The sequence below is a fragment of the Haemophilus pittmaniae genome (genome assembly GCF_900186995.1).
GTDB lineage: Bacteria > Pseudomonadota > Gammaproteobacteria > Enterobacterales > Pasteurellaceae > Haemophilus_D > Haemophilus_D pittmaniae.
The window spans coordinates 2,015,417-2,073,087 of the sequence record NZ_LT906463.1; the positions used below are offsets into that span (position 1 = coordinate 2,015,417).

The window sequence follows — 57,671 nt, forward strand, 5'->3', positions numbered from 1 at the left end:
TGGTCAAGGTGGCTCGGCCGGCATTAATCACCCCACAGCCATCACAATGAATGCCATTTGGGTTGGCAATCACAACATCAGCTTTTTTCCCCGCCACTTCCACATAGCCTTTTAAGCGGCTTGGATTAGCCGAGTTCACCTCGTTAAGAATGACTTTAGCTTCGCCACGCGCAAGATTCGGGTTGCCCTGCACCCAGCCGGCCATTTGGGTTTGTGCCGCCTTACGGGCGTTGTTGAGGATGGCGCCCTGCTCGGCCACATCAAATTGTGTATATTGGTTGCGTGAGACCCCGCCCGCACTTGGCGTTTGGATATTGACCTGTGGTAGGCCGTTTGCGGTTTTCAGTACGGTTGGTTGTTGATTGCCCGGCGCCGATTTATCCGCTCGAATCGCCATTTCTTGTGCCTGCGCTTGCGGCATCCAGACAAATCCTAAGGACAACATCAATGCAAACGCCACCCCGGTAAGCGGAGTTTTTCCGAAATTAACACCTAACCAATTGATTTTATTAGAGTTGCTTGAAAAATGCGTTTCTACGCTATCCACCGCCGCTTTGCCTGCGCTTTTGGCCAGTTCGGACACCACCACCAATTGATTTAACACACGGCTGAAGATGACTTTGTATTGACGATTGTTCATAGAGAATCCTTTGTACTGTTTCTTTACAGAAATTGATTAAATTGAGTTATCTAAACTTTAGTCTTTTTTAATATGTTTATTACGCGCCATTAGAAGCGGTAGCTCAGGTTAAACCCGGTGACCACATTGCTGGTGCGGAAGCCTTCCGGCTTTTTCAACGGCACACCAACAAAATAGTCGTAATTGAGTCCCCACAGGTTGCCTCGTAGCCCAATCGCGCCACCGGTCAGGCTATTACCCACCTGTAATTCCTCCTGCGAGGAGCGTACCCGGCCGGTATCCACGGCCATATACAGCTCTTGTCCCCAATTGCCCACATTCCAAGCGAGTTCATTGCGCCATACCCAGCCGCGTTCACCGGAGAGGGTTAATTCCCCATCAAACCCACGTACCGTATAACGTCCTCCGATACTCAGCTTATCCTGCTGTACCAGCGGTGTGCGGTTCCATTGGGCACTCCATTCCGTATTAAAGCGCAATGGTTGGTTAAACAAGCTAAACGGGTAGCTGAAATCAATGTTGGCTGTGATGATTTGCATACGTGAAGTGCCTTCATCAAATTCCTCTTCCGGGGCACGTAAGGCACGATGACCACCAGTACCGCGTTTGTATAAGGCAGATAGCTGCAACACACCGTCATAGATATAGTGGGTATGGCTTAATCCCGCTTCCCAACCGGCGGTACGGCGGCGTTGCACTTCGATTTCAGTATCGTTGATGTAGTTTTGTGATTGACGCGCCCACAAGGCTGCATTGAGATAGGTTTTCGAGCGACTATCGCGCCATAACAAACGGCTTAAATTAGCCTTCATTTGGCGGCTTTCGCCGGAATAGGTATAGGATTCAAAGGCACCGGCGACGGTTTGATGGTAGCGATAACGCGAACCCGATAAGCTCAGCTGATAGTTTTTCCACGGAATGGAATAATACAAGCTAATGTTTTGACTGCCATAATCGCCTTCGGCCTTATCGCTGTGACGTTTGAAACTGCGGGTGCCGCTGATATAGAACATGTCGTTTAAGGTCAACACATTATCCCAAGAAAAGGTGGCTGAGCCCTGCAAACGGCCGGTGGCTTTTGAGCCGGAATCGTCCAAACCGAGGGTGATATGGAAAGGAAAGCGTTGCTTATAACCCACGACAATATCCGTTTCCCCCACGTTTTCACTTGGTACCAATTGAAAATCCGCTTCTGCGCTGGGGACTCGCTTCAAATTTTCCAAGCCTTGCTCAATATCGCGTAGATTCAGCAATTCACCTTCCCGCAATGGCATGGCAAACCACAGAGTACCGCGTGTCGCAAATGGTAGCGCACTCTGGTCTTGTAGTTGAATACGCCCCACTTTGCCCGGAATCACCGTGAGCACTAACATTCCGGAACGCAAATCCTGCGGCTCGACCACCACTCGAGTGGTCACATAACCGTACTCAATCAGACGATTTTGAATGCGTCGTAACAACACATTAATCCCTTGCGAGCCCACACAGGCCGGTAAGGCAAAATCCCGTTCGGCATAAACGGAGGATAACGCCCAAGAAAATTGGCTTGGTTGAATTAATTTAAGAGAAGAGGCTGATGAGTTTTTTTCTTCAGCTTGATAATCGGTGAGCACTAATTGATTAATCGTAAAACATTGCGCCTCGTGCTGCGGAAAACCGGCCTCAGCCAAGGTTTCACCTTGCAAGCGCACATCCGATGCTGTGACCTGCTGGGCAGCAATTGCTGCATTGAGCTGATTTTGTTGCTGTTGTTGACGCTGATTAATCGCATCTTGTTGGGGATCCGAACTGCTTCCCGGTGCGGCAAAAGTGAGGGGAGCTAAAGAGAGAGCAAGACTGCCGCGAATGAGCCATTGCTTAAACATAAATTCTAATTCCTTAAGTCAAAAATTCATCCAAGAGTAAAGAAAAAACTTTGTAAATTCAATAAGTTAAATGTAAATTTAGTGTAAAGAATTGTCTATTTTGTAAAGTTTGTAAGGAACAAATTTACAATTAAATCGGTAAAAATGGCGAATTTTAGGCAAAAAAAAGCCCCTAGAAACTAGGGGCACCAAAAAGGAATTTATGAATAAAATCTCTAAAGTTTAGCTTTATCAAAGGAATCTCGATAAAACGTTGGCGATTATAGAAGCATTTTTTTTCCATTGCAAGCATTTCTTTGCAATTCTTTACAAATCTTTACACTTCTTTACATTTCTTGATCTTGAACAAGATTTATAATCACCTCAACGGCTTTTTCCATGCCCTGCAAGGAAACGAGTTCATGTTTGCTATGAAAATTATAGCCTCCGGTAAAAATATTCGGACAAGCCAAACCTTTTTCCGCTAAAAATGCGCCATCGGTTCCGCCTCGAATCGGTTGGTGATTTGGAGTAGTTCCCGCCTTCCGCATCGCCCGATCCGCTACTTCAATCGCTTGTGGGACTTTTTCTACACAATCATACATATTGCGATAATTGTCGCTGATCTGTAATTCCAATGGTTTTCTCAATTTGTGCTGACGATTAAATTCTGCCGCCCAATTTTGTAAAAAGGCTTTACGTGCATTAAAGGCTTCCGCATCAAAGTCACGAATCAAATAGTGCATTTCTACCCGCTCGACATCGCCACTGAAATAATCCAAATGGAAAAAGCCTTCTTTGCCCTCAGTTAATTCTGGCACTTCTTGCGCCGGTAAGCCTTGTTGGAAAGCGCAGGCTAAAGTCAGTGCATTGACCATTTTTCCTTTGGCAAAGCCCGGATGGATCGCGCGTCCGTGAATAATCACCTTAGCCAAGGCGGCATTAAAATTCTCATATTCCAATTCGCCGACTGCACCTCCGTCAATGGTATAGGCCCAATCGCATGGAAAATCTTCCAGTGGGAAATATTGAATACCTAAGCCTATTTCTTCATCCGGCGTGAAAGCAACACGAATATGGCAATGCGGCAAATTGTCTTTTTGCAGAATTTCCAAGGCGGTCATGATCTCCGCAATCCCCGCTTTATTATCGGCACCTAATAAGGTGTTACCGTCAGCGACAATAAGCGTTTGACCGACTAATTGATGCAAAAACGGATAATAAACCGGACTGATAAATTCTTCGCCAATCCCCAAGGCAATATCTCCACCGCGATAATTTTCAATCACTTCCGCCTGTACATTTTTGCCGGAACATTGCGGTGAGGTATCTAAGTGGGCAATCAGACCGATTGTGCGTTTGAGTTCAGGTCGATTTGCCGGTAAATAGGCGGTGACCACCGCATGCTTGCTGACCTTGACGTCCTGTAAACCCAATGCAAGTAATTCCTGTTGTAGCGCTTCCGCTAACTTCATTTGACCTGCGGAGCTAGGCGAATGCTTGGCTGAAGGTTTTGACTGGGTATCAAAACCAACATAACCAAGAAAACGGCTTAATAGATTATTGTTTTGCATGAAAGTCTCCTTTTTATTGTTGCCCGCTAGTGTAATAGCTATCGGCTACAAGGATTTTGATATATGACAAAAAGAGCCAAAAAGCTGTAGATAATATCTGGTCGAAAGGCGGGGCAAACGCCCTATCGCTTTCTCATGTTTTATCGAAAACCGCACCTAACCCATTGATTTTATTAGATATGATTTAAAAATCAGAAAAAGCGGCTAATGACAGAGCTTTTCTTTTGAAAAAAATTCCGTAAATCACCGATAAGTCCTTTGACTTATTATGAATTCCCGATATTATAAGGACCTTTTAAATCACCCCTGCCCCGCAGGTCGTTTCTACTCAGTACCATTTTTTATTGGTGAAATTTAGGGAGAAAACCAAAGCTAGTGGAAAATACGGTTCAACAAAAGCCTATCATTGAGCTTCGTTCTATTACGAAATCCTACGGTTCTAACACCATCATCAAAGATTTCAATCTCACGATTAACAACGGTGAATTCTTAACCATTCTAGGCCCATCGGGCTGCGGTAAAACTACCGTACTACGCCTATTGGCCGGTTTGGAAGAATTGAATTCCGGCAACATTATTCTTGACGGTGAAGACATCACCAATGTGCCGGCAGAAAAACGCCATGTTAATACGGTATTCCAAAGTTATGCCCTGTTCCCGCATATGACTATTTTTGAAAATGTGGCCTTCGGTTTGCGTATGCAAAAAGTGTCAGAAGCAGAAATCAAACCGCGCGTAATGGATGCCTTGAAAATGGTGCAATTGGAGGAAATGGCGGATCGTAAACCGACCCAACTTTCCGGCGGTCAGCAACAACGTATTGCGATTGCCCGTGCGGTGGTTAATAAACCGAAAGTATTGTTATTGGACGAATCCTTATCGGCACTGGACTACAAATTGCGTAAACAAATGCAATATGAATTAAAACAATTGCAGCGCAAATTGGGCATTACCTTTATTTTCGTTACCCACGACCAAGAAGAAGCGATCACCATGTCCGATCGCATTATTTTGTTACGTAAGGGTAAAATCGAACAAGACGGTTCGCCACGTGAAATTTATGAAGATCCGGCTAACCTCTTCGTAGCCCGCTTTATCGGTGAAATCAACGTTTTTGATGCCACCGTGATCGAGCGTAAAAATGAGAAGGAAGTGTTGGCAAACGTGGAAGGACGGATATGCGATATTTATACCGATATTCCGGTTACTAAGGATCAAAAATTACAGGTGTTGTTACGCCCTGAAGATATCGTGATCGAAGAATTAGATGAAAATGAACACAGTAACGCCATTATTGGCCATATTGTGGATCGTACCTACAAAGGTATGACATTGGAGTCTAGCGTGGAATTCGACCACAACGGCAAACGTGTGTTAGTCAGCGAATTCTTTAACGAAGATGATCCACATATGGATCACAGCGTCGGTCAACGGGTCGGCATCACATGGCACGAAGGTTGGGAGGTTGTACTCAACGATGAAGATAATCAATAATAAATTCCAAAAAGTTACGGTTGCGATTATCTTCGGTTGGTTGATCTTTTTGTACTGATCCCCAACGTTTTAGTGTTGTTGGTCAGTTTCCTCACCCGTGATGGTAGCAACTTTTACGCTCTGCCGTTTAGTTTAGAGAACTACATCAACCTGTTTAATCCGCTCTATGCGCAGGTGGTGTGGAATTCCCTCTATATGTCGGGGATCGCCACCATTATTTGTTTATTGGTTGGTTACCCGTTCGCCTTTATGGTGAGCAAAATCAATCCGAAATACCGGGCACTATTGCTATTTTTAGTGGTATTACCGTTCTGGACTAACTCTCTAATTCGGATTTACGGTATGAAAGTATTCCTTGGCGTAAAAGGCGTGATGAACACCATGCTGATGGATATGGGATTACTCGATGAACCAATCCGTATTTTAAATACGGAAGTCGCAGTGATTATCGGCTTAGTCTATTTGCTATTGCCATTTATGATTCTGCCGCTCTACTCGGCCATTGAAAAATTGGATGGGCGTTTATTAGAAGCGGCCCGTGACTTAGGAGCGAATCCGCTTCAGCGTTTCTTCAAAGTGATTCTGCCACTCACTATGCCGGGCATCGTAGCCGGCTGTTTATTGGTATTATTGCCGGCGATGGGTATGTTCTATGTGGCCGACTTGCTAGGTGGCGCCAAAGTGTTATTGGTGGGTAACGTAATTAAGAGCGAATTCTTAATTTCCCGCAACTGGCCGTTCGGTTCAGCAATTAGTATCGGTTTAACCATTTTAATGGCATTGCTGATCTTTATTTACTACCGAGCCAATAAGTTGTTAAACAAAAAAGTGGAGTTGGAATAATGAGCCGTTTACTACGCAATATTTTTATGTTTGTGGTGTACGCTTATTTGTACATTCCAATCATCATTTTGGTTACCAATTCCTTTAACGCCGACCGTTATGGTTTAAGTTGGAAAGGCTTTAGCTGGAACTGGTATGAACGTTTATTTAACAACGACACCTTAATTCAAGCGGCAATCCATTCCGTGACTATCGCCTTTTTTGCCGCTACCTTAGCAACTATTGTTGGTGGTTTAACGGCAATCGCCCTTTACCGTTACCGTTTCCGCGGTAAACAAGCGGTTAGCGGGATGCTATTTATCGTAATGATGTCACCGGATATCGTAATGGCGGTGTCCTTGTTGGCATTGTTTATGGTTGTCGGAATTTCCTTAGGCTTTTGGTCCTTATTATTGGCACACGTGACCTTCTGTCTGCCTTATGTGACGGTCAGCATTTTCTCCCGTCTCAATGGGTTTGATGCCAGAATGTTGGAAGCGGCTAAAGACTTAGGTGCTAGTGAAGTGACGATTTTACGCAAAATTATCATTCCATTAGCCTTGCCGGCGATTGTTTCCGGTTGGTTATTGAGCTTTACCATTTCCTTAGACGATGTGGTGGTCTCCTCCTTCGTGAGTGGCGTCAGCTACGAAATTCTACCGTTGCGTATTTTCTCCTTGGTGAAAACCGGGGTTACGCCGGAAGTCAACGCTCTCGCAACCATTATGATCGTGCTTTCCTTGGCGTTGGTGATTTTATCTCAGCTAATCACTCGCAAAAATAAGCAGTAAGGTATTAAAAAGGTTTCACAAAACCTAGTGAATACAATAGAATACGCCTCGACGCACAATCGGGGCGTTTTTTTATGCCTAGAATCAATGAAGATTAATCCATAAAGGTTTTAGGCGGTTTTTTTACGACTCTCATTGGAGAACAAGAAATGAAAAAAATTGCAGGATTATTCGCAGTAAGCCTTGTGGCTTTAGCGGTTACCGGCTGTAACGACAAAGAAACCAAAGCGGCTGACAACAATGCGCCGGCTGCTAAGGGTAACGATACCGTTTACCTCTATACGTGGACGGAATATGTACCGGACGGTTTATTGGATGAATTTACCAAAGAAACCGGCATTAAAGTGATCGTTGCCAGCCTTGAATCCAACGAAACCATGTACGCCAAACTCAAAACCCAAGGCGAAGCCGGCGGTTATGATGTGATTGCGCCGTCAAACTACTTCGTTTCTAAAATGGGCCGTGAAGGCATGTTAATGCCATTGGATCATAGCAAATTACCGGTAATGAAAGAGCTTGATCCGGATTGGTTAAACAAACCTTACGACCAAGGCAACAAATATTCCCTACCACAATTGTTAGGCGCACCGGGTATTGCATTCAATACCAATACTTACAAAGGCAGCGACTTCACCGCTTGGGGCGATTTGTGGAAACCGGAATTTGCCAACAAAGTTCAATTGCTGGATGATGCCCGTGAAGTATTCAATATTGCGCTGTTAAAACTTGGCCAAGATCCAAATACCAAAGATCCGGCAATCATCAAACAAGCTTACGAAGAATTATTAAAATTACGTCCGAACGTATTAGCCTTCAATTCAGATAACCCGGCCAACGCCTTTATCTCCGGCGAAGTGGAAGTGGGTCAATTGTGGAATGGTTCCGTGCGTATCGCGAAAAAAGAACAAGCGCCATTAGATATGGTGTTCCCGAAAGAAGGTCCGGTACTTTGGGTAGATACCTTGGCAATTCCAAGTACATCTAAAAATCCGGATGGTGCCCACAAATTGATCAACTATATGTTGGGCAAAAAAGCTGCGGAAAAATTGACCTTGGCAATCGGCTACCCGACTTCCAACTTAGAAGCGAAAAAAGCCTTACCAAAAGAAATTACCGAAGATCCGGCTATCTATCCAACAGCTGAAATTCTTCAAAAAAGCTATTGGCAGGATGATGTAGGTGATGCGATTCAATATTACGAACAGTATTACCAAGAGCTTAAAGCCGCTAAATAATCCCTATAAAACCGCCGTTATCGGCGGTTTTTTTATTTATTATAGTTGCCCTTACAGGCCGAATTTTCGCCTCCCTCCAAACGCCCTGTCAAAAATCAACGTTTTTGCTAAAATTACACCTAAGTGATTGATTTTATTAGCATTGAATAAAAAAACTGTTTTTGCTAATTCGATATCGAACGATGACTTTACGAGTATTAATTTCGCCTTGCCGACAATCCATTCGCCCCGTTAAAATAAACCACTTTTTCGTTCAAGGAGGATTTCATGACTCTCCCCCGCTATTTTGAAGATCCGCAAACGCTACATATTAATACCCGACCGCATCATAGCTATTTAATTCCCTATGCTGATGCATCAACGGCCTGCACGGGGGAACGGGAAAAATCGACCTTTTTCACTTTGCTCAATGGCGATTGGCAATTTAATTATTATCCCTCCTATTTGGATTTGCCGGAAAATGCCTGCACCGATCCGACTCTGGCTTTCCACAACCGGTTAGTCGTGCCATCGAATTGGCAAAATCATGGATTTGGTCAACATCAATATACTAATATCGCCTATCCATTTCCCTATGATCCTCCATTCGTCCCTTGGCAAAATCCCTGTGGTTTGTATCAACGAATTTTTCATCTGAAGCCTCAGCCCGATAAACGCTACCTATTGCATTTTGAAGGCGTTGATTCCTGCTTGTTTGTATATTTAAATGGCCAATTTGTCGGCTATAGCCAAATCAGCCACGCCACCTCAGCATTCGATATCACCGAGTATTTGCGCTCTGGCGACAATCAACTGCGCGTTGCTGTATTGCAATGGTGTGATGGCAGCTATTTAGAGGATCAGGATAAATTTCGTATGTCGGGAATTTTTCGCGATGTCTATTTATTAACGCGGGAATGTAATTATCTTGAGGACCTGTTCATTCGCAGCCGACTGGATGCCGAGCTACAACACGCAACCATCGATATTGAACCGACTTTCCGTGAGGCGGATCGCGATATTCGCTATCGACTTTATGCGCCTGACGGTCAACTCATAACTGAAAAAACCGCTACAGGAAAACTTACATTACAACTTTCAGATGCGCTTCAATTATGGAATGCGGAAAACCCTCAACTATATCGTTTGGAGTTGCAATACGCTGCAGAAACTCTGGTGCAATATATCGGTTTACGCCAAATTCGCGTTGAACAAGGCGTGTTGCTACTCAATAATCGGCCGCTGAAATTTAAGGGGGTAAATCGCCATGATAGTGATCCACGAACAGGCTATAGTATTAGCCCGACACAAGCGCTCAATGATTTACGCCTGATGAAACAGCACAATATCAATGCGATTCGCACGGCCCATTATCCAAATGCCCCTTGGTTTAGCGAACTGTGCGATAAACTGGGATTTTATTTGATTGCAGAAGCCGATTTAGAAGCACATGGCACAGCCTTTCGCTATGTACCTCAGCCGGAAAACAGCATTTTACTGAATGTCCCTAAAGAAAATGCCGATGCCCGCATTCAGCAGCAGATTATCGATAATTTCTGTGAACTAGCCCGTGATCCGGGCTTTAAAGCTGCGATTTTGGATCGCCAGCAGGCCAATCTGGAACGTGATAAAAACCGTCCATCAATTTTGATTTGGTCATTGGGCAACGAATCAGGCTTTGGGGAAAACTTTGAAGCTTCTGCCACTTGGCTGAAAATGCGGGATCCTGACCGACTTACCCATTACGAAAGCTCGATTTATCAACATTCTACCCATCAAAATGATCTCAGCCAGTTGGATTTGCACAGCGAAATGTATGCGGCTACTGAAGATTTAGATGCCTATTTTGCCGATGGGAAAATCAAAAAACCTTATTTATTGTGCGAATATGCCCACGCCATGGGCAATTCAGGTGGCGATTTGGAGGATTATCAACAAACCTTCGCCCGTCATCCTGGCTCTGCCGGCGGTTTTGTATGGGAATGGTGCGATCATAGCCCCTATTTAGCCAATGGCCATCCGGGTTATGGCGGTGATTTTGGAGATTACCCTAATGATGGGAATTTCTGTTTAGACGGTTTAGTTAGTGCTGAACGCCAACCGCACAGTTCGCTGGCAGAACTTAAGCAAGTTTTTCGCCCATTGCGTGCCGAGCTGCGAGATAGCGCGGTGTGGCTACATAACCTATTAGATTTCAGCGATGCTGCTGTACTTTTTAGCGTGGAATACGCTTGGTTACATAACGGTGTCGAGGTTGAACGTGGAATCCTCGAACTCCCATCACTGCCAGCCGGTGAAGCTTGTTCGCTCGGGCTGACAATGCCAAGTAATAATGACGCGCATATTTTATTGAATTTAACCTATCGTCTGCGTGAGGCTACAGCCTTATTGGCAAAAGGCCATTGCGTGGGCTTTGATCAATTGGCCTCCTCCCACAATGGCGTATTGGCCGCGCCTCAGGCCATGCTTCAAGATACCGGAGAAGCGATTCAAGTTAATGAAGATGCGCGCGAATTACGCCTACGGGGTCGTCATTTTGAATATTGCCTGGATAAAACCAAGGGGATTTTCAAAAGTCTACAACAACAAGGTCGCGAACTGCTCCGCGCCCCACTAGAATTTAATCTATACCGCGCCCCTTTGGATAACGACAGCCAAATTAAACAGCATTGGCAGCAAGCAGGCTACCATCAAGCATACAGTCGCGCCTATCAAGTGACTTGGCAGGCTGTAGAAGAGTTGATTGAAATTAATCTCAACGCCGCTATGTTGTCCGTATCTAAGGGAAGGATTCTCAGCCTAGACATTCAATATCGGATTGACCGCCAAGGCGGTATCGCTATTCATTTGCATGCTCACAAGGCTTCTCAATTACCTTATTTACCGCGTTTTGGTCTGCGTTTTTGGTTACGTGAAAACTCAAGCGAGTGGGAGTATTTCGGTTACGGACCGGGCGAAAGCTACATCGACAAACACCAAGCGACACGCTTGGGGTATTACCGTACCAATCCACAACAAAATTTCGTTAACTATTTACGTCCGCAGGAAAATGGCAGCCATTGGGGAGTACATTTTATTCAAACCGATTGGCTACAAATCCAAGCCCAACAGCCGTTTAGCTTTAACCTTGCACCTTATTCCCAAGAAGTCTTAGCTGCTGCGACTCACAACTATGCTCTACCACCGAGCGAAGGCAGCGTGTTATGTATCGATTATGCAATGAGCGGTATTGGCTCGGCATCCTGTGGACCAAAGCTAAAAGAACAGTATCGCTTTAATGATGAAGAATTCCACTGGATGCTCAATCTGCGCTTTACTCGCGCGGCTTAAAACGCCCCTATGAAAATCCAAGTTCTTATCAAAACGACACGTAGTAATTGATTTTATTATGGTTATATAAAAAATGCCATTAACAACTAATAAATAAGGAATGAACATGCAGTTTCCACAATTATTGCCAGCCACGCTGATCCGACGCTATAAGCGTTTTCTTGCCGACATCCAATTGCCCGATGGCAAAATACTGACGATACACTGCGCTGCAACCGGCACTATGCTTGGTTGCAGTGAACCCGGTTCACGAATTTGGTATTGGGATTCACAAAGTGATACCCGTAAATACCCTCATTCTTGGGAACTCACTGAACTGCCCAATGGCAAATTGGTTTGTATCAATACCCATCGCGCTAATCCATTGGTACAGGAAGCCTTACAACATAAGGTCATTCAAGAATTAGCCGACTATCAGGAGATTTATCCCGAAGTAAAATATGGTGAAGAAAATAGCCGCATTGATTTTTTACTCAAGGGCGAAGGTTTGCCTGATTGCTATTTAGAAGTGAAATCCATCACTTTGGTACGTGATGGTTTAGCTGGCTTTCCGGATGCTGTAACCACCCGCGGACAAAAACATTTACGCGAACTGTTAGCCATGAAGCGCCAAGGCCATCGAGCGGTGGTCCTGTTTGCAGGGCTACATAATGGCTTTGATCGTTTCCAAGCGGCAGCCGATATTGATCCTGTGTATGCCAAACTATTACAGGAAGTCCGAGCTCTTGGCGTGGAGGCCTACGCCTACGCCGGCCAGTTTGACTGCTTGGATGGGCGCCCAATCAGCCTCGCCTTAAGTCATAGTGTTCCGCTACTTGATTAATTATTTGAGAATTATTTGCATTTGTTATTGACAATGTATTTGAGAACTATTATCATCTCAACCATTCCAACAACAATTTGATAATCACTCCAACTTTAGCGCCTATTTCCCCACAAATAGGCGTTTTTTTCGTGCTTTTACTTTTCATTTCAATGAGATTGTCTATAATATTTCCTCATTTTTTAACATTTACTCAGGATATGGCATGACAGATATAAATACGGTTCTCGCGGAACTCAAGCGCGGCACGGATGAAATCCTCTCTGAAGCGGATCTCATTGAAAAATTAAAAGAAAATCGTCCGCTCAAAATTAAACTTGGGGCAGACCCAACCGCTCCCGATATTCACCTCGGTCATACCGTGGTACTCAATAAATTACGTCAGTTCCAACAACTCGGCCATGAAGTCTATTTCCTAATCGGTGACTTCACCGGTATGGTTGGTGATCCATCCGGTAAAAATGCAACCCGTCCTCCGCTTAGCCGCGAAGATGTATTACGCAATGCCGAAACCTATAAAGAACAGATCTTCAAAATTCTTGATCCGGTTAAAACCAAAATCGTCTTTAACTCCGAATGGCTTGGTCAATTAGGTACCGAAGGCATGATTCGCTTAGCCTCCAACTACACAGTAGCGCGTATGTTAGAACGTGACGATTTCAAAAAACGTTTCTCTAACAATCAACCGATTGCCATTCATGAATTTATTTATCCGTTATTACAGGGCCATGATTCCGTTGCATTACAAGCTGATGTGGAATTAGGTGGTACCGACCAAAAATTTAACCTTTTGGTCGGCCGTGAATTGCAAAAATCAGCAGGTCTCAAGCCACAAGTCGCAATTACCTTACCGCTCTTAGTGGGTCTTGACGGTGAGAAAAAAATGTCAAAATCCTTGGGCAACTATATCGGTGTCACCGATGCACCAAGCGATATGTTCGGAAAAATCATGTCGATTTCCGATGAATTAATGTGGGATTGGTACAATCTATTATCTTTCCGTCCATTAACCGAAATCGCCCAACTGAAACAAGATGTGGCAAATGGTAAAAACCCACGTGACGTGAAAATTCTGTTAGCCAAAGAAATTATTGCCCGTTTCCACGATACTGCAGCTGCTGATGCGGCTGAACAGGAATTTATCAATCGTTTCCAAAAAGGCGCGATGCCTGATGAAATGCCGGAATTCTCATTCAGCGGTGAAATTGGCTTGGCCGCGCTGTTAAAAGAAGCGGGTTTGGTACCTTCAACTTCCGAAGCTATTCGTGCCGCAAATCAAGGTGGTGTGAAGATCGACGGTGAAAAAGTAGATAATGTAAAAGACAATGCGCCGCAAGGTACGCACGTTTACCAAGTCGGCAAACGTAAATTTGCCCGTATTACCATCGCATAATCGTTCAAATAACCGCTTTTCATGAGCGGTTATTTTTTAGCAAATCTGGAGAATAAAGCTTATGAGCCAAAAAATTTGGGTTACCGGTGATGCCGTAGTGGATCTGATCCCGGACGGTGAAAATCATTATTTACGTTGTGCCGGTGGCGCGCCGGCCAATGTGGCGGTAGGTGTGGCCCGTTTAGGCAGTCCAAGTGCCTTCATTGGCCGAGTCGGTAACGATCCCTTAGGTCAGTTCATGCAACAAACCCTAGCGGCTGAAAACGTGGATACCACCCATATGGTATTGGATCCACAACACCGAACCTCTACTGTCGTGGTTGGTTTAGATAATGGCGAGCGCAGTTTTACCTTTATGGTAAACCCAAGTGCCGACCAATTTTTACAAACCAGCGATTTACCACCTTTTCAAGCGGGTGAATGGCTACACTGTTGCTCCATTGCACTGATTAACAATCCATCGCGCGAAGCCACTTTTGAAGCAATTCGTCGCATTAAAGTGGCGGGTGGTTTTTTCTCCTTCGATCCAAATCTACGTGAATCCCTCTGGAACAGTCTGGATGAAATGAAAACCGTCGTGATGGAAGCTGTCAGCCTAGCCGATGTGTTAAAATTCTCCGAAGAAGAACTCACCCTTCTAACCAATACTGACAGTTTGGACAAAGCCTTTGAATCCATCACCACGCAATATCCGGACAAACTGATTATTGTGACCCTTGGTAAAGATGGTGCACTCTATCATTTATGCTCTCAGCAACAAGTGATTGCTGGTAAAGCGTTACAGCCAGTCGATACTACCGGCGCCGGGGATGCATTTGTCGGCGGCTTATTAGCCGGTTTAGCACAACATAGCGATTGGCGTGAAAGCAGCGTTTTACAACAAATCATTCGTCAGGCTAATGCCTGTGGAGCACTTGCCACCACAGCCAAAGGGGCAATGTCGGCACTCCCGAACAAACAGCAATTAGCCGCATTTTTAGCCGAGTAAAAATTGAAGGTGCAACAAGTTTGCACCTTTTCTTATGCAAAAATACGCCGATATTGCTTCCCTTTTCTATCGAGGTGTCTATGAAACTATGGTATTCGGAAACCAGTCCTTATGCGCGTAAAGTGCGTGCAGTAATCGCCTATCACAAATTAGACGGGCAAATCGAATTCTTAGAAGCCACCAGCGGTTTGGATAAAAATTCGCCACACAATCGTGATAACCCCCTTGGACGAATTCCCGCATTACAATTAAATAACGGTGAATGGCTATATAATAGTTCATTAATCGCCCAATATTTAAATAGTTTGGGGACACAACCTTCCCTTTATTTAGCTGGTGAAGCCCACTGGCAAGCGTTGCAATTACATTATTTAGCCGATGGTATTTTAGAAAATGAAATAGCTGTCATTCCGGAAAAACGCCTACGCCCGCAAAACGAATGGTGGTTAGCGCGTCATCAACAAATTTTCGAACGAACCGCAGCTAGTCTACCGGCGCTTTATCAAGCAATCCAACGCTTTGAACGGGAATTAAATATCGGTACACTCAATGCTGTATGCGCCATTGATTTTCTTCGCTTACGCGAAAAATTTACTCAGGCCTCGCGTCATCCGTTAATCTTAGAATTAAGCCAATGGAGCGATGAAATGAATGCCAAATATCCTTGCCTACAGCAAACCCGAGCCCAATAAGGAGAACACCATGATCATTTTTAACAACGGTAAATATAAAAGTATTTTGGCCGCTGAAGCTGGAGAATTAGCAACAATCGCTAAATGCGTGAACACAGATCAGGATTTCCGCCCACATTATCATATTGCCCCACCAAGCGGCTTAATGAACGATCCCAATGGTTTGATTTTTGACGGTGAAAAATATCACCTGTTTTATCAATGGTTTCCCTTTGATGCGATACACGGCATGAAACATTGGAAACATTTAATCACCCGCAATTTTCAACAATTTCAAAGCGCCGATGATTTGATTCCCTGTGAACTATTTGAATCCCACGGTTGTTACTCCGGTGGAGCCCTCAAAGTGGGTGATAAACTAGCAATGTTTTATACCGGCAATACCCGCCGTGCTATAGATAATCAACGAGTACCTTATCAAAATCTGGCTATTTTCGATCTTGACGGGAAATTGCTTAGCAAGCGTCCATTAATTGAAAACGCTCCAGCCGGTTATACCGAACATGTACGTGATCCAAAACCTTATTTCGCAGATAACGGTAAAATCCGCTTCGTATGTGGGGCACAACGAGAAAATCTTACGGGTACAGCAATTGTCTTTGAAATGGATAACCTAGAAGACAGCCCTCGTTTACTTGGTGAACTTGCTTTGCCGGCCTTTGATAATCGTGATGTATTTATGTGGGAATGCCCTGATTTGCTTAAATTAGGCGAGCAAGATGTATTTATTTGGTCACCACAAGGCAAAGCACGCGAATCGTTACAATTCCAAAATAACTATCATGCGGTTTACGCCCTAGGTAAATTGGATGGCTTAGATTTCCATGCAGAAACGATTCAAGAATTGGATCAGGGATTTGATTTCTATGCACCGCAAACCTTTGCCGGTTTATCAAACCAACAACAGGCCATTCTCTATGGCTGGATCGGTCTTCCCGATTTGACCTATCCAACGGATAAATATAAATGGCATTCAGCGCTCTGCTTACCTCGAGAATTACGTTTACAAGGCAAACATATTTATCAACGTCCAATTCCAGCAATTTACCAATCACTCTCGAACAGCACCTCATATCAAGTGCATGGTCAAACGGAAATTGCCGATTTGGATCGGGTTTATCTCAGCTTTGAGGTTCAAAATCAGCCTTTCGAGTTACGCTTCTTTGCTAATGCTGAAGGGGAATATTTAACCTTGAGTTATCAAGATGGCGTGCTTTCTCTTGATCGGACACACAGCGAACAAACGGAATTAATGCGTAAATTTGACAGCCAACGCCATTGTGAAGTGAAAAACTTGCATAAAGTGGAAATTTTCTTCGATCGCTCGATTATGGAAATCTTCTGTAATGATGGTGAAAAAGCAATGACCTCGCGTTTCTTTATTGCTAATCGGGCAATGTGCCTGCACAGCTCCCGTCCATTGACGCTAACAGTAGCCTATCCGCAAGGTATTACCTATACGGGGCAATAAACGCCCCTTTAAAAATCAAAGTTTTGTCTAAAATGTCACATAACTCATTGATTTTATTAGGAATAAATAAAAAATACGAAAAACGGCTTTGCAACAGCGGGTCGTTTTTTATCAAGCTTAAAGAAAAGATGATGGCTGGGGTACTAGGATTCGAACCTAGGGATGCCGAGATCAAAACCCGGTGCCTTACCGCTTGGCGATACCCCAATTGAAATTCTTGGAAAGAATAGGAAGATAGAGAAGATAGATGGCTGGGGTACTAGGATTCGAACCTAGGGATGCCGAGATCAAAACCCGGTGCCTTACCGCTTGGCGATACCCCAACTACTATTTTGATACAAAGTGATAATGGTGCGGGACGAGGGACTTGAACCCACACACCTCGCGGCGCCGGAACCTAAATCCGGTGCGTCTACCAATTTCGCCAGTCCCGCAACGAATGGTGGCTATGACGGGATTCGAACCTGTGACCCCAACATTATGAGTGTTGTGCTCTAACCAACTGAGCTACATAGCCATTCATTGCGCCACCATATCGGCTTTGCGGGGCGTATTATGCTGATTTAGCCCTAGCCCGTCAATCATTTTTTTTACAAAAAAACCGTTTTTATGCTCGGTTGGTTATAAATAAAACGCTTTTATTAATTTTTGTCCGTTTCCGGACTAGAATTTATGCGATTGACATAATCAGCCGATAGGCCTGCAAAATTAAAGCTCATCCTGCTCTAGCGGATGTTTAAGCTGGAGAGCATTGGAGAAGGCATGTAATCCTTCTGCATTTCCGGATTTCATCATTGCCTGCATGCTACGGGTCGGAGCATGAATGAGTTTATTGGTAAGTTTATAGCTTAATTCATCAAGCACCGCATCAACTGATTCGCCTTGCGCTAATTGATGTTGAGCTTTTTCTAATAATTCGCGACGGATCGCTTCCGCATCATCACGATAAATTCGAATTAGATTGGCAAATTGACGCACTTTCAACCATTCAAAGAAATCATTACATTCTTCGTCAATAATCCGTTGAGCTTCTACCGATGCCTGTTCGCGACGATTCAAATTGTGCGCAATAATATTTTGTAAATCATCCACCGTGTAATGATAAAGGCTATCTAGCTCTGCCACCGTTTCATCAATATCTCGCGGTACTGCAATATCCACCAATAACATAGGTTTAAATTGACGGATTTTTTCTGCCGTTTGCGCCATCGCTTTGGTGATCAACACATCTGGACTACCGGTCGAACTAATTACCACATCTGCTTGATTAAGCCCCAACTGCAATTCATCCAAAGCATAAATTTCTATCGGTGTATCGCAAGCCAATTTACTCACCAATTGCTCCGCGCGGGTTCGAGTACGATTAGCTATCATTAATTTACGCACGCCGTGACGCAACAAATGACGACTCACCAATTCGATTGTTTCACCAGCGCCAACCAACAACACATTTAATTCATTTAAGGATTCAAAAATCTGCCGGGCTAAACTACAGGCTGCATAGGCCACCGATACTGCACTTTCGCCAATATCGGTTTCGGTGCGCACGCGTTTCGCGGTGGCAAAGGTCTTTTGGAATAAACGGGATAATTCCCCTGATAAAGGGGCATTAGTTTGTTGATAATAGGCTTCTGACCAATGAAAAGCTTGTTTTACCTGCCCTAAAATCTGCGGTTCACCTAAAATTAGCGAATCCAATCCGCAAGCAACCCGCATCAAGTGATTAGCGGCTGCTTGGTTTTGGTGGAAATAAAGACTTTGTGATAATTCAGCGTAGGGCAATTGGTGTACTACAGCAAACCATTCGGCACATTTTTGCTGCCAAGAGGCACATTCTTGCGGAGAGATTTGACGGTGATGTAAATAAATTTCAGTACGATTACAGGTAGATAAAATTACCGCGCTTTCGGCTAAATTCTTATCTTGAATTTGCGACAAAGCCAAAGCGCGTTTTTCATCGGAAAACGCGACTTTCTCACGAACGGCAACGGTTGCCGTTTTATGATTAACACCAAGTACCAGAAGGGTCATAAAAACTCACAGAGATGACCGTATTCTCTTTACTAAAAAACCTTAACAATCATATTGTTAGCAACAATTCTCATTTCTGTTGCATTTTTAAAAACAAATACGGAAAAAAGCCAAAAAAAGTTTGGCTATTCTAATAAATTCGCCCCCATTGGGCAAATTAGCAAGACTGAAATTACTCCAATTGATTAAAAGTGATCCTTCATTTCACGTAATCGAGTAAATTCGGCTAAATCCGTTGCCAGCAAAAATGGATTAATTTGTTGTTCCAGCGCCAGACTTGTCGGCAAACTTGGGCGATGTTCCGCGCGTTGCTGTTCCACCCAAATTTTATGCTGTTGAATTGCCGGTAACTCACCTAACACCGACTCAGCAAAAGCCAGGTTACCCAAAGTATATTCATGGGCTGCACAAATTTGTGTCTCTGCCGGCAATTGTTTGAAACGCTGTAAGGTTGCAAAAGCGGCTGCATAGTCATTGGTAAAAACCCGTCCACAGCCGGCTGAAAAAAGCGCATCACCACAAAACAGATTACCATCCAATAAATAACTCAAATGCCCTGCGGTATGTCCCGGACTGGCAATCGCTTCAATCTCGTAGTGCTCAGTAGAAAAACGACCATCCGTTAAAATACGCTCGGCGCCCTTATTGGCACATTCCTGCGGTCCATAAACCGGCACATCTGGGAAACGCCGTTTAAACGCCATTACTCCTTGCGTGTGATCATCGTGATAATGGGTGAGCAATAATGCCTCGACTGCTATTTGCTGTTCCTCAAGCAAGGCAAAAAGTCCTTCCGTCTCTGGTAAATCAACCACAATGGCGGGCAAATTTTCTCGTCTATACAGCCAAATATAGTTATCATTGAGTGCAGGAATCGCAACTAACATAACAAATCCTTATGAAAATAAAATTAATCAATTGGTCGGCAAAATGGTCTGAGTCGCTTGCTCAGCCCTCCGGCTGGCAAGGATTACCGCTGGGGGAAGCCTATCGTGCACACTTGCAAGAAGCGATTGTGCCCTGGTTAAAGCATATTCCCGGTTATCAAATCGCTAAGCTAGGCTGCTTAAGCGGAGAAATCCGCTGCGATTTACCACTACGCCACCAAACCACTGTTATCGACAGCGAAAACCTGCAAAATTTTACTCCATTTAAGGCAGAAAGCGATAGCCTGCTGTGTGCCAACATGACTGAATTGCCTTTTATCGAACGCAGTATTGATGGTTGTTTACTGGCCAACACTCTTAATTTTAGCCAAGACCCGCACCAACTTTTACGCGAAGTCTGCCGTGTACTAAATGATGACGGGCTATTGCTGCTCTCTCTATTTAATCCACTAAGTCCCCTCTTATGGAAACGCAAACTAGGGGATTATCGCTTTCGCCAATACCCGTTATGGCGTATCTTGGATTGGCTGGCATTGCTACATTTTGATATTCTCCACTGCCAAACAATCGCTCTCACCAAACAGCATTCATTTTGTGCGCCATTACAATTGGTCGTGGCACAAAAACGCCGCTATCCATTAAATTTCAATTTAGAAACCGAAAAACCAACTGTAGAAAATTTCCTCTCACCAGCTAATGCCTTTAAATTGGATTCCTCCAACTCAACATAAAACCGCTTGCCCCCCCGCGTAAAGTTTCCTATTATGCGGGCGTTTTTTTGACAACGAGAGCCCCTATGAGCGAACAAACCTTTATCCTCGGCAAAGATGCTGCGCTGGAAGACAGCATTGCCAATTTCCAACAAAAATTAATCAACCTCGAATTTCATATCGAACAAGCCTCCTGGCTCAATCCTGTGCCAAACGTATGGTCGGTACATATCCGCGATAAAGATTGTCCACAATGTTTTTCCAATGGTAAAGGTGCTAGCCAAAAAGCTGCGCTAGCCTCTGCGTTAGGCGAATATTTCGAACGTCTGTCCACCAATTATTTCTTCACTGATTTTTACCTCGGCCAACAAATAGCCAACGGTGACTTTGTCCATTATCCAAGTGAAAAATGGTTCCCGATTGAAGATGAGGATTTACTGCCAAACGGCATTTTGGATCCATTCCTCTTGGATTTTTACGATCCCGCACAAGAACTGACTCCCGACCTATTAATTGATTTACAATCAGGCAACGGAGAACGCGGTATCGTTGCGTTGCCTTACGTACGTCAATCGGATCAACAGACCGTGTATATTCCACAAGCAATCATCAACAATCTATATGTTTCTAATGGAATGTCGGCCGGTAACAGCAAAAACGAAGCTCGCGTACAAGGCCTTTCAGAAGTCTTTGAACGTTATGTAAAAAACCGCATTATCGCCGAAGCTATCAGTCTGCCAGCGATTCCGGCGGAAGTAATGGCACGTTATCCATCAATTCAAGCCTCTATCAATAAATTGGAACAAGAAGGTTTCCCAATTTATGCCTTTGATGCCTCCTTAGGCGGTCAATATCCGGTGATTTGCGTGGTATTACTCAATCCGCAAAACGGTACCTGTTTTGCGTCCTTCGGCGCCCACCCAAATTTCCAAGTTGCCTTAGAACGAACCGTAACCGAATTGCTACAAGGTCGTAGTTTGAAGGATTTGGATGTATTCTCGCCACCATCCTTCAATAATCAGGATGTGGCCGAACATGCCAACCTAGAAACCCATTTTATCGACTCTAGTGGCTTGATCTCTTGGGATCTATTCAAACAGGCAGCTGATTATCCCTTTGTCGATTGGAATTTCTCGGGCACCACCCAACAGGAATATGACAATCTGATGGCCATCTTCCAGGAGGAGCAAAAAGAAGTCTATATCATGGATTACAATCACCTTGGCGTGTATGCCTGCCGCATTATTGTGCCGGGAATGTCGGATATTTATCCGGCCGACGATTTAATCTATGCCAACAACAATATGGGCATGGACTGGCGGGAAATCCTTTTGGATCTGCCCCACCATCATCATGATGATGAAACTTACGCAGAACTGCTTGCGGAATTGGATGAACAGGATATCGACGATGCCACCCGCGTACGTGAGTTCATCGGTATCGTAGCGCCTAAAGGCAGCGGCTGGACAACATTACGTGTCGGCGAGCTTAAATGTATGCTGCATTTAGCTCTGGGTGAATGGGAATCTGCGCTCGATTGGGCAAACTGGACGTTGAATATGAACAGTTCAGTCTTTACTAGCGAACGGGTTAATTACTACCGTGCCCTTATCAACATCTTAGAACTCCATTTGGACGACAGTCGTGAACCGCAACAATATCGTAGCGTATTCAATCGCATGTACGGCAAAAACGCTGTTGATGCAGCATGGGCAGCCGTTGCAGATAATGGTAACCCGTTCTACAACTTACCGGCTAGCGATGAAAATCTGGATAATTTCCAAGAACATCAAGCGCTGCTGGCGGCCTACGAGAAATTACAACAAGCCAAACGCCAACATTGGGCGTAATACAGCATCTAAAGCGGACTTCAAGTCCGCTTTTTTAAGGCGTCCATGAAATGTCACATTTATTTCCCATTTTTTAACCACCTTCAACAAAATCAATGACTTACAGTTAATTTCAAGCAAAACGCTGTCTATTGAAGGGGCGTTTTGATGTCACAAAATATTAAGCAAAAAGGCGTGCCAAGCACGCCTTTTTCACAATACCTCTGCACTTAAACTGTGGCAGTAGCAATAATTTTATCGGCATCCCAGAAATCAACTGGTGCATTCACCACCGGCTTGATAATGCCGGTACGAATAGTGAAATCACCAAAGCCTTCGTTTACATGACGCTCATTTGCCCAGCGGCCAATCAGAGTATCAAGTTCACTGATAATTTCCGGAATCGTAATATTTTCTTTATAAAGACGTGGAATACGCACACCTTCACGATCCCCACCGATATGCAAATTGTAACGACCAATTGCTTTGCCCACCAAACCGATTTCCGCCAACATTGCGCGGCCACATCCATTTGGGCAACCGGTAATACGCGTAACGATATAATCATCAGCCACTTGATGTTTCGCCATCACTTTATCCAATTCATCAATAAAGCTTGGAAGAATTCGCTCTGATTCAGCCATCGCCAATGGACAAGTTGGGAAAGAAACGCAGGACATAGAGTTTTCACGTAATTTACTCACATCATCACGAATTAAACCGTAATCACGGGCAATTTGCTCAATTTGTGCTTTATCCTCTTCCGCTACATTTGCTACGATCAGATTTTGGTTGGCGGTGATACGAAAATCGCCCTTATGAATTTTGGCAATTTCCAACACGCCACTCAGTAATTTTTTCTCATCGTTATCCACCAAGCGGCCGCTTTCGATAAACAGGGTCAAGTGCCAGTTGTTATCAATGCCTTTTACCCAACCGATACGATCACCGCGTTCGGTAAATTTAAACGGACGAATCGGTTCAAATGGAATCCCCATACGACGTTCGACTTCGGCGCGGAAATTATCTAATCCCATGTTTTGAATGGTATAACGACTACGTGCATTTTTACGATCGCTACGGTTACCAAAATCCCGTTGGGTTGTCACCACAGCTTCCGCTGCTTTTAAGGTGTATTCCAATGGCACATAACCCAGTTCAAGGGAAATATGAGGATAGGTTTTGGTGTTGCCATGTTCAAGGGATAAGCCACCTCCCGCCAAGACATTAAAGCCAACCAAATTGCCGTTCTCGTCTGCAATGGCGACAAAATCTAAGTCATTCCCGTAACAATCCACGTCATTGAGTGGTGGAATTACCACGGCTGTTTTAAATTTACGTGGCAAATAAGTTTTACCGAGAATCGGTTCTTCCTGTAAAAAATCATCGCTACTTTGGACTTTCTTACCATCAATCCATACATCTAAATACCCTCGTGTACGTGGTAACAGATGTTCTGAAATTTTCTTCGCATATTCATATGCCTGCTGATGTAATTTTGATTCAATTGGGTTCGAGGTACATAACACATTACGGTTCATATCTGAAGCCGTTGCAATGGAGTCTAATCCCAAACTATGCAATAAACGATGCATAGTTTGTAATTGGCTTTTTGGCACTCCGTGATATTGGAAAGTTTGACGATTAGTCAAACGAATCGAACGATAATAACTATGTTCACGGGCGAATTTATCCAATTCAATCCATTGGAATGGCTTGATAATTCCCCCCGGTAAACGGCAACGTAACAGCATAAATTTCAACGGTTCGAGTTTTTCCTCTGCACGTTCGGCACGAATATCACGATCGTCTTGTTCATACATACCGTGGAAACGGATTAATTGAAAGTTATCCCCACGGAAACCACCGGTTAAGGAATCCTCTAAATCATCTAAAATGGTACCGCGTAAAAAGTTACTGTCGGTTTTTAAGCGTTCATTGTCAGAAAGCGGTTTTTCTTGCCATTCCAAGCCTTTTTGTTTGTTTTGCTCTGTCATTTTTTCACCCCACAAATCTAGTACACATCGCGTTGATAACGTTTTTCTTCACGCAGTTCATTTAAATAATCTTCTGCTTCATCCGGACTTAAATTGCCTTCTTTAGCAATGACTTCGAGTAATGCTTGTTCCACATCTTTTGCCATTTTTGATGCATCACCACAGACATAAAAATAAGCCCCCTCTTGTAACCATTGCCACAGTGTCGCCGAATTTTCGCGGATCTTGTCCTGTACATAGATCTTCTTCTCTTGATCACGTGACCAAGCAAAATCGTATTTATGCAAGAAGCCCTCTTTGGCAAATTGTTGCCATTCGGTTTGATAAAGGAAATCGCTGGCAAAATGCGGATTACCAAAAATCAGCCAGTTTTTACCACTCGCCTCATCGGCTACGCGTTGCTGCATGAAAGCCCGGAATGGTGCTACGCCGGTACCGGAACCCACCATAATAATTGGCTTAGTCTTGTCATTTGGCAGGCGGAAATTATCGTTATGTTCTACAAATACACGCACAGCACCATCTTCTTCTACGCGATCCGCTAAAAAGCTTGAGGCTGCGCCGCTGCGTGCTCTACCTTCATGTTCAAAACGTACCACGCCAACGGTTAGATGCACTTCCTCCCCAACCTCTGCTGGAGAAGATGAAATGGAATACAAACGAGGCGTTAAAGGACGCAATAATGAAACCAGTTGTTCAGCGGTTAATTTTGCAGGAAATTTATGTAACACATCCACAATCGGTGTGCGTTGAACCAATTCTTGCAATGCTTGATTATCCGCAACCAAATCATTTAACTGTTCGTTATGTGCCAAAGCTGCATAGCCTTTCACAAAAGCAGGTGTGTTTTGAGTAAGCTCTAAATGCGATAAAAGTGCGGTCGAAATAGTTTGCGCTTTTCCCTCAATTGTCACTTCTGTAGTAGGAGCAATCTGCGCGAGCGATAAAATTTCATCGACTAACTTAGGATCATTGTCAAACCATACACCAAGTGCATCTCCCGCTTGGTAATGAAGATCCGAACCTGCTAAAGCAAATTCTAAATGACGCACATCTTTATCCGACTGACGGCCGGTAATTTTCTGGTTAGTGATTAAGGTTGCAGGAAATGGATTGGCTTTATTGTATTGGCTTTCCTTGGCTACCGGGGCGGTTGTAGCGGTAGCAATACTTTGCACAACCGGTGAAGCCTGCGCAGCCTTTTCTTTTACAATAGCAACAATATCTCGGATCCATTGTTCCGCGGTTGCACTGTAATCTAAATCTGCATCCACTCGCTCAAATAAACGCGTCGCGCCTAATTCGGCAAAACGCTGATCAAAATCCTTGCCCGCTTGGCAGAAATTTGGATAAGAACTATCCCCTAATCCCAACACAGCAAATTGCAGGTTGGTGAGTTTTGGTGCTTTTTTACCGTTTAATAACTTATGCAATACCACGCCTTCTTCTGGTGGCTCGCCTTCACCTTGCGTGGAAGTAACTAATAGCAGGTATTTTTCATCAGCAATGGTTTTCGCTTTGTAATCTTTTAAAGCGATGCGTTTCACGGCAATACCGGCCTCAGTAAGCTCTGTGGCAACTTTATCCGCCACCGATTTAGCATTGCCGGTTTGTGATCCTGAAAGCACCGTAATTGAAAAAGGTTCTGCTGAAAGTGCGGTCAAATTTGCTGCCAAATGTTGCCCTGCAACCTGTTGTTCTACACCGGAAGCTTGCGACCAGGCATAACCGGAAAGCCATGCTAATTGAAGAGGCGTTAGCGTTGGTAAGAGATTCAGTATTTCTGTTGGTAATGGATTGTTGTGTTGCATAAGTTTCCCCACAAGAAAATGAGTTATATCAGTAAATTCACATTAAGAAAGCGCGAGTTAGAGAATCATACCGGCTGCTACTGTGTTATAAGTTGCTTCATCAACTAAAATAAAGGCACCACCAGCAATATTTTCTTCATAAGTTGTGGCAACAATCGGTTTCTGTAAACTTAAACGCACTAGAGCAATATCATTCATCTTTAAGGCTGTAGCCCCACTTTCTTGTTCGAGTGTATGAACATTTAACACACTTTCAATTTCACTGATTTTGGTAAATACGGTTTGCGTGCCATGTTTAAGTAAATATTTACGGGCGGTATTTAGTGGGCGTTCATCAAACCAACAAATTGTGGCTTCAAGTTGCTTTTGTGGTGTAAGTGGTGAACTTTCATCCACAAATAAATCACCACGGGAAATATCAATATCGCGATCTAAACGTAAGGTAATCACTTCTCCGGCCACCGCTTGTGTCACCTCACCTTTTGGCGTAATAATCTCGGTCACTTTAGCGGTTAATCCATTCGGTTCAATTCGAATAGTCTGTCCCAGTTGTACTGAGCCTCGTTCGATTCGCCCTTGATAACCGCGGAAATCATCGGCTTTATCCGCATCCTGACGCACCACTAATTGCACCGGAAAATAGAAATCGGCACAGGAATGACTCACCTCATCCACACTTGGTAAATTTTCTAAAATGGTGAGTAAAGGTTCGCCTTGATACCAAGGGGTGCTTTCACTTGCATATACCAGGTTATCGCCAAGCAATGCAGAGACCGGCACAAAATGTACCTCTTTTAATCCGAGTCGTGCCGCCAATTGACGATACGCCTCCACAATGGCATTGAATTTTTCTTCGCTGTAATCCAATAAATCCATTTTGTTTACTGCCACTAAAATGTGCGGGCAATTTAATTGACGTAAAATCGCTGAATGACGTTTAGTTTGTGGTAAGAGTTGTAACGGTTTCTCATCAAAATTCAGCTGAGAAGCATCAATTAAGACGATTGCAGCAGATGCCGTACTTGCTCCTGTCACCATGTTACGTGTGTATTGTTCATGTCCTGGGGTATCGGCGATGATGAATTTACGTTTTGCCGTAGAGAAATAGCGATACGCCACATCAATGGTAATGCCCTGTTCACGTTCTGCTTCCAAACCATCCGTCAAAATAGAAAAATCAATGGCTTCTTTATTACCTTTTTCTTTTCCTGCGTTAAGGGTTTTGATTTGGTCGGTCAATAACGCTTTGCTATCGTAAAGTAAACGGCCGATTAAGGTACTTTTCCCGTCATCTACACTACCGGCAGTAATAAAACGAAGTGGGGTTGAATGTTGTGTCATATTTCTTCCTTAATTTTTTTATATTTTATCTATACATTCCCATCAGGTTTCGCCGATGGCGACCTTCTTTTCTTTGCCTCGCCAAAGAAAAGAAGGCAAAAGAAAAGCGACCCTACTTTGCCTTTACATCCTTTGTTTCATTGAATTTTCTTCACGAAAATTTTCTGAACTCGCCTTCGGCTCAAACAGACGAAAATTTTCTAAAAATTCAATGAAACAAAGGCGGCAAAGAAGGGAATCTATCCGATCAAAAATACCCTTCTTTTTTTCTTTTCTCCATGGCGGCTTCGCTGGCTTGGTCGTCTAGACGAGTCGCGCTACGTTCGGAAATGTCGGCAATAGCGGTTTCTTCAATAATTTCTAATGCTGTTGATGCGGTGCTCGCTACCGGACAGGTACAGCTAATATCACCGACGGTGCGGAAACGAACATCCAATACTTCGCTGACATCATTTGGCAATTTAGGTGTTAATGGCGTCACCGGCACTAATAAACCTTTTCGACGTACAACTTCGCGTTTATGGCTGTAATAAATCGGAGGCAATTCCAAATTCTCACGAGCGATATATTGCCAAATGTCTAATTCCGTCCAGTTGGAAATCGGAAACACTCGCATATTTTCACCTTTATGCAATTTAGCATTGTACAGAGACCATAATTCCGGACGTTGTGCCTTAGGATCCCATTGACCGAACTCATCACGGAACGAGAAAATTCGTTCTTTTGCACGGGCTTTTTCCTCATCACGGCGTGCACCGCCCATCAAGGCATCAAATCCATTCTCTGCAATGGTTTCTAATAAAGTAACCGCCTGTGCCGCATTACGCGAATCCGTTTCTTTGCGCAATACCACCGTACCTTTGGCAATAGAATCTTCCACATGCCCAACAACTAAGCGTGCATTAAGTTTTGCCACTTGCTCATCTCGAAATTGGATCACTTCCGGATAATTATGACCGGTATCAATATGCACCAATGGAAACGGTAAATGTACCGGACGATCGCCTAACTGAAATGCTTTACGGGCTAATGCCAGCAATACCACAGAATCCTTCCCTCCGGAAAAGAGCAACGCCGGGTTTTCACATTCCGCAACGACTTCACGAATAATATGAATCGACTCAGCCTCGAGCCAGTCTAGATGTTGGTTGTTGAGTTCGGTTTTTGTCATGTTTTTCTTCCTATATTTTTCTACTTATGTAATCCACATTCCTTACTATCTTTACTCTCCCACCACCAACGGCCGGCGCGAATATCTTCGCCCTGTTTAACTTGGCGGGTACAAGGATCGCAGCCAATGCTTGGAAACCCTTGATGATAAAGAGTGTTATAAGGCACATTGTTGGCTAAGATATAAGCCCACACATCTGTTTCTGACCAATCAAAAATAGGGTTGTATTTATCAATACCACGCGCCTTATCCTGCTCGGCAAACGGCAGCTCAGTACGAGTGGCCGATTGTTCACGACGTTGGCCGGTCAACCACGCATCAGCCCCTTGTAATGCGCGGTTTAAAGGTTCGATTTTACGGATATGGCAACATTCTCGGCGCAATTCGATACTTTCATAAAAAGCGAACTTGCCATTTTCCGCCACATAGCGAGCTGCATCAGAGGTAATTGGATGAAAACGTGTAATGTGCAAATGTGGATAGGTTTTCGCTAAGTTATCCAATAAATCCAAAGTTTCTTGATGCAGAAGGCCTGTGTCTAAGGTAAACACCCCTATATTCAACTGCTCACGGGCAATCACATCAGTAATAACCATATCTTCCACAGCTAAACTGCTAGCAAAGCGTGCATCCTTATGGCTATCAGCAATTTGATGTAAACGTTGCTGCAATGTGGCTGTTTTTTCTACCAAGCGATCTTTAGCATCAAGGCTAACAAGTGGAATTTGCCAAAAAGTCGGTTTAAATAAACTCATCATCCACTCCTTACGCCACTTGACCGATAGTTAAACTTTCTAGGGTAAAGTGCGGTTGTTTTTGACGTTGTTTTTCTTCGCCAAACCAAGCTAATTGTTCATGTAAGGCCACCACTTCGCCTACCACGATCAAGGCCGGTGTTTCAGCCTTTTCTGCCAACTCGGCAAGATTGGCAAGTGTACCGATCAGCGTTTTCTGGGTTGGTTGAGTGCCTTGGCTAATAATGGCTATCGGTGTATTTGCCGCACGACCATTTTGTTGTAAATGTTCAGCAATGATTTGAGCCTTTAGGGTTCCCATATAAATGACTAAGGTTTGATTACTTCTTGCTAAGGTTTGCCATTCAATATCAGAGGCATCAGCTTTACGATGGCCTGTCACAAAAATGGCACTTTGTGCATAATCTCGGTGAGTTAATGGGATTCCTGCATAAGCTGTTGCGCCAATGCCCGCTGTGATACCTGGTACCACAGAAAATGGAATTTGATGTTGAGCCAACGCTTCTAATTCTTCGCCACCGCGTCCAAAAACGAAAGGATCACCACCTTTTAAACGAACAACTCGCTTGCCTTGTTGAGCAAGGGTTAATAGCAATTGGTTGGTTTCTTCTTGTGCGACAGAACGACCATTGGCACGTTTTCCCACAAAAATACGTTCTGCATCACGGCGAATTAAAGAAAGAATCTCATCTGAAACCAAAGCATCGTAAAGCACCACATCGGCTTGTTGGATTTCCTGTAAACCATTAAGGGTTAGTAACCCAGCATCGCCAGGACCGGCACCAACTAAAGAGACAAAGCCACCTTGATAGTTACTTTCTAGCTGTTCAGCCAATTCCTCTTCAGCTTGTGCCTCTTGTTGATTCTTAACGAGACTAGCAAAACGGCCACTAAACATTTTTTCCCAAAAACGGCGACGTTCAGTGACCGATGCCAATTTTTCTTTTACTTGATCACGCCATTTGCCGGATATCTCTGCGATTTTGCCCAAATGTTGTGGCAATAATGCTTCCAGCTTCTCACGTAATAAACGAGCTAATACTGGAGCCTTGCCACCACTCGAAATCGCAATTTGGATCGGATTACGATCAATAATAGAAGGAAAAATAAAACTGCAGTGGGGCTGATCATCCACCACATTGACTAATTTATGTTGGCTTTCAGCTAAATGGAAAATACGATGATTTAATATCTCATCATTTGTTGCCGCTATCACTAACATCACCGTTCTCATTTGTTCGGCATTAAATTCTTTGGCAATCCATAGCACTTTATTTTGACGTTCAAGTTCGCTTAATCCCTCATTTAATTGGCGAGCAACAATACGGACTTGCGCATTCGCTTTGAGTAACAACCCTACTTTACGAGCAGCCACTGAACCACCGCCGACAACAAGTACCGGGCGACCGGTTAAATCAGCAAAAAGTGGAAAATAATTCATGGGTATCACTCCTATTTATTCACTTTATCAGCACGTTGTGCACTGACATATAGACGATCAAATAAGCCGTTATCGACAAAATGTTGAGTATTAATCGCATCCCACGAACCAAAACGTTGGTTCACATCAAATTGATTCACTTCTGGAAAAAGCGCGGTCGTTTTAGCAATAATTTTTTTATCTGTCGGACGAAAATAATTTTGGGCGGCAAGTTCCTGTGCTTGAGGTGACCATAAATAGCTCAAATAATCATGGGAAAGTTGATGCAAACCATCTGCCTGGGTATTTTTATTCACTTCCGCTACATAAATTGGTGTGTATGCGGTAATGCTGGGATATACCACTTCAAAACTATTTTCACCTAACGTTTTAGCCGCAAGTGCGGCTTCATTTTCCGGAGCAATCAATACATCACCAATATTCCGTTGGGTGAAGGAAATACTGGCACTACGCGCCCCAGCCTCTAAAACAGGTACATTTTTAAGTAAACGCCGCATAAAATCCTGTGGTTGCTGACAATGTTGTTCGGCATAAGCTAAGGCAGATAAATAAGCAAAGCGCCCGTTCGCGGAGGTTTTAGGATTAGCAAACACCACTTTTACATCATCCCGTACCAAATCCGACCAATCTTGGATATGTTTGGGATTGCCCTTTTTGACTAAAAGAACCATCACTGAACCAAAAGGAACGGCACCATTCGGTAATACCTGCTGCCAATCAGCATTTACTAAACCTTTTTTAACTAAAGCTTCGATATCATTACTTTGTGTCAGAGTCACCACATCTGCCGGTAAGCCATTTAACACACCTAGCACCTGTTTACTGGCGCCGCCATGCGATTGTGAAATCATCACAGCGGAAGGAAATTGACGCTGAAACTCAGCGTTATACTCCTTATAGAAATCACGAATTACGTCATAGGACACATTTAGTAATACGGTTTTCGGCTGGGAGTTGGCATGCCATAACACACCGCCAAGGAATAAAGAAAGTACTGAAAATAAAGCAATTTTTTTCATTTTAAAGCTCTCCGTTTATTCCCCTTAATTTCGTGTGGCTAAATTTATATCGTAAAAATCTAGCGACAAAAAATAACGAAAATGCATTTTATAGAACAAAATGAAATATAAATCACAAATATAATCGATTACTTATTTTATTTTGGAATATGAAATAAATTTCCGTTCTTTGTCATGGGCTCAAAGAGCGGTTATTTTTTTGAGCATTTCAAAAGCTGACAAAGTTTAGGTATTTATCTATGGCGAAGGTGGGAGAATGAAAACCGTATTACCCGGATTTAAACGGAGTATGTTCGTGACATTGGCATGGCTCGGCTCAATGGTGCTACTGCCATTGATATTACTGGTGCTAACCGCTCTACAATTAAGATGGGCGGAGATCTTACAAATAATCTCTAGCCAACGAGTGATTGCTTCTTTAATACTGTCCTTTGAAATGGCGGCAATCGCCACCTTAATTAATGTCATTTTTGGCTTTTTGTTGGCATGGAGCTTGGTGCGCTATGATTTTCCGGGAAAAAATATCATCAATGCGCTAGTGGATTTACCCTTTGCTTTACCGACTGCTGTAGCCGGAATTGCCCTCGCCTCTCTCTATGCGCCAAGCGGTCTGCTCGGACAATGGCTTAATTACTTAGAGATTCAATTGGCCTATACTCCTGGCGGTATTGCGATCGCATTAATTTTTGTCAGCCTACCTTTCATTGTACGTGCCATTCAACCGGTGTTAGCTAATCTTGATCCCGGCTATGAAGAAGCTGCACATATTTTAGGCGCATCAAAATTTACTATCTTACGTAAAGTGATCATTCCGGCAGTCTTACCCGCACTCATCGGCGGTGCCGGTATGGGCTTTGCCCGTTCACTTGGCGAATATGGCTCAGTGATTTTTATTGCCGGTAACGTGCCGTTAGTGTCGGAAATAGCTCCCCTGATCATCATGTCGAAACTCGATTTATATGATGTGCAAGGTGCCTCAGTAGTTGCTTTGTTGATGTTAGTTATTTCTTTCCTACTGATTTTATTAATTAATTTAGCACAATGGTCGGTTGCCAAACGCATTAGCCCGATCCGATAAGAGGTATTTATGGAAATCCAAAGTTGGCAAAAGTGGAGCCTAATTGCACTTGCTCTATGCTTTTTTACCCTCGTGTTATTACTGCCACTATTCACCGTGTTTTACTATGCCCTTGAGCAAGGGCTGGCATTATTTTTAACCGCCGTACAAGATCCGGAAGCCTTGGCAGCTATTTGGCTCACCATAAAAGTCTCATTAATAGTATTACCCATTAATATATTTATCGGCATCGTCATGGCTTGGGCTATCGCCTACTTTGACTTTAAGGGCAAAAGCCTATTAACCGCTCTGCTCGATCTTCCCTTTTCCATTTCTCCGGTGGTTGTGGGGTTAATGTTCTTGCTACTGTTCGGCTTAGATGGCCTTTGGGGGGCATGGCTTGCCGCCCATCAAATCAGATTTATGTTTGCTACCCCAAGTATTGTGATTGTGACCTTATTTGTCACCTTTCCGCTTATTGCCAAGTCCTTAATCCCGAGCATGTCCGCTCAAGGTACTAGCGAAGAACAGGCTGCCTTAATTTTAGGCGCTTCCACTTGGCAACTTTTTTGGCGGGTGACTCTACCCAAAATCAAATGGGCTTTGATTTACGGTGTGATCCTCAGTAATGCCCGCGCCATGGGTGAATTCGGTGCTGTTAGCGTGGTATCCGGGCACATTCGCGGTCTGACCAATACCATCCCACTTTATGTGGAAATCAGCTACAACGAGTATCAGTTTGTTGCAGCATTTGCATGCGCCAGTTTATTGGCCTTAATCGCTGTAGGCACATTAGGGATTCAGAATGTAGTACGGTATGTGGAAAGAAAAAAAGCGAAAGGAGCATAAATTACAAATAACGGATTGATTTCGCACCGTTAAATCTATCTAACCGCCTCGATCAAACACAACAAACAGGAATACCATCGCATGACAATACAAATCCAGCAGCTCAATAAACATTTCGGCAATTTTCATGCCTTAAAAGATATCAGCCTCAGCTTTCCTGAAAATCAACTTACGGCCCTATTGGGGCCGAGCGGTTGTGGAAAAACAACCCTACTACGCATTATTGCCGGATTGGAATTTGCCGATAGCGGACGCATTTTGTTTGGAGAAAAAGAGGTGACCCGAGTTTCTGCCGCAGAACGGGGGGTAGGTTTTGTGTTTCAGCATTATGCGCTGTTTCAAAATATGACGGTGTTTGACAATGTAGCCTTTGGATTAACGGTAAAACCACGGAGAGAGCGGCTATCGGCGGATGCTATTCGTGAAAAAGTCACTGCGCTATTGAAGTTGGTCAAACTGGATTGGCTGGCGGATCGTTATCCTAATCAACTTTCCGGCGGACAAAAACAGCGCATTGCATTAGCCCGTTCCCTAGCCGTTCAACCCAAAGTTTTACTGCTGGATGAACCCTTTGGTGCATTAGATGCACAGGTACGTAAAGAATTGCGCCGTTGGTTACGGGAATTGCAACATGAACTCAATGTCACCAGCATTTTCGTCACCCACGACCAAGATGAAGCCTTAGATATGTCCGATCGCATCGTCGTGATGAATAAGGGGCAAGTGGAACAAATCGATGAACCTAGCCAAATTTACCACGCGCCACAAACACCATTCGTAACTCAATTCGTCGGCGATGTTAATGTGTTCCACGGGCATATTGAGCAAGGTAATTTGGTGGTTGGTGAATTCGCACATAATTTACAGGCCCATAGCAATGCCACCCGCGCGCGAAATAACCAATCTGCCACCGCCTATATTCGCCCTTACGAGCTCACCCTATCTCGCGAACCGTATAACGCGTTGGCTAGCGGTATTATTCGGCATATTAACGCCATTGGTTTTATCGTGCGGATCGAAGTAGAAAGCCCACAAACAGAGCAACCAATCGAGGTCATTCTCACCAAGGAAAACTACCTCAATGCGCACTATAAAATCGATGAACGGGTGTATCTTGTTCCGGATAAATTGAATTTATTTCAAGAAATGAATATTTAAAACGCTCTCATGAAAATCGGAGTTTTGCTAAAAACGCAAGCTAAGTCATTGATTTTATTAGAGGTGTTCAAAAATTGAGATATCGGGGAATTTTGTCCATAAAAAACGGCGCTAAGCGCCGTTAATGAATTATTTATTGATGCCCCAGCGATGGGTGTCTTTGTCCAGTTTCATTCCGGAATGGCTGCCTTCGGCACCGTTAAAATACACGTCTTTGCCGGCACAAGCAGAAATTACCAGGGCGGCGGCTACAATTAGAAATAGTTTTTTCATCGTCTTTTCCTTAAATTGAAATGCGCCGCCGATTGTAGCACAAGCCCATGCAAATCCCTTGTTTATTTTTCCGCATTTGAACTCCGATATTACACCACGGAAATCGCTTTAATTTGCACATACACATCCATTCCTTGGGCAAAACGTAATTCATTAAACGCCCATTTGCTGATACTTGCCCAGATTTTATGGCCTTCCACCAATACGCTAATATCGATGCGATTATCTTGCGGAACTATCTGTGCGATTTGTCCGCGCAGAATATTACGAATACTGGTTTGTTCCGGTTTAGCAAGGGTCAGTGAAACGTCGGAACTATAAATACACACGCGCACTTTTTCGTTGGATTGATAATGCACTTCATTGATCCAAAGCTGTTGTTCGCCAAGCGCAAGAGCCGTCATTTTATAAGCCGGATTATGCAAATACACCGGCAGTGCCAATACACTGCTCTGCTCCGTTTCCCCTTTCCAAGGGGCAAATAACGGGCTGTTCCATACATTTTCCAAACTATCGTAAGCTTTGACTTTGCCGTCTTCCATCAACACCACAAGATCCGCCAAGCGTAACAATTCATCTAAACTGTGGGTCACATATAAAATCGGTACATTGATTTCATTAGACAGGCTTTCCAAATATTGCATCAACTCGCGTTTACGCGGCACATCCAACGCGGACAAGGGTTCATCCATCAGCAAAATATCGGGATCGGTTAATAGCGCCCGACCAATGGCCACGCGCTGCTTTTCGCCACCCGATAAGGTGAGTGGATAGCGTTTGAGCAGCGATTCAATACCAAGCAATTGCACGATATAGTCAAAGTCTTCTCGACTGACATTTTTCATTCCGTAGCGTAGGTTGCCTTTGACATTGTAATGCGGGAAGAGACGGGCATCCTGGAAAACATAACCAATTTTGCGCTGATGCACGGGCAGATTTTCGCCATTTTCGACATCCACCAAGGTGCGCTCATTTAAACGAATAAATCCGTGATCCGGTTGACTCAAGCCACTAACCAAATTAATTAACGAGGTTTTACCCGAACCCGACAGGCCAAAAATTGCCGTCACCCCTTGCGTAGGCAGTTTAAGATCGGCGCGCAAAGTCAAGCGACCTAATTGTTGTTGAACATTAATGTGCAGCATCGCCCTGCCCCAATTTTCTCTGCATTCGTTTGCTCAAGGCTTCAGAAAGCAATAAGGATATCAATGAAAGTATCACCGCAAATACGCAAAGTCGCGCTGTTTCAGCTTCTGCGCCTGGTGTTTGAATAAAGGAATACATTGCCAAGGGGATAGTTTGGGTTTCGCCGGCAATATTTGAAACGAAGGTAATGGTCGCCCCAAACTCTCCCAAGGAGCGGGCAAATCCCAGCACTAAACCGGCTAACACGCCGGGCAAGGAAAGCGGCAAGGTAATGGTGAAAAAGACTCGCCAAGCGGAAGCACCCAGCGTTTGTGCGGCCTGTTCCAATTTAAAATCAATGCTTTCTAAGGAAAGGCGAATGGCGCGTACGACCAATGGAAAAGCCACCACCGCAGAGGCCAACACTGCACCCTTCCAGCTAAATCCGAAGGATACGCCAAACCATTGGTATAAATATTTACCGATAAAGCCGTTACGGCCCATCGCCACCAACAACAAATAACCAATCACCACCGGTGGTAATACTAATGGCAGGTGAATAATGCCGGTGAGTAGCGATTTACCATAGAATTCTTTACGTGCCAGCAGCCAAGCAATCAAAATCGCTAAGGGCAAGCTCCAAAGCATCGAATTTAAGGCTACGCTCAAACTTAAGCGGATCGCATCCCATTCCATCGGGCTTAATTGAAACCAAGAGAGCAAAATATTTCCTTCTGTCGTATCAAATTGGAAAGATGTCACGTTTTACCGCGATTTAAAATCAACCACAATAAAATCAATAGGTTACATCTTATTTTTGGAAAATATTGAATTTTGAAGGGGCGTATTGATGTCACAAAAATGCCCCGTTTTTATTTTCCAATAAAAAAGGCAGAACAACCTGCCTTTTTTAATCAACGTGCGAAATTATTTCACAGAAAAACCGTATTCCACAAATACTTTTTTCGCCGCATCGGATTGTAAATAATTGAGGAATGCGCGAGTTTCAGCATTATCATGCTCTTGTAAAATCGCTACCGGATATTCCACCGCTTTGTAACTGTCTTGTGGGAAAACTGCCACGGTTTTCACCGCTTTACTCACTTTGGCATCGGTGCTATACACAATACCATAAGGTGCTTCGGCACGTTCCACGAGAGCTAATGCACCACGTACATCTTTCGCGCGCGCTAATTTATCTTTTACCTGATCCCATAAATTCAATTTGGTTAAGGCTTCTTCCGCATATTGACCTGCCGGTACATGAGCCGGATCGCCAACGGATAAATAGCTATCTTTCAAACCGCCAATCCATTCGCCTTTTGCAAGATCAACGGTATTTGCTGCACTATTTGCCGGTGCGATCAATACTAATTCATTGCCTACCAATACTTTTTCCGTTTCTTTTACGGTTAGGTTTTTATCGCTTAAGTATTTCATCCATTTATTGCTGGCGGACACAAACAAATCCGCCGGCGCGCCCTCTTCAATTTGTTTGGCGAGAGTGGAAGAAGAAGCAAAGGAGAAAACCACTTGGTCGTCCGGTTTTTCTTTTTGATATTGATCAGCGATTTGTTGCAATGCATCCGTCATGGAGGCAGCGGCAAATACAGTCACTTTGGCGGAAGCCGTTGCGGAAAGCCCTAGGCAAAGCGCCAACAGCAGCGCACTTTTTGCAATTTTCATTATTTTTCTCCTAAAAATAAACGTTATTTATAAAGATATACTGCGACGCGATTATAGCGACAAATTTTGCTAAACCATAGCAAAAAAACACAAAAGCATTAAAATGTACGGCGATATTTTCAGGAGGCGGCATGAAAACGACAGAAATTTTACTCACCATCAAACTCCACCAAGAGTTGTTTATCGATCCTAAACGGGTGCGCCTACTCAAAGCTATTCAAGAATGCGGTTCGATCAATCAGGCAGCAAAAAATGCCAAGGTCAGTTACAAAAGTGCTTGGGATCATTTAGAAGCCATGAATAAGATCAGCCCAAAACCGCTGTTGGAACGTAATACTGGGGGCAAAAATGGAGGGGGCACATCCCTCACCACCTATGCCGAACGTTTATTGCAACTCTATGATTTACTAGAAAAAACTCAAGAGCATGCCTTTCATATCTTGCAGGACGAAAAAATTCCACTAGACAGCCTACTCACCGCCACGGCGAAATTCTCTCTGCAAAGTAGTGCACGTAATCAGTTCTTTGGCAAAGTTGCCGGACAACATGTGGTCGATTCGCGCAGTATCGTTAAAGTAGATATTGCCGAATTTCCAGCGCCACTTAATGTATCAATTACCTTTAAAAGCGTGGAACGACTCCGCTTAATCACCGAGAAGGAAGTGATGGTGATGTTTAAAGCGCCTTGGGCGGTACTCAGTCGTGAACCGCAAAGTGGTCAGGTCAACCAATTTGCCGCTACAATCCAATCAATTGCCGATGAAGAAGCTATTGTACGCCTGTCCGAAGGTGGCGCCGAACTCTGCGCAGGAATTCACGGACAAGATTACTGGACGGTAGGCCAACAGGTTTGGGTGCATGTGGATCCGCAACAAATTATTCTGGCTTCAATGAAATAATCCTGTAAAAACATAAAAAATGCGGCAAACAGGCCGCATTTTTTGTTAGAATCGCCGACAATTTTTTCATAATAAACAAGCTAATAAAACCGATGACCAATAATTATTCAGCTCAACAAATTACCGTTCTGAAGGATCTTGAACCTGTTCAAGTGCGTCCGGGTATGTATACCGACACGACCCGTCCCAACCATCTCGCCCAAGAAGTAATTGATAACAGCGTCGATGAAGCACTGGCCGGCTTTGCTAGCAAAATCGAAGTAATTTTGCATGCAGATCAATCCTTAGAAGTCATTGATAACGGCCGTGGAATGCCGGTGGATATTCACCCTACGGAAGGAGTTTCCGGGGTGGAGGTGATTATGACCAAACTGCATGCGGGCGGTAAATTCTCCAATCAAAACTATGAATTTTCCGGTGGTTTGCATGGCGTTGGGATTTCCGTGGTCAATGCTCTTTCCGAACGGGTGGATATCCAAGTTAAACGCAATGGTGAAGTGTACAAAATCGCCTTTGCAAATGGTGTGAAAGTTGAAGAATTACAAGTTGTCGGCACTTGCGGCCGACGTACCACCGGTACCATCGTACACTTTAAACCGAATCCAAAATATTTTGACAGTGCCAAATTTTCGGTAAGTCGCCTACGCCATTTACTGCGTGCCAAGGCGGTGCTTTGTTCCGGTTTGGAAATCAAATTCGTCGATAAAATCAATAATACGCAAGATGTTTGGCTTTATCAGGATGGCTTGTCTGACTATCTCAGCGAGGCGGTTGAAGGTTTAGAATGCCTACCGCAACAGCCTTTTGTCGGTGCTTTTAAGGGCGAAAAAGAGGCAGTTGAATGGGCGTTGTTATGGTTACCGGAAGGCGGTGAATTGATCGCCGAAAGCTATGTAAACCTGATCCCGACTATTCAGGGCGGTACTCATGTCAACGGCTTGCGTCAAGGTCTATTGGATGCGATGCGGGAATTCTGTGAATTCCGCAATTTATTGCCACGCGGTGTAAAACTGACGGCTGATGATATTTGGGATCGTTGTGCCTATATTCTCTCGCTAAAAATGCAGGATGCACAATTTGCCGGTCAAACCAAAGAACGCCTCTCTTCCCGCCAAAGCGCAGTATTTGTGGCCGGCGTATTAAAAGATGCCTTCAGTCTGTGGCTAAATCAAAATGTCCAAGATGCGGAAAAATTAGCCGAAATGGCCATTAACTCCGCTCAACGCCGCTTACGTGCAGCGAAAAAAGTGGTACGCAAGAAATTGGTCAGCGGCCCAGCACTACCGGGTAAATTGGCCGATTGTGGCTCGCAAGATTTAGAAAAAACTGAACTCTTTTTAGTGGAAGGGGATTCCGCCGGTGGCTCGGCTAAACAAGCACGCGATCGCGAATATCAAGCGATTTTGCCGTTACGCGGAAAAATCTTAAATACTTGGGAAGTTGCCGCCGATCAAGTTTTGGGTTCCACCGAAATTCATGATATTGCAGTTGCTTTGGGAATTGATCCCGACAGCGATGATCTATCCCAATTACGCTACGGTAAAGTCTGTATTTTGGCTGATGCGGACTCCGATGGTTTGCATATCGCTACCCTACTCTGCGCACTCTTTTTACGTCATTTCCCGCGTTTGGTGCGGGACGGCCATGTATATGTGGCAATGCCGCCACTGTATCGTATCGACCTAGGCAAAGAAGTATTTTATGCCTTGGATGAAAGCGAAAAAGATGCCGTATTAGATCGTCTACGTCATAAAAAAGGTACTCCAAACGTACAACGCTTTAAAGGTCTGGGTGAAATGAATCCGTCCCAGCTGCGCGAAACTACCATGGATCCGAATACCCGCCGTTTAGTGCAATTAACCTACCAAGACGAAGCGGAACAGGATCAAGCCACCCTAGAATTAATGGATATGTTGTTGGCCAAAAAACGGGCCGAAGATCGGAAAAATTGGCTACAAACCAAAGGCGATCAAGTGGATTTAGCAGTTTAACGGGAGAATAAAATGAACGAACAACGTCGCGATTTCTTTAAACAAAGTGCCCTTGGCCTCGCCTCCATTAGTTTAGGCGCTGGACTGGCATTAATCCCGCAGGCACAAGCCAGCGTATCTAAAATGGCTGAAACAACCGGCGAATTACCAACACTTGAAGCTGAACTAACGTTAGCACCGAATGTGCCCAAACCGCTTGAACGGGATTATCCAGCCAAAGTGGTGGTTAAACTCACGGCCTTAGAAAGAATCATGGACTTAATGGACGGAGTTCAGTTTAAATTCTGGACTTTCAATGGCGGTGTGCCTGCGCCTTTCATTCGTGTACGCCAAGGCGATATCGTGGAGGTGCAACTTTCCAACTCGGCTTCCTCGATGATGGCACATAGCATGGATTTTCATGCGGCAGCTGCACCAATGGGCGGTGCCATGGCTAGTGAAACCTTACCAGGGCGCACCAGCACATTTCAATTTAAAGCCTTACGCCCAGGCATCTATTTATATCACTGCGGCAGTCAGCCAGTGGATATACACTTGGCTAAGGGTATGTATGGTTTAGTGTTGGTTGAACCACCGGAAGGCTTGCCAAAGGTAGATCGCGAATTCTATGTGATGCAAAGTGAGTTCTACACCAAAGGCAGCTTCGGTGAGCCAGGTTTGCAACCCTTTAGTATGCAAAAAGCGCTGGATGAACGGCCGGATTACGTGTTGTTCAACGGCAATGCTAATGCCTTGATGAATGACAATGCTTTACACGCCAAGACTGGAGAAACAATTCGTTTCTTCTTGGGAAATGCCGGGCCGAATCTGATTTCTTCATTCCACATCATCGGCACCGTATTTGATAAAGTGTATGTGGAAGGCGGTAGTCTGATTAACCATAACGTACAAACCACCGCGGTTCCATCAGGCAGCGCAACCATTGTAGAAACCAAAATCGATGTGCCGGGAACTTATGTCTTGATGGATCATTCGATTTTCCGCGCTGCCAATAAAGGCACGACGGGACATCTTGTGGTCTCGGGCGATAAAAATCCGCAAATTTATTCCGGTAAATTAAGCGATGAACCATTTAAGGAAGCCAATCCACAAAAAACCCAACCGGTGCCCTATGAAATCGATAGCCACAAAGGTATGGAGATGGGGCATTCCCATCATAGCGGAACGGCCGATGGCCAAAGCGGTGCTACACAAAAATAGATTTTTAAGACACCTCTAATAAAATCAATGACTTAGCGTCATATTTAGAGAAAACTTTAAAAAACAGGGGGGCGTTTGCCGGCCCACCGATGCAACGAATAGAAACCACATGAGCAATATTAATTACGAAGGCATTGAACAAATGCCATTACGCACCTTCACAGAACGTGCTTATCTCAATTATTCCATGTACGTCATTATGGATCGCGCCCTGCCATTTATCGGCGATGGGCTAAAACCTGTACAACGGCGTATTATCTATGCAATGTCCGAATTAGGGCTCAATGCCGCAGCAAAATATAAAAAATCAGCCCGTACCGTGGGGGATGTGCTAGGTAAATTCCATCCGCACGGTGATAGCGCTTGTTATGAAGCCATGGTGTTGATGGCACAACCTTTTTCCTATCGTTATCCATTGGTTGATGGTCAAGGCAACTGGGGAGCACCGGATGATCCGAAATCCTTCGCCGCTATGCGTTATACCGAATCTCGTCTTGCCAAAATTTCTGAAATTTTGCTTGGTGAATTAGGCCAAGGTACCGTGGATTACCAACCTAACTTTGACGGCACGATCCCTGAACCGCAATATTTACCGGCACGCCTACCGCACATTTTATTAAACGGTACCACCGGAATTGCTGTGGGTATGGCAACCGATATTCCACCACACAATATTAATGAAATCGCCGATGCAGCCGTCATGTTGCTGGATAACCCAAAAGCTACTTTGGATGAGATTCTCACGGTGGTACAAGGACCAGATTATCCAACGGAAGCGGAAATCATCACGCCGAAAAGCGAAATTAAAAAGATTTATCAACAAGGCCGTGGTTCGATCAAAATGCGCGCCTCGTGGAAAAAAGAAGATGGCGAAATTGTGATTCATGCTCTTCCACATCAAGCTTCACCGTCCAAAATTATCGCGCAAATTGCCGAACAAATGACAGCTAAGAAACTGCCAATGGTGGAGGATATTCGCGATGAAGCCGATCATGAAAATCCGATCCGAATCGTGTTAGTGCCGCGTTCCAATCGAGTGGATACGGATGCATTGATGGCGCATTTATTCGCTACCACGGATTTGGAAAAAAGTTATCGGATCAATATGAACATGATTGGTCTGGATCACAAACCCGCGGTGAAAGGTTTAATCGAAATCCTAACCGAATGGCTCTCCTTCCGCCGTACCACGGTAACTCGCCGCCTGCAATATCGTTTGGATAAAGTATTGGCTCGTCTGCACATTTTGCAGGGTTTGATGATCGCTTTTTTAAATATTGATGAAGTGATCCATATCATTCGTAACGAAGACGAACCTAAAGCGGTGCTAATGGAACGTTTCGACTTAAGTCATGAACAGGCTGAAGCCATTTTAAATTTACGCTTGCGCCACTTGGCTAAATTGGAAGAACACGAATTACGCGCTGAACAAGAGCAATTAGAAAAAGAGCGCGATTCTTTGCAATTGGTATTAGGTTCGGAGCGCCGTTTGAATTCCTTAATTAAAAAAGAAATTCAAGAGGATGCGAAAAAATTTGCCTCGCCAAGATTATCTCAATTAGTCGAACGTGAAGAAGCAAAAGCGATTTCTGAAACGGAAATGCTACCGGCTGAACCGGTGACCGTGATTCTTTCAGAAATGGGCTGGGTGCGTTGTGCCAAAGGGCATGATATCGATCCGCAGGGATTAAGCTATAAAGCAGGTGATGGTTATTTGGCTCATGCCTGTGGCAAAAGCAATCAAGCGGTCGTATTTATTGACTCGACCGGTCGTTCCTATGCCCTCGATCCATTAACTCTACCTTCTGCCCGTTCGCAAGGTGAACCGCTAACCGGAAAACTAAATCTACCTGCCGGTGCGACCATTTGTCATGTGCTGATGGCCGCCGAACAACAGAAATTATTAATGAGTTCCGATGCCGGTTATGGCTTTATTTGCAAATTTGAAGACCTTATCGCACGTAATAAAGCGGGCAAAGCCTTGATTTCTTTGCCAGAAAATGCGAAAGTTTTGCGACCTGAAATACTTTCTCCGGCGCAATCGCTACTCGTAGCCATCACTTCAGCCGGTCGAATGCTTATCTTCCCGGCCTCGGATCTCCCGACCTTAGCCAAAGGTAAAGGCAATAAAATCATCAGTATTCCTGCCGCCAATGCCAAAGCGCGCAACGAACTATTAGACAAATTATTGTTAATTTCAGAACAAGCGGGCCTTGAATTCCATTCCGGAAAACGAAAAATCACATTAAAAGCGGAAGATTTACAAAAATTCCGTGCCGAACGTGGCCGTAAAGGCTCCCAATTACCGCGGGGATTACACAGTAATGTGGAAATTGTGGTAATTGAACCCTAAACACACAACATTTCTAAGTTTGAAATAAACCAATAGGAGGCTATTTCGTGAATTTTATTTTTGACACCTACCAAACCCTTGCGCTGGCAAGCATTGTATTGCTTATCGGCTACTTTTTGGTAAAACGCATTCGTGTGCTAAAAGATTTCAATATTCCAGAACCTGTGGTTGGCGGTTTTTTAGTGGCCATCCTGTTTATGATTTGGCATGAAGTCAACGGCACTTCCTTCACTTTCGACAAAAACCTACAAAACACCATGATGTTGGTATTCTTTACCTCTATCGGTTTAAGTGCCAACTTCGCCCGCCTTATTAAGGGTGGCAAACCTTTAGTCATCTTCTTAGTGGCCGCAGGTTTATTAATCTTCTGCCAGAATCTCATCGGTGTTGGCCTTGCCGAAGTGCTTGGAATTGACCCGGCCTACGGCTTGATCGCGGGTTCGGTGACCCTAACCGGTGGTCATGGTACAGGTGCTGCTTGGGCAGATACCTTCACTCAAGCCTTCCAATTGCCTGCGGCAACGGAAATCGCAATGGCTTGTGCCACCTTCGGTTTAGTTTTCGGTGGGATTATCGGTGGCCCGGTTGCCCGCTTCTTACTTAACCATCAAAAACAAGGTGAAAACCCGGAAAATGATGAGGTCGATGACGTAGAGGAAGCCTTCGAACACCCGACATATCAACGTAAAGTTAATGCCCGTTCAATCATTGAAACCATCGCGATGATGTCTTTCTGTTTGTTAATCGGTAAATACTTGGATGGTTTAACTAAAGGTACCCACCTACAATTACCAACCTTCGTATGGTGTTTGTTTACCGGGGTAATTATCCGTAACTCATTAACCCATATTTTCAAATTCCGTGTTGCCGATTCAGCAATTGACGTATTGGGTAGTGTGGGCTTGTCCATCTTCTTAGCGATCGCATTAATGTCCTTAAAACTTTGGGAATTAGCCGGTTTAGCAACGGATGTGATGGTTATTTTAGCGGTGCAAGTGGTCTTTATGGCAATCTTCGCTATCTTCGTAACCTACCGTATGATGGGTAAAGATTACGATGCGATTGTATTAAGTGCCGGTCACTGTGGTTTCGGTTTAGGTGCAACACCAACTGCTGTAGCTAACATGCAGGCGATAACCAGCCGCTTCGGGCCGTCCCACAAAGCATTCTTGATCGTGCCTATGGTGGGGGCGTTCTTTATCGACCTGATCAATGCAGCAGCATTAAAACTATTCTTTGGTGTGGTAAGTTACCTTCACTAAACCACACAATACAAAACCCTGCCAAACGGCAGGGTTTATTTTTTCTTTGCTATAAAAAAATCCCTTCGATACGCAAGGGATTTTTTATTCAATTACAGGGTAATTTTCTTAGAAGACTTTTTCGCTAACTCCGCGTGATTTTTCTTCTGCTCTTTCATTTTGTTAGCAGCTTCCACGCGTTGTTTGGACAATTCCGCGTTACGAATCGTGTAATCATCCACACGGGCCTCATAATCATCCCGCATACTTTCGATAATCGTCCGCACATCCTCAATGGTCATATCATCAAGGATATATTGATTCAGGTTATCCAATAACAACACGCGTTTTTGGTTATCGCGGATTTTACGGTTATTGTCCTCGATATCACGTTTGAGTTTGTTTCTTAAACGATACATACGCACATACTCCAATACTTCTTGGAAGGACTGTTTATTTAAATTTTCCATAGCGACTCTCTCTAAAATGAACAACTGCGCTAATGTAGCCTTTTTTAATCATGAGGTCAAAACCTTCCCACTGAATTTTCATAAGACAAATCAAAAGGCCGGTGATTTTTCGTAAAAGGCATTGATTATCCTAAATCAGAGTGGTAAAAGTAGGTCTCTTTTTATTCGAAATATAAGGAAACACAATGTCTCAAGTCTTTAATTTTAGCGCCGGTCCGGCCATGATTTACCCAGAAGTTTTAGCTCAAGCACAAGCCGAATTAACCAACTGGCTTGGACAAGGTGTTTCTGTCATGGAAGTCAGTCACCGTGGCAAACTCTTTATGGAGTTAATTAAGCAAGCAGAAGCGGACATCCGTGAGCTTTATCGCATTCCCGACAACTACCGCGTATTATTTTTACAAGGTGGTGCGCGTGGTCAATTTGCCGCAATACCAATGAATTTGATTGGCAAAAAAGGCAAAGCCCTCTATTTAAACAGCGGCCACTGGTCAGCTACCGCCGCCAAAGAAGCACGTAACTTCGCTGAAATCGATGAAATTAATATCGTACACAACGAGAACGGTATCAGTCGTATCGGCTCCTTAGATTTTAGCGATATCGCAGAAAATTACGATTATGTTCACTACTGCCCGAATGAAACCATCAGTGGTGTTGAAATCAATGAAATTCCTAACGTTGGCAACGGCGTTCTGGTAGCTGATATGTCTTCTAACGTACTTTCCCGCCATATCGATATCAGCAAATTCGGTGTGATCTATGCAGGAGCACAGAAAAACCTCGGCCCTGCTGGTATCCTATTATTAATCATTCGTGACGATCTGATCGGCCACGCCCGCCAAGCTACGCCTTCCATTTGGAACTATGCGGTGCAACGGGATGCTGATTCCATGATCAACACACCACCAACTTTCGCCTGGTATTTGTGCTCTTTAGTGTTCAAACATATTTTAAGCATCGGAGGTTTGGACGTCATCGCACAGCGCAATGCCGTGAAAGCACAAACCCTGTATGATTATATCGATAGCTCCAAACTCTATCGCAACAATGTTGCTAAAGAAAACCGCTCTATCATGAACGTGACCTTCGTCACCGGTGATCCGGAATTAGATGCGCAATTTGTTGCTGAAGCCACAGCAGCCGGTTTACAAGCATTAAAAGGGCATAAAGTGTTAGGTGGTATGCGAGCCTCCATCTACAACGCTATGCCATTAGCCGGTGTTGAAGCCTTGATTGAATTCATGAAGGCTTTTGAAGCAAAACATGCCAAATAATTCATTTTTAAATCAACCCTAATAAAATCAATGAGTTACACTCTATTTTAAGAAAAACTCCACAATCCGCGATAGCCTTTACTGTCGCGAGTTTATTAGGGTTTCTTATTATTCATTTATAAGGAAAGCAAAATGCAATATCTTGATGTCGCCAATCCTGGGGTAAAAACCCTGGCGCCTTACCAAGCGGGCAAACCGATTGAAGAATTAGAACGGGAATTAGGCATTACCAATATCGTAAAATTGGCCTCCAATGAAAACCCTTTCGGTTTTCCACAAAGTGCCAAAGAGGCAATTACACGCCAACTGGATCATCTCACTCGCTACCCTGATGCTAATGGTTTCGAACTCAAACGCTGTATCGCTGAAAAATACGGACTAGCCCCGAATCAAATCACCCTAGGTAATGGCTCCAATGATTTATTGGAATTATTTGCTCACACCTTCGCCGCTGAAGGTGATGAAGTCATTTTCTCGCAATATGCCTTTATCGTGTATCCGTTAGTCAGCAAAGCGATTAACGCGGTGGCTCGGGAAATTCCGGCAAAAAACTGGGGGCATGATTTAAGCGGTTTCTTGGCGGCTATTAATCCGAAAACTAAACTGATTTTTATCGCTAACCCAAACAACCCGACCGGCAATTTCCTTACGCATCAAGAATTAGATAACTTTTTAGCGCAGGTTCCAGCCAACGTAATCATCGTCTTAGATGAAGCTTATACTGAATTTACTGCTCCGGCCGAACGGGTGGATTCTTTCGCTTTATTACAAAAATATCCGAATCTGATTGTCTCTCGTTCGTTGTCAAAAGCCTATGGTTTGGCGGGTTTACGCATTGGTTATGCCGTCTCCAACCCAGAAATCGCTGACTTACTCAACCGTGTGCGCCAGCCATTCAACTGTAATGCGGTGGCATTAGCGGCGGCCTGTGCGGTGCTCAAGGATGATGCCTTTGTTGCCCAAGTTGCGGCCAATAATCGAGCAGAAATGACTCGTTATGAAGCCTTCTGTCAACAACATGGACTTGACTATATCCCATCGAAAGGCAACTTTATTACCATCGATTTAAAACAGCCCGCGGCACCAATTTATCAAGCATTGTTGCATGAAGGCGTCATCGTTCGCCCGATTGCCGGTTACGGTCTGCCGAATCATTTGCGCATTAGCATTGGCCTACCGGCTGAAAATGACAAATTTTTCCACGCCTTGAGCAAAGTGCTTAATTTAAAATAGTAGAAGTGGGCAGCAACCCAATTGTTAAGATATGAAAGTATCCAAATAATTGAATAATAAAAAACCTGCGTAATCGGAGGTTTTTTTATTGGTTAGAAAACGCGGTATTGGTTTTCCATATTTTTCTCAAAACCGCATGTAACTCATTGATTTTATTAGCCCTAACTAAAAAATAGGCATAAAGGACATTTTTGATGCTACAAAGAGGGTTAAGGCCTTATACTACAAGGCTTTAACTCACTTTTGATAAAAAATCACACTAGGGCAGCTTAGCTACCACCGCATATCCTTCAGCAACAGCCTCCAATTGATACCGACTGTCGGCAGTAATGAAGGCACTTTGTCCTTGGCGCAGGTGGATTACATTATTGCCATCACGTAACTGCACTGCACCGGCCATCACTAACATGATTTGCGCACTCGCGGAGGTATGAATGCCTGTTTGTCCTGCATTTAATGCAAGATGCTGTAAAGCAAAATCTTCGGCTGGTGTGAGATAATCAAACACCTCAGCTTGTAATGGTGCTGCAGCAATAATTTGCGGCTCGATTTCACTACAATCCACAATTCGTAGCAATTCCTCAATATTGACAAACTTCGGAGTCAATCCACCGCGTACGACATTGTCGGAACAAGCCATCAATTCAATATTTTGACCGCGCAAATAGGCGTGTGGAATACCTGCTGCTTGATAAATTCCTTCGCCTTGTTTAAGTGCTAAAATGTTAAACAAATAAAAACACAATAAACCCGGATCCAATTTATCCCGTGTAATATTCATCGCCTGCAAAGTGTACAGCAGCCAGTAATCCGGCTCGTTTGGTTGCAATAAACCGGCGGCGAAATCCGCTTGGCGCGCATCGATAATCGGTAATAACCAAGCCGCTAATCGAGCTTGATCCGCGTGCATAATTTCACCATAAAAAGCATGCAAATCCTGATTTTCCAGCTGCTTAGCCAAATTTTGTAAAGAGGCATGGGCAGATAGACTCTCAATAATCGCCGCCTTTGATTTAAAACCATGCAATAGCCAAAAATCCGATAAGGCAATCATCATCTCCGGCTTATGATTACGATCTTTATAGGTCCGTTTAGCATCATTAAGTGCGATACCTTGTGCATTTTCACGACTAAAACCTTCTTCTGCCTGCGCCTTGCTCGGGTGTAATTGAATCGATAAAGGCTGTGCTACATCCAAAATTTTTAGCAAGTAAGGCAATTCATCACCAAAAGCTTGGCGGCTTTCATTACCTAACGCCTGTGGGTTTTCATGTAGGAAATCGGCTAACTTTTGTCTTTGGCCGTGAATTTCAAGCTCAGCTGGAGCGGCCGGATGAGCTCCTAACCACCATTCCGCACAAGGTTCACCATTGGATTTTAGTCCTAGCAGCTGAGGAATATAATCTTGTCCCCCCCAAGCATAATGTTGCATGGCACCATATAAAGAATAAATCATGCTCTCTCCTTAACTCACCTTACATATAAAAAATCCGCTTAAAAGAAAGCGGATTTTTGAGAGAATTAAAACATTATTTTTTCAACGTTAACACAACGGTTTCTGCAGCAATCGCTTCGCCTGATTTCTTCTCAATACTGGCAATTTCATCCATATTTGAGATAACTACCGGCGTTAATACGGATTTAGCTTTAGATTCTAACAACGCTAAATCAAACTCGATTACGGTGTCGCCACGTTTGACACTTTGACCTTCGGCCGCCACTCGAGTGAAGCCTTCACCTTTTAATTCTACGGTATCAATACCAAAGTGAACGAATAATTCGACACCTTCTTTTGATTCCATAGAAAATGCATGATTGGTTTCAAAAATTTTACCAATAACGCCGTCAACCGGTGCAACAATCTTGTTACCGTTTGGGCGAATCGCAATACCGTCTCCAACAATTTTTTCGGAGAATACAACATCCGGCACATCTTCAATATTTACGATTTCACCAGATAGCGGTGCGTAAATTTGAACTTCGACGGATTTGTTTTCTTTTGAACCAAATAATTTGTCAAATAAGCCCATTTTAATCTCCTATTAATAAAATACGGCGACATTTTAACGTAAAACGATAATTTTGTATCTAATTTAACGCATGTTGCGCGGAAAATTCCGCAATTAATTGCTCGATTTCGGCAGCTGTCGGTTTTTCCAGCGCCTGCGCTGCTAATTGTTTCACCGCTTGATGATTTACACCACGAATCAATTTCTTGATACGCGGTACAGAAATAGCACTCATACTAAATTCGTCTAAGCCCATACCTAGTAATAATAAGGTCGCCCGTTCATCCCCGGCAAGCTCGCCGCACATGCCGGTCCATTTACCTTCTGCGTGGGACGCATCAATAACCTGTTTGATTAAGCCTAAAACCGATGGACTCATTGGATTATAAAGATGGGAAATCAATTCGTTACCGCGGTCCACTGCCAAGGTATATTGGGTTAAATCGTTGGTACCAATACTGAAGAAATCCACTTCTTTGGCTAAGAATTTAGCATTAACTGCTGCAGATGGCGTTTCTACCATGACGCCGACTTGAATATTTTCATCAAAGGCATGGCCCTCTTGACGTAATTCAGATTTCAAAGTTTCGATCACTGATTTCAATTCGCGAATTTCTTCCACGGAAATAATCATCGGGAACATCACCGCCAATTTACCAAATGCGGAAGCGCGCAATACTGCACGCAGTTGGGCATGCAGAATTTCACGACGATCTAATGCAATACGTACTGCGCGCCAACCTAGGAATGGGTTCATTTCTTTCGGCAAGTTCAAATACGGTAATTCCTTGTCTCCACCGATATCCATGGTACGCAATACCACCAAACGACCATTCATTGCCTCTACCACTTCTTTGTAAGCAATAAACTGTTCTTCTTCGCTCGGTAACTGATCACGATCCATAAATAGGAATTCCGTACGATAGAGGCCAACCCCTTCAGCACCATTACGATCTGCGCCTTCGCAATCACGAATAGTTCCGATATTTGCTACTACATCGACACGATGTCCATCTAAAGTAATCGCTGGTAAATCTTTCAATTTGGCCAACTCGGCTTTTTCTTCGGCTAATTTAACTTCTAAGGCTTTTAATTCGGCAATTTTCTCATCGCTCGGATTCACATAAACCTGATTGTTAATTGCATCTAAAATTAAGAAATCACCATTATTGACTAACTGGGTTACATTATTAGTACCCACAATTGCCGGTAATTCAAGAGAACGCGCCATGATGGAGGTATGGGATGTACGACCACCAATATCGGTAATAAAGCCAAGCACTTTATCTAAATTTAGCTGTGCAGTTTCCGATGGTGTCAAGTCGTAAGCGACTAAAATAACCTCTTCATTAATATCACCGAGATCGACAATTTTCATACCGAGGATATTTTTAATCAAACGATTACCGATATCACGAATATCACCGGCACGCTCTTTCAAATATTCATCATCAATTTCCGATAACATTGCGACTTGCTGATCAATAATCTTGCTTGCAGCAACACCGGCATTTACTTTATGAGAACGCAAGTAATCAATGATTTCTTCTTCTAATTCTTCATCTTCCAAAATCATTAAGTGGCCTTCAAAAATGGCCGCTTTTTCTTCGCCCAATGACGCTAACGCACGATCTCTGATAGAACTCAACTGCTCTACAGCAGCTTTACGGCCTTCATAGAAACGGGCAATTTCAGCATCGATTTGCTCATCAGTGATTTTTTGTGTATCAAGAACGATTTGTTCTTCTTTAAGAACCAACGCATTACCAAAGATAATGCCAGGAGAAGCGGGAATACCTGAGATCATAGTAACCTTCCGAGATAATAAGTGATTATAAAACAAAGCCATAAACCGCAGGGTTTATGGCTGTATTTGTTGTTGATTACTCAAGAGTCGGGATTAACGCGACCAAATGCTCAACGGCCTGCTGTTCATCGTCACCTTCTGCCGAGATGGTGATTACAGTGCCTTGGGTTAGCCCCAAAGTTTGCAGTTTGAACAGGCTTTTTGCACTGGCGCTTTTACCGCCAGAGGTGACGGTAATATCAGAAGCAAAGGCTTTGGCTTCTTTCACAAATTGTGCGGCAGGGCGAGTATGCAAACCGTTAGGTGCTGTAATTTCGACATCTTTTGAGAACATAATGTTACCTCTAATTGATAATGGTTAAATTTTGAAAACCTGCTATAGAAAATAGCCATAGTATCCTTGTTAAATGGCAAAGAATCAAGGAATTTCACCAGAAAGAAAAAAACCGCTGACAATTTAAACTATATTTGGTTAATTTGTAGAAAAATGCCGCTGTGAACGGGTCTCATTTAAGCCTGCGATTAAACGATGATAGTTATCGTAGCGCAATGCCGAAATTTTTCCTGCTAACATAGCTTCACGCAACGCACAGCCGGGATCATCCAAATGCTTGCAATCCCTAAATTTACAGCTACCTAAAACATATTGAAACTCACGATATCCTTGGGTAATTTGCGTCGCATCCAAATGCCACAAACCAAATTCCCGAATTCCCGGAGAGTCAATTAAATGTCCACCATTCGGCAAATGATATAATCGGGATGCCGTAGTTGTATGCTGCCCTAGGCCTGATATCTCACTGACTTCTCCGACCTGTGCAGTCTCTTCGGGCAGAATATGATTGATCAGGCTAGATTTACCCACGCCTGATTGGCCGACGAAGATCGCTGTGCCCTCACTTAAAAAACCTATCAACTTATCCATATTTTTACCGGTTTCCGCCGAAATAATTAAGGTTTGATAGCCGATATCGCGATAAATCTGTAATAGATTCTCCACTTCATGCTCTTGTTCGCTACTCAACAAATCGCCTTTATTTACTACGATTAAGGGTTCAATACCGGCATTTTCACAAACCACCAAATAACGATCGATAATGTTTAAGGACAGCTCCGGCAACACCGCCGAGACAATAATAATGCGATCCAAATTAGCTGCGATAGGTTTTAAACCGTCATAATAATCCGGTCTGGAAATTTCATTACGGCGTGGATGAATCGCTTCAACAACTCCGCTCACGCCCTGCAGCTGCTCATTGCCCTTACGCCAAATAACGCGATCCCCCACCACTAATGAGCTCAGCGTACGACGTAAATTACAGCGAAAACATTCTCCTCGCTCATCTTCAATATCGGCATGCATCGCATAACGGGAAACGACTATTCCCTCTTGGGTCGGGCCGAGCATTTCATCGGCCCATTGTGGTTCTTTTTGTTGACGATGGCGATGCAATGCTTTGGCATTATTCGAACGAATTCGGCGGGTTTGATTTTGGGTCAGTTTACGTTTGCTCATAAAGTGGAATCGTTTTTTAACCTGTTTTTGGCTACAATAGCTAGCGTTTAAAATTGCCATAAGGATACCTGAAATTATGCCATTAGATAACCAAAATCTGATTTGGATTGACTTAGAGATGACCGGACTGGATCCTGAATCCGAACGTATCATCGAAATCGCCACCATCGTGACCGATAAGGATCTCAATATTTTAGCCGAAGGTCCGGTTTTAGCTGTTCACCAAGATGATGCTCTACTCAACAAAATGTCCGACTGGTGTGTCAAAACCCACACCGCTAATGGCCTCATTGAACGGGTTAAGCAAAGCCGCCTAACCGAACGGGCGGCTGAATTACAAACATTGGATTTTTTAAAACGCTATGTTGATAAAGGTTGCTCGCCAATTTGTGGCAATAGTGTGGCACAGGATAAACGCTTTTTATTCAAATATATGCCTGAATTAGCTGATTATTTCCACTACCGCCACCTTGATGTCAGCACCTTAAAAGAACTAGCTCGCCGTTGGAAACCGGAAATATTGGATGGATTTAGCAAACAAAACACACATTTGGCATTAGACGATATTCGTGAATCCATCAAAGAATTAGCTTACTATCGCGAGCACTTCTTAAATCTCAATTGATGAATTTTTCGGCAAACCTGCATTATTATGCATTTTTGCCCTTGCACGGGGCGCAAATATTCGTATAATGAGCGCCCGTTACACAGACGCAAAGCGGGAATAGCTCAGTTGGTAGAGCACGACCTTGCCAAGGTCGGGGTCGCGAGTTCGAGCCTCGTTTCCCGCTCCAATCTCTAGTCTGTCTTCTCTCCGCGGGAATAGCTCAGTTGGTAGAGCACGACCTTGCCAAGGTCGGGGTCGCGAGTTCGAGCCTCGTTTCCCGCTCCAATTTCTCTGTTAAAACTCCATTAACTCAAAACGTGACATCCAAACGCCCTATTGTTTTTCGGAATTTTCTCTAAAATAATGCGTAAGTCATTGATTTTATTAGTATTCATTTTAAAAACCCAAAATAAATGTGACATTTTATTTATTTGGCAAATCGCTAGGAAATTTTCCGCTCCATCACTTAAAATCCCTTAAATAAACAACCAAAATACGATAGAATTCAGCCACTTTTTTCCATGTTTAATATCACCATGAATGAATTTACCCAATACCTGCCCGATGAAGTCACTATGCGCCGTTTTGCCAAGCATTTGGCACAAATCGTGATGGCTCAAGCCAGTCCTCGCGCAGTGGTGATTTATTTACATGGCGATTTAGGTGCGGGCAAAACCACATTTACCCGCGGCATGATTCAAGGCTTAGGATTTGCAGGTAATGTAAAAAGCCCAACCTATACCCTTGTGGAAGAATATCAAATTGCTGATAAGGCGATTTATCATTTTGATCTCTATCGTCTTGCCTCCCCTGAGGAACTTGAATACATGGGCATTCGTGATTATTTCGATAAGGGCGCGATATGCATTTTGGAATGGCCGGAAAAGGGCGGCGAATTGCTACCGTCGGCCGATTTAGAACTTTTTCTTGATTATGTAGATGATGCTCGCTCCCTGCGAGCGGTTGCTCAAACTGAGCTCGGGCATCAGATTATTAGCGAACTTTAAGATTCATGAAAGCAAAATTCTTTTTTCTACTCGGCGCCTTAACGGCGCTGTTTTCCATTTCCGTAAACGCGGCCCCTTGGATCATTGCCATTGATCCTGGTCATGGCGGTAAAGATCCTGGCGCAATCGGGCGTAATTTAAAAATTTACGAAAAAAACATCACTCTATCGATCGCTCGTGAATTAAAGGCCTTACTTGATAAAGATCCAAATTTTAAAGGCGTTCTAACCCGCCGTGGTGATTATTATATTTCCGTCCCGGAACGCTCGGAAATCGCACGTAAGTATAAGGCCAACTTTCTCATTTCCATTCATGCTGACTCCTCAGAAAATCCAGCCTTACGCGGTGCCTCCGTATGGGTATTATCGAATCGCCGAGCTAATGATGAAATGGGTCAATGGCTAGAGGATGATGAAAAACGCTCCGAATTATTAGGCGGCGCAGGTAAAGTGCTATCGCATAACAACGATAAATACTTGGATCAAACCGTATTAGATTTGCAATTCGGTCACAGCCAACGTACCGGTTACCAATTAGGCAACAATATTTTACGTCGTTTTGCCCGTGTTACCTCACTGTCGCGCAACACGCCACAACACGCCAGCCTCGGTGTATTACGCTCACCGGATATACCTTCCGTATTAGTGGAAACGGGTTTTCTATCGAATATGGAAGAAGAGCAAAAGCTCAATACGCCGGCCTATCGGCGCCGCATTGCCTATATGATTTATGAAGGCTTAGTGAACTATCGCAACGGTAATTTAAAATCTATCGTTGCATTAGATGATGAGTCATCGACAGATAATGACACTTCCAAAGACGGCAAAAACAACAGCGCCGACCAAATCATCAAACACAAGGTAAAAAACGGTGAGAGTTTAGGCTCACTCGCCAGCCAATATGGTGTCAAGGTGGCTGATATCGTTGCGCTCAACAAATTAAAACGTAAGGAATTGTGGATTGGCGAGACTATAAAAATACCCGCCAATGCAAAAACTCAAGATAAAAAAGAAGCTAAAGCTACCAACAGTAAATCTGAAGATGTCCAAAAGGATAAAAAAGATAAAGAAGAACCGACAATTAAAGACAGTGGTCTGCGTCATCAGGTGAAAAAAGGTGAAAATCTTGGTCTTTTGGCCAATAAATATCAGGTTAAAACTGCTGATATCGTTCGTTTGAATAATTTAAAACGCAATGAATTGTGGGTTGGCGAAACTTTGAAAATTCCGGATAACGGAAAAAATAGCACTCCGCCTAAATCCACTGACGAGAAGAAAAATCAGCCAAACAAGGATATCAAAGACGAGAAAAACAAAAATAAGGCAGGTAAAAAAGATTCTAAAATTGTCGAAGCGACACCACAGAAAGAAGATAAATCTGCCGCTAAAAAAATTCCCAATTATCACGTTGTCGAGAAGGATCAAACGCTCTACGCTGTAGCCCGTCAATATAATTTGCCGGCAGCTCGATTGTTAAAATTAAATCCGCAATTGAAAAATGGCAAAGTGATCGCCGGACAAAAAATTAAGCTCAAGGAAAAATAATGGCAATCCGTATTCTTTCTCCACAATTGGCCAATCAAATCGCTGCTGGAGAGGTCGTTGAGCGGCCTGCCTCGGTTGTGAAAGAATTGGTAGAAAACAGCCTGGATGCCGGCGCCTCAAAAATTGAAATTGATATTGAAAACGGTGGCGCAGGATTAATTCGAGTGCGTGATAATGGCTGTGGTATTACTAAAGATGAATTAGCATTAGCGTTAGCCCGCCATGCCACAAGCAAAATTAGTGACGCCGATGATTTAGAAGCCATTCTAAGTTTGGGATTTCGTGGCGAAGCACTCGCCAGCAT

48 protein-coding genes, 6 tRNA genes and 1 pseudogene (2 of these 55 running past the window's edge) are annotated in these 57,671 nt (G+C 43.8%); 29 read left to right on the forward strand and 26 right to left on the reverse strand.

All coding sequences use genetic code 11. The features are described 5' to 3' along the window. The 3 genes from CKV74_RS09550 to pepT form a co-directional block, all read right to left on the reverse strand. Positions 1-640, reverse strand: partial view of a two-partner secretion domain-containing protein gene (locus tag CKV74_RS09550; RefSeq protein WP_231897296.1) — the 5' end (the start) only. It extends 7,745 nt beyond the left edge of the window; 640 of the gene's 8,385 nt are visible here — the first part of the coding sequence; its start codon is at positions 638-640; its stop codon lies beyond the left edge, outside the window. Between the two features lie 89 nt (positions 641-729). Continuing rightward, a complete protein-coding gene (locus tag CKV74_RS09555) occupies positions 730-2,505 on the reverse strand; it encodes a ShlB/FhaC/HecB family hemolysin secretion/activation protein (protein ID WP_095177081.1) in 1,776 nt (591 codons plus the stop codon). 326 nt (positions 2,506-2,831) lie between these two features. Then, on the reverse strand, positions 2,832-4,058 hold the full coding sequence (pepT, locus tag CKV74_RS09560) for a peptidase T (protein WP_007243278.1): 1,227 nt from the start codon (positions 4,056-4,058) through the stop codon (positions 2,832-2,834). Positions 4,059-4,433: 375 nt separating this feature from the next. Between pepT and potA the strand changes: the two genes are divergently transcribed. The 10 genes and pseudogenes from potA to CKV74_RS09610 all read left to right on the forward strand — a co-directional run bounded on the left by potA (position 4,434) and on the right by CKV74_RS09610 (position 17,076). Then, complete coding sequence (potA, locus tag CKV74_RS09565) at positions 4,434-5,552, forward strand: spermidine/putrescine ABC transporter ATP-binding protein PotA (protein ID WP_007243337.1); 1,119 nt, start codon at positions 4,434-4,436, stop codon at positions 5,550-5,552. Continuing rightward, positions 5,536-6,395: pseudogene (potB, locus tag CKV74_RS09570) on the forward strand (spermidine/putrescine ABC transporter permease PotB). Before potA ends, potB begins: the two are co-directional and overlap by 17 nt. Then, positions 6,395-7,165, forward strand: a complete 771-nt coding sequence (gene potC, locus CKV74_RS09575; protein WP_007243294.1) for a spermidine/putrescine ABC transporter permease PotC — start codon at positions 6,395-6,397, stop codon at positions 7,163-7,165. Before potB ends, potC begins: the two are co-directional and overlap by 1 nt. Positions 7,166-7,314: 149 nt before the next feature. Then, positions 7,315-8,400, forward strand: coding sequence for an extracellular solute-binding protein (locus CKV74_RS09580; RefSeq protein ID WP_007243354.1), 1,086 nt, complete (start codon positions 7,315-7,317; stop codon positions 8,398-8,400). Between the two features lie 267 nt (positions 8,401-8,667). Then, positions 8,668-11,709 (forward strand): glycoside hydrolase family 2 TIM barrel-domain containing protein, encoded by a 3,042-nt coding sequence (locus CKV74_RS09585; protein ID WP_007243301.1) that lies wholly within the window; start codon positions 8,668-8,670, stop codon positions 11,707-11,709. A 106-nt stretch (positions 11,710-11,815) separates the two neighbouring features. After that, positions 11,816-12,532, forward strand: coding sequence for a DNA/RNA nuclease SfsA (gene sfsA, locus CKV74_RS09590; protein ID WP_007243298.1), 717 nt, complete (start codon positions 11,816-11,818; stop codon positions 12,530-12,532). Between the two features lie 205 nt (positions 12,533-12,737). Next, positions 12,738-13,925 carry a tyrosine--tRNA ligase gene (tyrS, locus tag CKV74_RS09595; protein WP_095177083.1) on the forward strand — a complete coding sequence of 396 codons (1,188 nt, stop codon included), beginning with the start codon at positions 12,738-12,740 and terminating at the stop codon, positions 13,923-13,925. 61 nt (positions 13,926-13,986) lie between these two features. Then, a complete protein-coding gene (locus tag CKV74_RS09600; RefSeq protein ID WP_095177084.1) occupies positions 13,987-14,913 on the forward strand; it encodes a fructokinase in 927 nt (308 codons plus the stop codon). Positions 14,914-14,993: 80 nt separating this feature from the next. Then, entirely contained in the window at positions 14,994-15,605 is a 612-nt protein-coding gene (locus CKV74_RS09605) for a glutathione S-transferase N-terminal domain-containing protein (protein ID WP_007243250.1), read from the forward strand. 10 nt (positions 15,606-15,615) lie between these two features. Next, a complete protein-coding gene (locus CKV74_RS09610) occupies positions 15,616-17,076 on the forward strand; it encodes a glycoside hydrolase family 32 protein (protein WP_007243317.1) in 1,461 nt (486 codons plus the stop codon). 132 nt (positions 17,077-17,208) lie between these two features. Here CKV74_RS09610 and CKV74_RS09615 read toward each other — a convergent pair. The 5 genes from CKV74_RS09615 to hemA form a co-directional block, all read right to left on the reverse strand. Then, positions 17,209-17,283: transfer RNA gene (locus CKV74_RS09615), tRNA-Gln, on the reverse strand. Positions 17,284-17,324: 41 nt separating this feature from the next. Continuing rightward, a tRNA-Gln gene (locus CKV74_RS09620) sits at positions 17,325-17,399 on the reverse strand. Between the two features lie 26 nt (positions 17,400-17,425). After that, a tRNA-Leu gene (locus CKV74_RS09625) sits at positions 17,426-17,510 on the reverse strand. A gap of 6 nt (positions 17,511-17,516) precedes the next feature. Then, positions 17,517-17,593 (reverse strand) — tRNA-Met (locus CKV74_RS09630). Positions 17,594-17,784: 191 nt separating this feature from the next. After that, complete coding sequence (gene hemA, locus CKV74_RS09635) at positions 17,785-19,107, reverse strand: glutamyl-tRNA reductase (RefSeq protein ID WP_007243342.1); 1,323 nt, start codon at positions 19,105-19,107, stop codon at positions 17,785-17,787. Positions 19,108-19,161: 54 nt separating this feature from the next. On the opposite strand from hemA, the gene CKV74_RS10640 reads away from it, so the two are divergent. After that, entirely contained in the window at positions 19,162-19,296 is a 135-nt protein-coding gene (locus CKV74_RS10640; RefSeq protein WP_007243357.1) for a hypothetical protein, read from the forward strand. On the opposite strand, the gene gloB is transcribed toward CKV74_RS10640, so the two are convergent. After that, positions 19,293-19,994: a hydroxyacylglutathione hydrolase gene (gloB, locus tag CKV74_RS09640; RefSeq protein ID WP_007243232.1), complete on the reverse strand. Its 702-nt coding sequence runs from the start codon at positions 19,992-19,994 to the stop codon at positions 19,293-19,295. The genes CKV74_RS10640 and gloB overlap by 4 nt on opposite strands. A gap of 11 nt (positions 19,995-20,005) precedes the next feature. Here gloB and CKV74_RS09645 point away from each other — a divergent pair, with 11 nt between their 5' ends. Beyond that, a complete protein-coding gene (locus CKV74_RS09645; RefSeq protein ID WP_007243293.1) occupies positions 20,006-20,725 on the forward strand; it encodes a methyltransferase domain-containing protein in 720 nt (239 codons plus the stop codon). 65 nt (positions 20,726-20,790) lie between these two features. Next, entirely contained in the window at positions 20,791-22,554 is a 1,764-nt protein-coding gene (gene ycaO / locus CKV74_RS09650; RefSeq protein WP_095177085.1) for a 30S ribosomal protein S12 methylthiotransferase accessory factor YcaO, read from the forward strand. 209 nt (positions 22,555-22,763) lie between these two features. Here ycaO and cysI read toward each other — a convergent pair whose 3' ends face one another. The 7 genes from cysI to CKV74_RS09685 form a co-directional block, all read right to left on the reverse strand. After that, positions 22,764-24,530 carry an assimilatory sulfite reductase (NADPH) hemoprotein subunit gene (cysI, locus tag CKV74_RS09655; protein WP_007243236.1) on the reverse strand — a complete coding sequence of 589 codons (1,767 nt, stop codon included), beginning with the start codon at positions 24,528-24,530 and terminating at the stop codon, positions 22,764-22,766. Positions 24,531-24,547: 17 nt separating this feature from the next. Then, a complete protein-coding gene (locus CKV74_RS09660) occupies positions 24,548-26,341 on the reverse strand; it encodes an assimilatory sulfite reductase (NADPH) flavoprotein subunit (protein ID WP_095177086.1) in 1,794 nt (597 codons plus the stop codon). Between the two features lie 57 nt (positions 26,342-26,398). Further along, complete coding sequence (locus CKV74_RS09665; protein ID WP_007243331.1) at positions 26,399-27,682, reverse strand: sulfate adenylyltransferase subunit CysN; 1,284 nt, start codon at positions 27,680-27,682, stop codon at positions 26,399-26,401. Between the two features lie 247 nt (positions 27,683-27,929). Then, a complete protein-coding gene (gene cysD / locus CKV74_RS09670; RefSeq protein WP_095177087.1) occupies positions 27,930-28,853 on the reverse strand; it encodes a sulfate adenylyltransferase subunit CysD in 924 nt (307 codons plus the stop codon). Between the two features lie 20 nt (positions 28,854-28,873). After that, complete coding sequence (locus CKV74_RS09675) at positions 28,874-29,608, reverse strand: phosphoadenylyl-sulfate reductase (RefSeq protein ID WP_007243252.1); 735 nt, start codon at positions 29,606-29,608, stop codon at positions 28,874-28,876. Positions 29,609-29,618: 10 nt separating this feature from the next. Then, positions 29,619-31,049 carry a siroheme synthase CysG gene (gene cysG / locus CKV74_RS09680; protein ID WP_095177088.1) on the reverse strand — a complete coding sequence of 477 codons (1,431 nt, stop codon included), beginning with the start codon at positions 31,047-31,049 and terminating at the stop codon, positions 29,619-29,621. A gap of 11 nt (positions 31,050-31,060) precedes the next feature. After that, positions 31,061-32,068, reverse strand: a complete 1,008-nt coding sequence (locus CKV74_RS09685; protein WP_007243290.1) for a sulfate ABC transporter substrate-binding protein — start codon at positions 32,066-32,068, stop codon at positions 31,061-31,063. 256 nt (positions 32,069-32,324) lie between these two features. Between CKV74_RS09685 and cysT the strand changes: the two genes are divergently transcribed. From cysT to CKV74_RS09700, 3 genes are all read left to right on the forward strand, one after another. Further along, the gene (cysT, locus tag CKV74_RS09690; protein ID WP_007243326.1) at positions 32,325-33,146 is read left to right on the forward strand and encodes a sulfate ABC transporter permease subunit CysT; all 822 of its coding nucleotides are present in this window, start codon (positions 32,325-32,327) and stop codon (positions 33,144-33,146) included. 9 nt (positions 33,147-33,155) lie between these two features. Beyond that, positions 33,156-33,974, forward strand: coding sequence for a sulfate ABC transporter permease subunit CysW (gene cysW, locus CKV74_RS09695; RefSeq protein WP_095177089.1), 819 nt, complete (start codon positions 33,156-33,158; stop codon positions 33,972-33,974). A gap of 81 nt (positions 33,975-34,055) precedes the next feature. Next, a complete protein-coding gene (locus tag CKV74_RS09700) occupies positions 34,056-35,132 on the forward strand; it encodes a sulfate/molybdate ABC transporter ATP-binding protein (RefSeq protein WP_007243237.1) in 1,077 nt (358 codons plus the stop codon). Between the two features lie 129 nt (positions 35,133-35,261). Here CKV74_RS09700 and CKV74_RS10505 read toward each other — a convergent pair whose 3' ends face one another. From CKV74_RS10505 to modA, 4 genes are all read right to left on the reverse strand, one after another. Further along, complete coding sequence (locus CKV74_RS10505; protein WP_007243320.1) at positions 35,262-35,405, reverse strand: hypothetical protein; 144 nt, start codon at positions 35,403-35,405, stop codon at positions 35,262-35,264. A gap of 89 nt (positions 35,406-35,494) precedes the next feature. Continuing rightward, on the reverse strand, positions 35,495-36,550 hold the full coding sequence (gene modC / locus CKV74_RS09710; RefSeq protein ID WP_007243280.1) for a molybdenum ABC transporter ATP-binding protein ModC: 1,056 nt from the start codon (positions 36,548-36,550) through the stop codon (positions 35,495-35,497). Next, on the reverse strand, positions 36,537-37,253 hold the full coding sequence (modB, locus tag CKV74_RS09715; RefSeq protein WP_039847914.1) for a molybdate ABC transporter permease subunit: 717 nt from the start codon (positions 37,251-37,253) through the stop codon (positions 36,537-36,539). The genes modC and modB overlap by 14 nt, the downstream gene beginning before the upstream one ends. 204 nt (positions 37,254-37,457) lie before the next feature. Continuing rightward, positions 37,458-38,216, reverse strand: a complete 759-nt coding sequence (gene modA / locus CKV74_RS09720) for a molybdate ABC transporter substrate-binding protein (RefSeq protein ID WP_095177090.1) — start codon at positions 38,214-38,216, stop codon at positions 37,458-37,460. A 131-nt stretch (positions 38,217-38,347) separates the two neighbouring features. Between modA and CKV74_RS09725 the strand changes: the two genes are divergently transcribed. The 5 genes from CKV74_RS09725 (at position 38,348) to gltS (ending at position 45,921) form a co-directional block, all read left to right on the forward strand. Then, the gene (locus tag CKV74_RS09725; protein WP_007243304.1) at positions 38,348-39,115 is read left to right on the forward strand and encodes a molybdenum-dependent transcriptional regulator ModE; all 768 of its coding nucleotides are present in this window, start codon (positions 38,348-38,350) and stop codon (positions 39,113-39,115) included. Positions 39,116-39,207: 92 nt separating this feature from the next. Further along, positions 39,208-41,106 (forward strand): DNA topoisomerase IV subunit B, encoded by a 1,899-nt coding sequence (gene parE / locus CKV74_RS09730; protein WP_007243268.1) that lies wholly within the window; start codon positions 39,208-39,210, stop codon positions 41,104-41,106. Positions 41,107-41,118: 12 nt separating this feature from the next. Then, positions 41,119-42,306: a copper-containing nitrite reductase gene (gene nirK / locus CKV74_RS09735; protein ID WP_007243346.1), complete on the forward strand. Its 1,188-nt coding sequence runs from the start codon at positions 41,119-41,121 to the stop codon at positions 42,304-42,306. Between the two features lie 109 nt (positions 42,307-42,415). Next, positions 42,416-44,659: a DNA topoisomerase IV subunit A gene (gene parC, locus CKV74_RS09740; RefSeq protein ID WP_095177091.1), complete on the forward strand. Its 2,244-nt coding sequence runs from the start codon at positions 42,416-42,418 to the stop codon at positions 44,657-44,659. 47 nt (positions 44,660-44,706) lie between these two features. Beyond that, positions 44,707-45,921 (forward strand): sodium/glutamate symporter, encoded by a 1,215-nt coding sequence (gene gltS, locus CKV74_RS09745; protein ID WP_007243322.1) that lies wholly within the window; start codon positions 44,707-44,709, stop codon positions 45,919-45,921. A 92-nt stretch (positions 45,922-46,013) separates the two neighbouring features. On the opposite strand, the gene CKV74_RS09750 is transcribed toward gltS, so the two are convergent. Further along, the gene (locus tag CKV74_RS09750; RefSeq protein ID WP_007243248.1) at positions 46,014-46,370 is read right to left on the reverse strand and encodes a DUF496 family protein; all 357 of its coding nucleotides are present in this window, start codon (positions 46,368-46,370) and stop codon (positions 46,014-46,016) included. Between the two features lie 185 nt (positions 46,371-46,555). Between CKV74_RS09750 and serC the strand changes: the two genes are divergently transcribed. After that, entirely contained in the window at positions 46,556-47,644 is a 1,089-nt protein-coding gene (gene serC / locus CKV74_RS09755; protein WP_007243349.1) for a 3-phosphoserine/phosphohydroxythreonine transaminase, read from the forward strand. A 132-nt stretch (positions 47,645-47,776) separates the two neighbouring features. Further along, the gene (gene hisC / locus CKV74_RS09760) at positions 47,777-48,877 is read left to right on the forward strand and encodes a histidinol-phosphate transaminase (protein ID WP_007243272.1); all 1,101 of its coding nucleotides are present in this window, start codon (positions 47,777-47,779) and stop codon (positions 48,875-48,877) included. Between the two features lie 259 nt (positions 48,878-49,136). Here hisC and manA read toward each other — a convergent pair whose 3' ends face one another. The 5 genes from manA to rsgA all read right to left on the reverse strand — a co-directional run bounded on the left by manA (position 49,137) and on the right by rsgA (position 54,209). Next, complete coding sequence (gene manA / locus CKV74_RS09765) at positions 49,137-50,333, reverse strand: mannose-6-phosphate isomerase, class I (protein WP_007243299.1); 1,197 nt, start codon at positions 50,331-50,333, stop codon at positions 49,137-49,139. Positions 50,334-50,406: 73 nt separating this feature from the next. After that, positions 50,407-50,907, reverse strand: a complete 501-nt coding sequence (gene crr / locus CKV74_RS09770) for a PTS glucose transporter subunit IIA (RefSeq protein ID WP_095177092.1) — start codon at positions 50,905-50,907, stop codon at positions 50,407-50,409. Between the two features lie 58 nt (positions 50,908-50,965). After that, the gene (gene ptsI, locus CKV74_RS09775; protein ID WP_007243343.1) at positions 50,966-52,693 is read right to left on the reverse strand and encodes a phosphoenolpyruvate-protein phosphotransferase PtsI; all 1,728 of its coding nucleotides are present in this window, start codon (positions 52,691-52,693) and stop codon (positions 50,966-50,968) included. Between the two features lie 76 nt (positions 52,694-52,769). After that, a complete protein-coding gene (ptsH, locus tag CKV74_RS09780) occupies positions 52,770-53,027 on the reverse strand; it encodes a phosphocarrier protein Hpr (RefSeq protein WP_007243231.1) in 258 nt (85 codons plus the stop codon). Between the two features lie 138 nt (positions 53,028-53,165). Further along, entirely contained in the window at positions 53,166-54,209 is a 1,044-nt protein-coding gene (gene rsgA, locus CKV74_RS09785) for a small ribosomal subunit biogenesis GTPase RsgA (protein WP_039847918.1), read from the reverse strand. A gap of 76 nt (positions 54,210-54,285) precedes the next feature. Here rsgA and orn point away from each other — a divergent pair, with 76 nt between their 5' ends. From orn to mutL, 6 genes are all read left to right on the forward strand, one after another. Continuing rightward, the gene (gene orn, locus CKV74_RS09790; protein WP_007243244.1) at positions 54,286-54,834 is read left to right on the forward strand and encodes an oligoribonuclease; all 549 of its coding nucleotides are present in this window, start codon (positions 54,286-54,288) and stop codon (positions 54,832-54,834) included. Positions 54,835-54,927: 93 nt separating this feature from the next. Beyond that, a tRNA-Gly gene (locus CKV74_RS09795) sits at positions 54,928-55,003 on the forward strand. A 22-nt stretch (positions 55,004-55,025) separates the two neighbouring features. Then, positions 55,026-55,101: transfer RNA gene (locus CKV74_RS09800), tRNA-Gly, on the forward strand. Positions 55,102-55,352: 251 nt separating this feature from the next. Continuing rightward, a complete protein-coding gene (gene tsaE, locus CKV74_RS09805) occupies positions 55,353-55,823 on the forward strand; it encodes a tRNA (adenosine(37)-N6)-threonylcarbamoyltransferase complex ATPase subunit type 1 TsaE (RefSeq protein WP_039847919.1) in 471 nt (156 codons plus the stop codon). A gap of 5 nt (positions 55,824-55,828) precedes the next feature. Continuing rightward, positions 55,829-57,367 (forward strand): N-acetylmuramoyl-L-alanine amidase, encoded by a 1,539-nt coding sequence (locus tag CKV74_RS09810; RefSeq protein ID WP_095177093.1) that lies wholly within the window; start codon positions 55,829-55,831, stop codon positions 57,365-57,367. Continuing rightward, positions 57,367-57,671: the start of a DNA mismatch repair endonuclease MutL gene (gene mutL, locus CKV74_RS09815; RefSeq protein WP_039847915.1), read on the forward strand. It continues 1,588 nt past the right edge of the window; 305 of the gene's 1,893 nt are visible here — the first part of the coding sequence; it begins with the start codon at positions 57,367-57,369; its stop codon lies off the right edge, out of view. Before CKV74_RS09810 ends, mutL begins: the two co-directional genes overlap by 1 nt.

Excerpts from the sequence above, each read along its gene's own strand:
- CKV74_RS09610 (WP_007243317.1), top strand. The coding sequence starts at position 15,616 with ATGATCATTTTTAACAACGGTAAATATAAAAGTATTTTGGCCGCTGAA.
- CKV74_RS09725 (WP_007243304.1), top strand. The coding sequence starts at position 38,348 with ATGAAAACGACAGAAATTTTACTCACCATCAAACTCCACCAAGAGTTG.
- tsaE (WP_039847919.1), top strand. The coding sequence starts at position 55,353 with ATGAATGAATTTACCCAATACCTGCCCGATGAAGTCACTATGCGCCGT.
- ycaO (WP_095177085.1), top strand. The coding sequence starts at position 20,791 with ATGAGCGAACAAACCTTTATCCTCGGCAAAGATGCTGCGCTGGAAGAC.
- serC (WP_007243349.1), top strand. The coding sequence starts at position 46,556 with ATGTCTCAAGTCTTTAATTTTAGCGCCGGTCCGGCCATGATTTACCCA.
- gloB (WP_007243232.1), bottom strand. The coding sequence starts at position 19,994 with ATGTTAGTTGCGATTCCTGCACTCAATGATAACTATATTTGGCTGTAT.
- cysI (WP_007243236.1), bottom strand. The coding sequence starts at position 24,530 with ATGACAGAGCAAAACAAACAAAAAGGCTTGGAATGGCAAGAAAAACCG.
- CKV74_RS09585 (WP_007243301.1), top strand. The coding sequence starts at position 8,668 with ATGACTCTCCCCCGCTATTTTGAAGATCCGCAAACGCTACATATTAAT.
- sfsA (WP_007243298.1), top strand. The coding sequence starts at position 11,816 with ATGCAGTTTCCACAATTATTGCCAGCCACGCTGATCCGACGCTATAAG.
- pepT (WP_007243278.1), bottom strand. The coding sequence starts at position 4,058 with ATGCAAAACAATAATCTATTAAGCCGTTTTCTTGGTTATGTTGGTTTT.
- CKV74_RS09660 (WP_095177086.1), bottom strand. The coding sequence starts at position 26,341 with ATGCAACACAACAATCCATTACCAACAGAAATACTGAATCTCTTACCA.
- CKV74_RS10505 (WP_007243320.1), bottom strand. The coding sequence starts at position 35,405 with ATGAAAAAACTATTTCTAATTGTAGCCGCCGCCCTGGTAATTTCTGCT.
- cysT (WP_007243326.1), top strand. The coding sequence starts at position 32,325 with ATGAAAACCGTATTACCCGGATTTAAACGGAGTATGTTCGTGACATTG.
- CKV74_RS09600 (WP_095177084.1), top strand. The coding sequence starts at position 13,987 with ATGAGCCAAAAAATTTGGGTTACCGGTGATGCCGTAGTGGATCTGATC.
- orn (WP_007243244.1), top strand. The coding sequence starts at position 54,286 with ATGCCATTAGATAACCAAAATCTGATTTGGATTGACTTAGAGATGACC.
- potC (WP_007243294.1), top strand. The coding sequence starts at position 6,395 with ATGAGCCGTTTACTACGCAATATTTTTATGTTTGTGGTGTACGCTTAT.
- CKV74_RS09555 (WP_095177081.1), bottom strand. The coding sequence starts at position 2,505 with ATGTTTAAGCAATGGCTCATTCGCGGCAGTCTTGCTCTCTCTTTAGCT.
- hisC (WP_007243272.1), top strand. The coding sequence starts at position 47,777 with ATGCAATATCTTGATGTCGCCAATCCTGGGGTAAAAACCCTGGCGCCT.
- parE (WP_007243268.1), top strand. The coding sequence starts at position 39,208 with ATGACCAATAATTATTCAGCTCAACAAATTACCGTTCTGAAGGATCTT.
- CKV74_RS09750 (WP_007243248.1), bottom strand. The coding sequence starts at position 46,370 with ATGGAAAATTTAAATAAACAGTCCTTCCAAGAAGTATTGGAGTATGTG.
- CKV74_RS09665 (WP_007243331.1), bottom strand. The coding sequence starts at position 27,682 with ATGACACAACATTCAACCCCACTTCGTTTTATTACTGCCGGTAGTGTA.
- CKV74_RS09685 (WP_007243290.1), bottom strand. The coding sequence starts at position 32,068 with ATGAAAAAAATTGCTTTATTTTCAGTACTTTCTTTATTCCTTGGCGGT.
- CKV74_RS09605 (WP_007243250.1), top strand. The coding sequence starts at position 14,994 with ATGAAACTATGGTATTCGGAAACCAGTCCTTATGCGCGTAAAGTGCGT.
- hemA (WP_007243342.1), bottom strand. The coding sequence starts at position 19,107 with ATGACCCTTCTGGTACTTGGTGTTAATCATAAAACGGCAACCGTTGCC.
- cysW (WP_095177089.1), top strand. The coding sequence starts at position 33,156 with ATGGAAATCCAAAGTTGGCAAAAGTGGAGCCTAATTGCACTTGCTCTA.
- rsgA (WP_039847918.1), bottom strand. The coding sequence starts at position 54,209 with ATGAGCAAACGTAAACTGACCCAAAATCAAACCCGCCGAATTCGTTCG.
- CKV74_RS09580 (WP_007243354.1), top strand. The coding sequence starts at position 7,315 with ATGAAAAAAATTGCAGGATTATTCGCAGTAAGCCTTGTGGCTTTAGCG.
- cysG (WP_095177088.1), bottom strand. The coding sequence starts at position 31,049 with ATGAATTATTTTCCACTTTTTGCTGATTTAACCGGTCGCCCGGTACTT.
- manA (WP_007243299.1), bottom strand. The coding sequence starts at position 50,333 with ATGATTTATTCTTTATATGGTGCCATGCAACATTATGCTTGGGGGGGA.
- nirK (WP_007243346.1), top strand. The coding sequence starts at position 41,119 with ATGAACGAACAACGTCGCGATTTCTTTAAACAAAGTGCCCTTGGCCTC.
- modA (WP_095177090.1), bottom strand. The coding sequence starts at position 38,216 with ATGAAAATTGCAAAAAGTGCGCTGCTGTTGGCGCTTTGCCTAGGGCTT.
- CKV74_RS09810 (WP_095177093.1), top strand. The coding sequence starts at position 55,829 with ATGAAAGCAAAATTCTTTTTTCTACTCGGCGCCTTAACGGCGCTGTTT.
- ptsH (WP_007243231.1), bottom strand. The coding sequence starts at position 53,027 with ATGTTCTCAAAAGATGTCGAAATTACAGCACCTAACGGTTTGCATACT.
- CKV74_RS09700 (WP_007243237.1), top strand. The coding sequence starts at position 34,056 with ATGACAATACAAATCCAGCAGCTCAATAAACATTTCGGCAATTTTCAT.
- CKV74_RS09645 (WP_007243293.1), top strand. The coding sequence starts at position 20,006 with ATGAAAATAAAATTAATCAATTGGTCGGCAAAATGGTCTGAGTCGCTT.
- tyrS (WP_095177083.1), top strand. The coding sequence starts at position 12,738 with ATGACAGATATAAATACGGTTCTCGCGGAACTCAAGCGCGGCACGGAT.
- CKV74_RS09675 (WP_007243252.1), bottom strand. The coding sequence starts at position 29,608 with ATGAGTTTATTTAAACCGACTTTTTGGCAAATTCCACTTGTTAGCCTT.
- parC (WP_095177091.1), top strand. The coding sequence starts at position 42,416 with ATGAGCAATATTAATTACGAAGGCATTGAACAAATGCCATTACGCACC.
- modC (WP_007243280.1), bottom strand. The coding sequence starts at position 36,550 with ATGCTGCACATTAATGTTCAACAACAATTAGGTCGCTTGACTTTGCGC.
- crr (WP_095177092.1), bottom strand. The coding sequence starts at position 50,907 with ATGGGCTTATTTGACAAATTATTTGGTTCAAAAGAAAACAAATCCGTC.
- cysD (WP_095177087.1), bottom strand. The coding sequence starts at position 28,853 with ATGACAAAAACCGAACTCAACAACCAACATCTAGACTGGCTCGAGGCT.
- ptsI (WP_007243343.1), bottom strand. The coding sequence starts at position 52,693 with ATGATCTCAGGTATTCCCGCTTCTCCTGGCATTATCTTTGGTAATGCG.